The organism is Halomicrococcus pelagicus (genome assembly GCF_050954125.1).
The window spans coordinates 171,895-229,565 of the sequence record NZ_JBPBWC010000007.1 but is presented as its reverse complement, the minus strand read 5'-3'; the positions used below and the strand labels follow the sequence as shown (position 1 = coordinate 229,565).

At 58.3% G+C, this 57,671-nt stretch carries 42 protein-coding genes and 2 pseudogenes (2 of these 44 only partly in view); 16 read left to right on the top strand and 28 right to left on the bottom strand.

Features of this window, described 5'->3' with window-relative positions; translation table 11 throughout:
- Both ACRYA2_RS14975 and ACRYA2_RS14970 read right to left on the bottom strand, forming a co-directional pair.
- Positions 1–74, bottom strand: the beginning of a protein-coding gene (locus tag ACRYA2_RS14975; protein WP_433629664.1) for a type II toxin-antitoxin system VapC family toxin. Its footprint begins 394 nt before the window's first position; 74 of the gene's 468 nt are visible here — the first part of the coding sequence; it begins with the start codon at positions 72–74; its stop codon lies beyond the left edge, outside the window.
- On the bottom strand, positions 67–351 hold the full coding sequence (locus tag ACRYA2_RS14970) for an AbrB/MazE/SpoVT family DNA-binding domain-containing protein (RefSeq protein ID WP_433629661.1): 285 nt from the start codon (positions 349–351) through the stop codon (positions 67–69). Before ACRYA2_RS14970 ends, ACRYA2_RS14975 begins: the two co-directional genes overlap by 8 nt.
- 480 nt (positions 352–831) lie before the next feature.
- Here ACRYA2_RS14970 and ACRYA2_RS14965 point away from each other — a divergent pair, with 480 nt between their 5' ends.
- Positions 832–1,701, top strand: coding sequence for an outer membrane protein assembly factor BamB family protein (locus ACRYA2_RS14965; RefSeq protein WP_433629656.1), 870 nt, complete (start codon positions 832–834; stop codon positions 1,699–1,701).
- A gap of 1,016 nt (positions 1,702–2,717) precedes the next feature.
- Here the strand turns inward: ACRYA2_RS14965 and ACRYA2_RS14960 are convergent.
- From ACRYA2_RS14960 to ACRYA2_RS14935, 6 genes are all read right to left on the bottom strand, one after another.
- Positions 2,718–3,755: a DUF1214 domain-containing protein gene (locus ACRYA2_RS14960; protein WP_433629705.1), complete on the bottom strand. Its 1,038-nt coding sequence runs from the start codon at positions 3,753–3,755 to the stop codon at positions 2,718–2,720.
- Between the two features lie 514 nt (positions 3,756–4,269).
- Entirely contained in the window at positions 4,270–5,412 is a 1,143-nt protein-coding gene (locus ACRYA2_RS14955) for a DUF1214 domain-containing protein (protein WP_433629653.1), read from the bottom strand.
- 432 nt (positions 5,413–5,844) lie between these two features.
- Positions 5,845–7,050, bottom strand: coding sequence for a DUF1214 domain-containing protein (locus tag ACRYA2_RS14950; protein WP_433629650.1), 1,206 nt, complete (start codon positions 7,048–7,050; stop codon positions 5,845–5,847).
- 289 nt (positions 7,051–7,339) lie between these two features.
- Positions 7,340–7,693 (bottom strand): GNAT family N-acetyltransferase, encoded by a 354-nt coding sequence (locus ACRYA2_RS14945; protein ID WP_433629647.1) that lies wholly within the window; start codon positions 7,691–7,693, stop codon positions 7,340–7,342.
- Between the two features lie 408 nt (positions 7,694–8,101).
- Positions 8,102–9,844 carry a DUF1254 domain-containing protein gene (locus ACRYA2_RS14940; protein ID WP_433629644.1) on the bottom strand — a complete coding sequence of 581 codons (1,743 nt, stop codon included), beginning with the start codon at positions 9,842–9,844 and terminating at the stop codon, positions 8,102–8,104.
- A 556-nt stretch (positions 9,845–10,400) separates the two neighbouring features.
- Positions 10,401–10,574: a hypothetical protein gene (locus ACRYA2_RS14935; RefSeq protein WP_433629710.1), complete on the bottom strand. Its 174-nt coding sequence runs from the start codon at positions 10,572–10,574 to the stop codon at positions 10,401–10,403.
- A gap of 947 nt (positions 10,575–11,521) precedes the next feature.
- On the opposite strand from ACRYA2_RS14935, the gene ACRYA2_RS14930 reads away from it, so the two are divergent.
- The 7 genes and pseudogenes from ACRYA2_RS14930 to ACRYA2_RS14900 all read left to right on the top strand — a co-directional run bounded on the left by ACRYA2_RS14930 (position 11,522) and on the right by ACRYA2_RS14900 (position 20,412).
- A complete protein-coding gene (locus ACRYA2_RS14930) occupies positions 11,522–12,400 on the top strand; it encodes a CPBP family intramembrane glutamic endopeptidase (RefSeq protein ID WP_433629642.1) in 879 nt (292 codons plus the stop codon).
- Positions 12,401–12,730: 330 nt separating this feature from the next.
- Positions 12,731–13,303, top strand: a pseudogene (locus ACRYA2_RS14925) (AAA family ATPase); the annotation flags it as partial.
- Positions 13,304–13,725: 422 nt separating this feature from the next.
- Positions 13,726–14,537: pseudogene (locus tag ACRYA2_RS14920) on the top strand (ATP-binding protein); the annotation flags it as partial.
- 2,463 nt (positions 14,538–17,000) lie between these two features.
- Positions 17,001–19,022, top strand: a complete 2,022-nt coding sequence (locus ACRYA2_RS14915) for a hypothetical protein (RefSeq protein ID WP_433629639.1) — start codon at positions 17,001–17,003, stop codon at positions 19,020–19,022.
- Positions 19,023–19,345: 323 nt separating this feature from the next.
- The gene (locus ACRYA2_RS14910; RefSeq protein WP_433629636.1) at positions 19,346–19,531 is read left to right on the top strand and encodes a hypothetical protein; all 186 of its coding nucleotides are present in this window, start codon (positions 19,346–19,348) and stop codon (positions 19,529–19,531) included.
- A 282-nt stretch (positions 19,532–19,813) separates the two neighbouring features.
- A complete protein-coding gene (locus tag ACRYA2_RS14905; RefSeq protein WP_433629634.1) occupies positions 19,814–20,026 on the top strand; it encodes an antitoxin VapB family protein in 213 nt (70 codons plus the stop codon).
- The gene (locus ACRYA2_RS14900) at positions 20,023–20,412 is read left to right on the top strand and encodes a type II toxin-antitoxin system VapC family toxin (protein WP_433629631.1); all 390 of its coding nucleotides are present in this window, start codon (positions 20,023–20,025) and stop codon (positions 20,410–20,412) included. The genes ACRYA2_RS14905 and ACRYA2_RS14900 overlap by 4 nt, the downstream gene beginning before the upstream one ends.
- 447 nt (positions 20,413–20,859) lie before the next feature.
- Here ACRYA2_RS14900 and ACRYA2_RS14895 read toward each other — a convergent pair whose 3' ends face one another.
- On the bottom strand, positions 20,860–22,113 hold the full coding sequence (locus ACRYA2_RS14895) for an RNA-guided endonuclease InsQ/TnpB family protein (protein ID WP_433629628.1): 1,254 nt from the start codon (positions 22,111–22,113) through the stop codon (positions 20,860–20,862).
- 1,084 nt (positions 22,114–23,197) lie between these two features.
- Positions 23,198–24,412, bottom strand: coding sequence for an acyl-CoA dehydrogenase family protein (locus ACRYA2_RS14890; RefSeq protein WP_433629625.1), 1,215 nt, complete (start codon positions 24,410–24,412; stop codon positions 23,198–23,200).
- 101 nt (positions 24,413–24,513) lie between these two features.
- Between ACRYA2_RS14890 and ACRYA2_RS14885 the strand changes: the two genes are divergently transcribed.
- A complete protein-coding gene (locus ACRYA2_RS14885; protein WP_433629622.1) occupies positions 24,514–25,587 on the top strand; it encodes a phosphotransferase family protein in 1,074 nt (357 codons plus the stop codon).
- 227 nt (positions 25,588–25,814) lie between these two features.
- Here ACRYA2_RS14885 and ACRYA2_RS14880 read toward each other — a convergent pair whose 3' ends face one another.
- Positions 25,815–26,348, bottom strand: a complete 534-nt coding sequence (locus tag ACRYA2_RS14880; protein ID WP_433629619.1) for a hypothetical protein — start codon at positions 26,346–26,348, stop codon at positions 25,815–25,817.
- 138 nt (positions 26,349–26,486) lie between these two features.
- Between ACRYA2_RS14880 and ACRYA2_RS14875 the strand changes: the two genes are divergently transcribed.
- Positions 26,487–26,927: a hypothetical protein gene (locus ACRYA2_RS14875; RefSeq protein WP_433629616.1), complete on the top strand. Its 441-nt coding sequence runs from the start codon at positions 26,487–26,489 to the stop codon at positions 26,925–26,927.
- 19 nt (positions 26,928–26,946) lie between these two features.
- Here ACRYA2_RS14875 and ACRYA2_RS14870 read toward each other — a convergent pair whose 3' ends face one another.
- The 4 genes from ACRYA2_RS14870 to ACRYA2_RS14855 are packed head-to-tail and all read right to left on the bottom strand — an operon-like array spanning position 26,947 to position 37,385.
- Positions 26,947–30,588, bottom strand: coding sequence for a DEAD/DEAH box helicase (locus tag ACRYA2_RS14870; RefSeq protein WP_433629614.1), 3,642 nt, complete (start codon positions 30,586–30,588; stop codon positions 26,947–26,949).
- Positions 30,585–33,485, bottom strand: a complete 2,901-nt coding sequence (locus ACRYA2_RS14865) for a DUF1156 domain-containing protein (RefSeq protein ID WP_433629611.1) — start codon at positions 33,483–33,485, stop codon at positions 30,585–30,587. The genes ACRYA2_RS14870 and ACRYA2_RS14865 overlap by 4 nt, the downstream gene beginning before the upstream one ends.
- A 13-nt stretch (positions 33,486–33,498) precedes the next feature.
- A complete protein-coding gene (locus ACRYA2_RS14860; protein ID WP_433629608.1) occupies positions 33,499–34,116 on the bottom strand; it encodes a DUF7680 family protein in 618 nt (205 codons plus the stop codon).
- Entirely contained in the window at positions 34,116–37,385 is a 3,270-nt protein-coding gene (locus ACRYA2_RS14855; protein ID WP_433629606.1) for an ATP-binding protein, read from the bottom strand. Before ACRYA2_RS14855 ends, ACRYA2_RS14860 begins: the two co-directional genes overlap by 1 nt.
- Before the next feature lie 321 nt (positions 37,386–37,706).
- Here ACRYA2_RS14855 and ACRYA2_RS14850 point away from each other — a divergent pair, with 321 nt between their 5' ends.
- Together ACRYA2_RS14850 and ACRYA2_RS14845 are read left to right on the top strand one after the other, a co-directional pair.
- Positions 37,707–38,711: a Cdc6/Cdc18 family protein gene (locus ACRYA2_RS14850; RefSeq protein ID WP_433629603.1), complete on the top strand. Its 1,005-nt coding sequence runs from the start codon at positions 37,707–37,709 to the stop codon at positions 38,709–38,711.
- Between the two features lie 98 nt (positions 38,712–38,809).
- On the top strand, positions 38,810–39,937 hold the full coding sequence (locus ACRYA2_RS14845; protein WP_433629600.1) for a CRISPR-associated protein Cas4: 1,128 nt from the start codon (positions 38,810–38,812) through the stop codon (positions 39,935–39,937).
- Positions 39,938–39,991: 54 nt separating this feature from the next.
- Here the strand turns inward: ACRYA2_RS14845 and ACRYA2_RS14840 are convergent, their stop codons facing one another.
- Positions 39,992–40,603 (bottom strand): hypothetical protein, encoded by a 612-nt coding sequence (locus ACRYA2_RS14840; protein ID WP_433629599.1) that lies wholly within the window; start codon positions 40,601–40,603, stop codon positions 39,992–39,994.
- Between the two features lie 328 nt (positions 40,604–40,931).
- Between ACRYA2_RS14840 and ACRYA2_RS14835 the strand changes: the two genes are divergently transcribed.
- From ACRYA2_RS14835 to ACRYA2_RS14825, 3 genes are all read left to right on the top strand, one after another.
- Positions 40,932–42,740 (top strand): transposase, encoded by a 1,809-nt coding sequence (locus tag ACRYA2_RS14835; RefSeq protein ID WP_433629597.1) that lies wholly within the window; start codon positions 40,932–40,934, stop codon positions 42,738–42,740.
- A gap of 182 nt (positions 42,741–42,922) precedes the next feature.
- A complete protein-coding gene (locus tag ACRYA2_RS14830; RefSeq protein WP_433629594.1) occupies positions 42,923–43,366 on the top strand; it encodes a MaoC family dehydratase in 444 nt (147 codons plus the stop codon).
- Positions 43,367–43,484: 118 nt separating this feature from the next.
- Entirely contained in the window at positions 43,485–45,437 is a 1,953-nt protein-coding gene (locus ACRYA2_RS14825) for a 3-hydroxyacyl-CoA dehydrogenase/enoyl-CoA hydratase family protein (RefSeq protein WP_433629592.1), read from the top strand.
- Here the strand turns inward: ACRYA2_RS14825 and ACRYA2_RS14820 are convergent.
- The 7 genes from ACRYA2_RS14820 to ACRYA2_RS14790 all read right to left on the bottom strand — a co-directional run bounded on the left by ACRYA2_RS14820 (position 45,434) and on the right by ACRYA2_RS14790 (position 52,380).
- Complete coding sequence (locus tag ACRYA2_RS14820; RefSeq protein ID WP_433629589.1) at positions 45,434–45,949, bottom strand: winged helix-turn-helix domain-containing protein; 516 nt, start codon at positions 45,947–45,949, stop codon at positions 45,434–45,436. The two genes, ACRYA2_RS14825 and ACRYA2_RS14820, sit on opposite strands and share 4 nt — an antisense overlap.
- Positions 45,950–45,957: 8 nt before the next feature.
- Positions 45,958–46,803 carry an alpha/beta fold hydrolase gene (locus ACRYA2_RS14815; RefSeq protein ID WP_433629587.1) on the bottom strand — a complete coding sequence of 282 codons (846 nt, stop codon included), beginning with the start codon at positions 46,801–46,803 and terminating at the stop codon, positions 45,958–45,960.
- A gap of 2 nt (positions 46,804–46,805) precedes the next feature.
- Positions 46,806–47,951 carry an acyl-CoA dehydrogenase family protein gene (locus ACRYA2_RS14810; protein WP_433629584.1) on the bottom strand — a complete coding sequence of 382 codons (1,146 nt, stop codon included), beginning with the start codon at positions 47,949–47,951 and terminating at the stop codon, positions 46,806–46,808.
- Between the two features lie 68 nt (positions 47,952–48,019).
- Complete coding sequence (locus ACRYA2_RS14805; RefSeq protein ID WP_433629582.1) at positions 48,020–49,570, bottom strand: long-chain-fatty-acid--CoA ligase; 1,551 nt, start codon at positions 49,568–49,570, stop codon at positions 48,020–48,022.
- 244 nt (positions 49,571–49,814) lie between these two features.
- Positions 49,815–50,993 (bottom strand): thiolase domain-containing protein, encoded by a 1,179-nt coding sequence (locus tag ACRYA2_RS14800; protein ID WP_433629580.1) that lies wholly within the window; start codon positions 50,991–50,993, stop codon positions 49,815–49,817.
- On the bottom strand, positions 50,990–51,403 hold the full coding sequence (locus tag ACRYA2_RS14795) for a Zn-ribbon domain-containing OB-fold protein (RefSeq protein WP_433629577.1): 414 nt from the start codon (positions 51,401–51,403) through the stop codon (positions 50,990–50,992). Before ACRYA2_RS14795 ends, ACRYA2_RS14800 begins: the two co-directional genes overlap by 4 nt.
- On the bottom strand, positions 51,403–52,380 hold the full coding sequence (locus tag ACRYA2_RS14790; RefSeq protein ID WP_433629575.1) for a hypothetical protein: 978 nt from the start codon (positions 52,378–52,380) through the stop codon (positions 51,403–51,405). Before ACRYA2_RS14790 ends, ACRYA2_RS14795 begins: the two co-directional genes overlap by 1 nt.
- A 129-nt stretch (positions 52,381–52,509) precedes the next feature.
- Between ACRYA2_RS14790 and ACRYA2_RS14785 the strand changes: the two genes are divergently transcribed.
- Positions 52,510–53,472, top strand: coding sequence for an FAS1-like dehydratase domain-containing protein (locus ACRYA2_RS14785; protein ID WP_433629572.1), 963 nt, complete (start codon positions 52,510–52,512; stop codon positions 53,470–53,472).
- On the opposite strand, the gene ACRYA2_RS14780 is transcribed toward ACRYA2_RS14785, so the two are convergent.
- The 5 genes in view from ACRYA2_RS14780 to ACRYA2_RS14760 are tightly spaced (at most 9 nt apart) and all read right to left on the bottom strand, a layout consistent with a single transcriptional unit that may run on beyond the window.
- A complete protein-coding gene (locus ACRYA2_RS14780; protein ID WP_433629569.1) occupies positions 53,457–54,161 on the bottom strand; it encodes an ABC transporter ATP-binding protein in 705 nt (234 codons plus the stop codon). The two genes, ACRYA2_RS14785 and ACRYA2_RS14780, sit on opposite strands and share 16 nt — an antisense overlap.
- Complete coding sequence (locus ACRYA2_RS14775; RefSeq protein ID WP_433629566.1) at positions 54,158–54,916, bottom strand: ABC transporter ATP-binding protein; 759 nt, start codon at positions 54,914–54,916, stop codon at positions 54,158–54,160. Before ACRYA2_RS14775 ends, ACRYA2_RS14780 begins: the two co-directional genes overlap by 4 nt.
- A complete protein-coding gene (locus tag ACRYA2_RS14770; protein WP_433629563.1) occupies positions 54,906–56,048 on the bottom strand; it encodes a branched-chain amino acid ABC transporter permease in 1,143 nt (380 codons plus the stop codon). The genes ACRYA2_RS14775 and ACRYA2_RS14770 overlap by 11 nt, the downstream gene beginning before the upstream one ends.
- A 4-nt stretch (positions 56,049–56,052) precedes the next feature.
- Complete coding sequence (locus tag ACRYA2_RS14765; RefSeq protein ID WP_433629560.1) at positions 56,053–56,913, bottom strand: branched-chain amino acid ABC transporter permease; 861 nt, start codon at positions 56,911–56,913, stop codon at positions 56,053–56,055.
- Between the two features lie 9 nt (positions 56,914–56,922).
- A protein-coding gene (locus ACRYA2_RS14760) for an ABC transporter substrate-binding protein (RefSeq protein ID WP_433629557.1) crosses the window boundary here: on the bottom strand, positions 56,923–57,671 show its 3' portion. Its footprint extends 460 nt past the window's final position; the window shows 749 of its 1,209 coding nt (coding positions 461–1,209); its start codon lies beyond the right edge, outside the window; the stop codon is at positions 56,923–56,925.

The following is a 57,671-nucleotide window of genomic DNA, read 5'->3' as shown; positions in this document are numbered from 1 at the left end:
CGAACCGGGGTCTCTGTGTGTGCGAGGGCGATTACGCCGACGTCAAACAAGTATGGGCCGCCCGCATCACTCATTGCTGTCGTTCTCCGCTCCTCGCCGAACAGCGTCTCTGTGTTTCTGGGCGATCGGATCAACGCCTTCGTCAAGCGGAGTCGTCTCCCCACGCTGGGTCGCTGTTTCCGCGACGAGTTGCTCCATACGGTCGATAATCTGTTCCGGGTTATCTTCGGGCTTGACGACCGCCTTCCCGTCTTCCTCGCGGATTTCGACTTCGGTACCGGGAGTAATACCGAGGCGTTCTCGTACCTCCTGTGGAAGAACGATTCGCCCTTTTGAATCCACCTTCGCCATATTCCCACTTTGAGTGGGAACAGATAAAACTGTTTTGACGGAGTCACTGATTTCACCCCCTATTTCCGCGTGACAAGCTATCATCCCAGCAACTATTAGGAGGACCCCAGATGATAACAAGGAATAGCGGAACCGCCCGAGTTTGATCTCCGGGTGGAAGACAAGGGATCGCTGTTCAGTGACAGCCTCGCCCGCCGTAAACGCCGGGGCCTCCAACACAGTTGGGAGACCAGTTAGTCACCACTGGCTGAGGGGTTCAACAATGACGTGTACGACGTTCTCTGCCGCCTGCTGCTCGTGTACGCTGACGCCCACGAAGACACCTCGAGGTCGATGTCAACCCTGAAACCTACCGCTGAGAAGTGACACCTATCCGAGAAGAACCCTTGCTTCCGGTTCGCTCTCAAGCCCTTTGAAGCCATTACCCTATTGAATATCCAAGCTTTTTTACCGGAAAACTTATTCAGACTCTGATACCATATGGGTGGAGAAAACACCACAAATCCGACCCATCATATGAACCGTCGAAACGTGCTCACAGCACTCAGCTCCGCAGCAGTAACCAGCCTTGCTGGCTGCAGTAGCTCAGGCTCCTCGAACTCGGAGCCCGACACGCCCGACGAACCCGGACAGGCTACCAGCAAAAACGGCGATAACCCCGGGACAGAAACCACCACGACGAGCGAACCGCCAGCCTACACCAAAGACACGGGAAGCATCCCGCACTCACTCACCAACGCAGCAAACACCCACTATAACGAAGAGTTCGCCGGCCCCAGCGTCGACGCAACCACAGCGTGGACAGCCGACACAAGCCACGATACCAACGTCGTCGTCAAAAACGGCATCACCTACACCCTCAACCCAGACGTCCGTCTCAAAGCATACACAGCAGACGGGACGAAAAACTGGGAAGCCGAGTTCGACGTCAAATACGGCCCATACGTCTTCGACGATGTTGTCGTCGCCGTAGGCGAACAACAGATCGTCGGTGTCAACGTCGATGACGGCAGTCGTGCGTTCATCAGCACCCCAGAGTTCAACGATGGGAGCGCCGCCCCTCGTCCCGAACCCTTCCACAAAGAGGGGAACAAACTTTTCCTTCTCGCACAGACTTCGCTGTCGGACTCAGCCATCTTCACGTTCGACGTCGAACAACAATCGCTCGTCAACGAGTCCACTAAGTTCACCAAGATCGGACAGCCCACCGTCGGTGGTGGAAAAGCGTTCATCCCAGTCGATCAGGGACTTTCCGCTCTGCTTCGAGCGATCGACCTCGAATCCGGGGAAAAAGCGTGGACGCTCGAGATTCCTGGCGACCTCGCACTCAACGAGTATCGCGACACGTAGCCTGCCGCTATTTCCTGGCTACAACAAAACTGAGTCCAGCAAGTACTATCAGGGCGGGGAGGACGACATATCACACCCCAGTCTGGTCGGTCGTCGTTCCGGTCGTGGTCGTTGTTGTCGAGTCTGCGGCTGTCATTCCCGTTGCGAGTAGGCCCAGCGCGACGAGTCCGACGAGGAGTGTCGTCTTCGAGAACGATATTTTCACGGCTATATATAGTCGCTACAATATAACGGATAAAATAAGTCTGTATCGATATTGCGTTAAGATACGAAGACAGGATGGTGAATTTTTGGTACTCGACTCAGAAACCGACGGTTTTCTAAGTACGCATCCACCAGTAGGCTATTTTATAAATTATGCCCACTGAAGCCACCATGCAATACCTAGTAACATTAAGCCGATACCGAGAGTGGAAGTCGCAGGCTCAGGAATGAGAAAAAGGATAAATCCGAGTCCGATGAGTATCGTCGGTTCCACTTCCTCCATGTGATCCGAAATGGCCATAGTTCCGTTAGTCGGTCTATGAACAAAGAGTTGTTGACCCCCATTTCTCAAACAGCCCTTCAGATGAGACAGAGTGTGTATCTAGCAGGAGCGAATCTCCTACGAACACTGCGAATGAATCGCTATCCGACCACAAGATGGTCGGCCAACTGACCTGCATCGACGATTTGGAAACTGCTCCTGCCGCTGTTCATGAATCGGGTGACTCGCTTACCTACTGGGGTGACAGCGCCAACGACGGGACAACCGTGTACTGCTGATGAAGTCCGACAACGGCGTGTTCGACGCCAACGTTGATGGCTTCCGCCATCTGTTGCTCGTGTACGCTGACGGCCACGTCGACACGAACAATGTCGATGCCAACCTCTGAACTTCATATGAGAAATATAAACGCCACCATCGACGTGTTCCCGTAGGTAGCCCTGTCGATACGAGACGGCAGCCGAGCCGACGGTCGATAGTGCACCGACGCAGTCAGCAGCGGCCAATGCGGCTGCCATCCGCGCTCGCCTTACTCCACCAGCTGAGCTTTGGGGAATTGGTAACTCCCGTTGAGAATCGCCTCGCGCGGATCGTACAGTCGAATCGTGTAGCTCCAGCCCTCTGGCGTGTAGAGAAAGTTCAGTTGGTCGGGGTCGCCGCCGAAGTGAATCGTGACACTGCCGTCATCGGCTCGCTCTGCGGTCACGTTGTTGATCGAGTATGCGTCGTACTTGTTCGCCTCAAGATACCAGTTACGGTTGTAGACGGTGACCGACCAGAACCCGTCGACGGGGACGTCGTCAACGGTGAGTGTATATGGCGTGTCGCCGTCGTTCTGCTTGGGAGTTCGCCACAGGAATAGCGTGTCTGACTCTGGCATTCCGCCCCATGCGATTGCGGTGCCGAGGAGATGCTTGATGGGATTGACCTCGTCGGCTTCGCCGTATGTGTTCCGCGTGTTGTCCATCGTTTCTCCGACTGTGATGAGTGCGTCACGGATTTGTTTGAGTGATTGCTGGTCCCAATCGGGGATCTCGAAGGTCGTGACCGACGCATCCTGATTCGCTGCAATCTCGTCTTGGGCTCGTCGAGCTTCCTGGACATCGTCTGGATCCTCGGGGTCGAGGAAGGTGCGGAATACGACCATACAGTACCGCGTTCCGATTGCATCCTGTGTCAACGTGAACTCGCCGGAGGTGGTGGATGACTCCGTCACGTAGTGATCTTGATTGATGACTATCATCAGCTGGTAGCGGTCACCGGTATCGGGTTTCGTGATGGTGACCGGCTCGGTCAGGTCGAAAACACCAGCCGAGTAGAGCGTGTCGCGATTCATCTGGATGACGTTCTGTTCGTCGATAGGAATGAGATTTCGGTGGTGATAGAATTCTCCGAACCCGCCCAAGTCGACGTAGCTCTGGAAGTACGTGTCAGATTCTGCGCGCGTGTAGTTGTCCCACGTGACTGGGACTGGATCATTATTTTCGTTAGTCTGTTGTCGGGTCTGTTGGGCGTTCAACCCCAAGAAGCCAGAGTCCTGAGAAGCGTTGGTGCTGCCGACGCCCATTCCAAGTAATCCCGCGACACCCACCCCTCGAAGCGCGGACCGACGGGTTGCCCGCATTGATTCGGAATCTAAGTCAGTTGACGTATCGTGTGTCTCGTTACTCATGGTTGGTACCTGTTTTTCTCTGGCGCGGTGTCCAACAGCCCTACCCCCACCCAACTCCCACTCTCGTACGACAATCCCTCATAAATAGATGATGGTAGTAAAATATAATTTTCTTGTATAATAGGGGTGGAAGCTATTGACTGGCCTCTTTAGCCGGAATCCGAAATAGATTCTCTCGGCACTGAGCAACCAAACCTCCCTTCTGTTCAAGACTGCGAGCCTGCTTCACTCGTTCGTCCTATCTTGCAGCGGCTCACCGAGTTGCCGAGCTGCTGTCACAAACATTGTGCTGAATATAGAGGATAAGTTCAGCATATTACCATCGGTAGAAGAGAGCAGACGAGTCAGTATTCGATATCGCGGCGATTCAGTCGCCTGAAGCGTCAAGACCGATATCCGCGCGTTTGCCTCACTCCACCGGCTGGGCTTCGGGGAACTGATAGCTCCCGTTGATGATTGGCTCGCGCGGTTGGTAGAGCCGGACGAGATAGCGCCATCCCTCTGGCGTGTAGAGGAAGTTCGGCTGGTCGGGGTCGCCCCCGAAATGGATCGTGACACTGCCGTCAGCGTTCCGCTCGGCGGTCACGTTGCTCACAGTGTAGGCATCGTATTTGTTCTTTACAAAGGACAGGCGACTGTTGTAGACGCTGATCGACCAGAACCCGTCGACCGGGACGTCCTTGACAGTGAGTGTGTATGGCGTGTCGCCGTCATTCTGGTCGAGAGTCCGTTGGAGAATTACTGCTTCCGACGGTTCCGGGACGCCAGTCCACCCTGACGCACTGGAGATGAAAAATTTCACAGGGTCGACCTGGCCGACGTCACCGAATGCGTCCGACCAGTTGTCTATCGTGTAATAGAGTGTTCTGAGCGCGTCGTCGATCTGTTTGAGTGATTGCTGATCCCAGTTGGGAATCTCGAACGACCCAGCCGATGATTGCACCACGCCGATCTGATCCTGGAGTTGACGGACTTGTTTCACATCGGCCGGGTCGTCAGCGTCGACGAACGTGCGGAATACGATACCAGCATACTGCGTGCCGATCTGGTCCCGCGTCAATGTGTACGTGCCAGGTTCGGTAACGCTCAGCTTCACATATTGATCCTCATTCTGGACATTCATCGACTGATATCGGTCACCGGTCTCTGGTTTCGTGATAGTGACGGGCTCGGTCACATCGAACACCCCGAGTGAGTAGAGTGAGTCACGTTGCTCACCGATGCCCAACTCACTCTTTGCACCGATGGGAGAAAGATTTCGGACATGATAGAACTGTCCAAACCCGCCCTTGCTGACGATTGACTGAAATGAAGCATGACAGTAGGCACGTGGGAAGTTCGCCCATGTCACCGGGACTGCAGTGGTATTGTCCGTCGTCTGTTGCTCGGCTTGGTTGGTCGTCTGTGTCGGTGTGTCTTGGTGAGCGCTGGCACTACCGACGCCCATCGCGAGTAAGCCGGCGAGGCCTGCCCCGTGAAGTGCGGTTCGACGTGTTGCCTGCAGCGGTTCGAATTCCGTTTCAGTCGTTTTGTTGTGTGTGTCTTTGTTCATGGTTCATACCTCGTCCGCTCAAGCGTTTCCCAACAGTACTGCCCACCCGACTCTCACTCTCCTACGACAACGCCAGATAAAGAGATGATGGTAGTATTGCACAAGTTATTAATATAATTATATTGTCGGATGTTGGACGACTAACTTAGCCGGAATCTGAAAGAGATTCTCTTGACACCGATCCATCTCGATATCGTAGGCGTGCTTCATTCGTGCCCTCTATTCAACACGCCCGCAGAAGCCTATCACCGGTTGGCGGTTGCGATAGGGCCGTACAGAAGAGACTCCGCCACACGATCAATCGAAGATTCAGTTAGTCGAGAGAGGGTGTATTTACCACGACCGGTAGTACGTGACAGCAGACGAGTTACTGTTTACCACCGCAGTGACGGAATTGCAAGCGGACAGACGGCTGCTATCCGTCCGCTTCCCTCACTCGACGGGTTCAGCTTCGGGGAACTGATAGTTCCCGTTGATGATTGGCTTGCGCGGTTGATAGAGCCGGACGATATAGTGCCATCCTTCTGGCGTGTAGATGAAGTTCGACTGGTCGGGGTCGCCCCCGAAATGAATCGTGACACTGCCGTCACCGGCTCGCTCTGCGGTTACATTGTTGACCGAATACGCGTCGTACTTGTTCTCCTCGAGGTAGAGGTCGCGGTTGTAGACGGTGACCGACCAGAACGCGTCGACGGGGACGTTCTGGACGGTGAGCTCGTATGGGGTCTGACCGTCGTTCTGGGCGGGAATCCGTTGAAGGAAGAGCGCTTCCGACGGCTGCGGGACTCCGGTCCACCCCGACGGACTGGCGACGAAATATTTCACCGGGTCGACCTGACCGACGTCACCATACGCGCCCGAGAAGTTCTCGAGCGTGATAAAGACGGTCGTGAGCGCGTCGTCGAGTTGTTTGAATGATTGTTGATCCCAGTTGGGAATCTCGAACGAGCCAGCCGATGCTTGTTCGACGCCGATCTCATCTTGGAGTTGCCGGACTTGCTTTACATCGTCCGGGTCGTTGGGGTCGACAAACGTGCGGATCAGGACGCCAGCATATCGAGTCTCTACCAGATCTTGTGTGATCGTGTACGTGCCAGGTTCGGTGACGCTCAGTTTCACATATTGATCCTCGCTCTGGACATTCATTGACATGTATCGGTCACCGCTGTCTGGGAGCGTGATGGTGACTGGCTCGGTCAGATCGAACACCCCGAGTGAGTAGATCGTGTCTTGATTTGCCTCGACGTCCAGCTGTTCCCCGACAGGAGTTATATTTCTGAAATTATAGAGCTGTCCAAACCCGCCCTTGTCGACGGCAGACTGAAACGAATTATGACAGTTGGCGCGTGGGTAGTTCGCCCACGTTACTGGGACCGTATCGTTATCTGTCGACTCTTGTTCTCGGCGCTGTTGATCGGTCGAGATTGAGGAATTCTGGTGGGCGCTGGTACTGCCGACTCCCATCGCAAGTAAGCCGGCGAGCCCTGCTCCTTGAAGCGCACTTCGGCGGGTTGCCCGTAGCGGTTCGGAATCCGATTCTACGTCAGCCGGTGCGTCGTGTGTCTCGTTGGTCATGGTTTCTGGTTTTCTCTCACGTGGTATCCACAGCACTGCCCCATCCGCTCGCGCATTCGGCACATGCCTATAAAGAAATGATGGTGGTAAAACATAAGTTACTTATATAATCGTGGTGAGAACTGTCAGACAACCGATTCAGCCGAAATCCAAAATAGAGTCTCTCGGCACCGAACAAACCAAGCCTCTTCTATTCACGATCGCGGCCGTACTTCATTCACGCCCCGTAATCAGCAGTAACTGACTGTATTACCAGACTGCCGCCAAGAGCGCCGTGCTGAAGACAGCGGATGAATCGGTTAACTAGACTACTGGCAGATACGTGAACAGATGCGGCGATACGAGATAGACGCTAGTTTTCTGGCTGTTGAAATTCTGGCTGATAGGCGACGGTTCCGTCCACGCCATCTAACGCTCCTTCGTGTAACGGTTTGACCATGAACCCTTCGTCGGCACCGTACTCGTTGCCGAGCCCATACTCGCTCGCCTCTTCGAAGCCAAACTGAGAATAGTACGCGCGGTCACCCAACACGACTACCGCGTCGACGCCGGCGTCACGACACTTCGCTAAACCGTGCTGAATCAGCAGTGACCCGACCCCCTCGTTTTGATTCTCCGGTCGGACGCCGACTGGTGCTAATCCAACCAAATCAACGGTTCCGCCATGATCAGCCACAGTCGTTGGAGAAAATAAGATGTGTCCCACAATTCGGTCATCGTCGACCGCTCCAGCGAGACAACGGCCTTGTCAGCGTCATGTAATCGCTGCACAATACGTGCCTCATCGGTTCGCCCGTCGAAGGCACGTCGATGCACCTCGAAGACGGCATCAGCATCACCACCACTAAAAGGTCGTATCTGCATGAGGTGTCCTCTCGTGTTAGACGACGACTCCCGACATCAAGAACGTCTTGAATCCGCTTGGCACTGAGCTTGTCTGGTTCTCACCTCCGGCGACGCCGTCGGTCTCTCCGTTCGGTAGTAGTGGCTGGCGTGCACGTTCTATTCAGCAATCGCTGATCGAACGACCAGCACTCAGCCACGACTGGACTGCCGAAGACAGCGGAGACATGCAGCAGGCCACCTGTCTGGCCGGAGATGAAGTGAGAAGCCGTCACTCCTCGGCAGGGACGACTTGGGGCATGTCATACGAGCCATCGACCAGCGACCAGTGAGGACCATAGAACCGGGCCGCAAAGCGCATGGCTCCATCGGGGGCTGGCAGCCAGTTTTGTGCCTTCTTGGGATCGTCCGGTTTCTCAGACTGGACATAGATGACCAGTTCGTCGTTTTCGGTGTGCAACAGTCCTTCCTCGAGCATGAAGCTGTTAATGCTGTAGCGGTCGAGTTCGTTCTCGACGAAGTAGCCCTGCGCGTCGTAAATCGGAATTGACCAGAATTCGGTGACCGGCGGCAGGTTGTCGAGGTCGAACGTGATGGTGTACCGCGTCGACCCGTCCAATGGGTCGCCGCTCGCGTCAGTGAATCGGAACCCAGCGACGTGTGATTTGGGCGAGTCAGGGCCCGCATAGCCGAAGTCGGCCATGACGGCTCGGGTCAACCAGTCGGTTCTGAAATCCCCCGTCGGCGCAAGGACTTGCCAGCCATTCATGTCGATCAAGCCCTCCTGACCGGTGGTCCTGACGCGCTCGAATCCGTTCTCGAATCCGGTGGTCAGCGCTTCCTGTACGTTGTTGTCGAGGGCGGGCCAGTCAAACTCCTTCCCTGGGCCGATTCCGACCTCTTCTAACTGGTCGAGCATCGCAGCCTCCTTGAGTGAGTCGTCGATGAGCGGCAGGGTCGGGTCGTTGAGGACGAGGTTGAGGAGGGTGAAGAAGTCCTCGGCGGTCTGATTTTCGACCTGTTGGGTCGTGAGGTCCGCCATGCGTGGGACCGTCTCGTAGTTGCCGGGGATGACTGGCTGTTCCGCCCGCGGCACGCCCGCGTGGTCGTTGGCGAGCCATTTGCTGAGCGGGGTGATAGTCGTCTGATCCTGAAGTTCGTTGACATACTCGATTTCAGCTTCGTCCGTGGGGTCACGCAGCGCGTACCGGACTTCGGTGAAGAGACTCTTCGTCCCTGCTTGGACGACGTCGGTCGCGGCGAAGTCGCCCGGGATCTCGCCGTTATAGTCGTCCGGCAGTACCAGATATGACCGGGCGTCGGTACCGTTGAACTGATTCCCGGCGTAGAGGGGATAGATCCCGTACTGATTCATCAACTCCAACGAAAAGTAGCGGTCGGTAACCTCTGGCATCTCGATGACGATGGGTTCGTCCTGTAGATCGAGGACACCCTGCCCGTACAAGGTGGTGGCATTCGGACTGACGACAGCCGTGAAGTCGGCCGTGATCGGTTGGCCTTCATTGGGATAGTACAATCGATTGACGCCCACATAGACGTCGCTATCCTTCTTCTGCGTGTAGTTGAAGCGCGTCACATAGGAAATGACCTGCTGGAGGCCGTAGAGGTAGGCGTCTTCTGCGATCGATGCCACCATGGCATTCATATCGTCATCTGCTGACATTTGGTTCCGGGCTTGGTGGGCGCTGGCGCCGCCACCCATCGCGAAGATGCTGGCAAGGCCAGCCCCGCGAAGTGCAGTGCGGCGGGTTACCCGTAGCGGTTCGGAGTCCGATGCTGTGTCGGCCGGCGTGTCGTGTGTCTCATTACTCATGGTTGGTACCTGTTTTTCTCTGCTCGCCGCAGCAACAGTTCGCTGGGCCGTGGCGCTGTCAACACCCATCGCGAGTAAGCCGGCGAGGCCTACCCCTCGAAGTGCCGTTCGACGTGTTATCTGCAGCTGTTTGGAATCCTGTTCTGCGTCAGCCAGCGTGTCGTGTGGCTCGTTGGTCATGGTTGGCCCTTGGCCTGGTTTTCTCTCACGCGGTGTCGATAGCACTACCCCACCCAACTCCTACCCTCGTACGACAACCCCCTATAAAGAGATGATGGCATCAAAACATAAATTGCTTATATAATAGTGGGGGGGATTGTTGAACAGCCGATTTATTCACAAAACAGCCACACAGAACATGCCATCTAGTACTGTAGAAGAGAAGTCGGATGACAAAACGGTAGCATATTCTGATACTATTGATTGCGCTGGCTCTCACGTCAGCTTCGGTGGGGCCTCTACATTGAAGTCGACGGAATACTCAACGATACCCATCTACCGTGTTCTTAGGCTGGAACTGCTCGCCGTACTGTTGTTCAAGCCACTCCCAGGCGTGCGATCAGCCTTCGATTTGGAGTAGACGGGTCGCTGCGTTCGAGATTTCCGGAACCTGAGCGCCTTAATTCCGTTGTGTTCGGTCTGACATTGAAATTTCGTCGCTTCGGTATCCCCGCCCCTGAAAACCAGCCCTGCCGTGTCCTCGTGCTCCTGATGGCGCCACTTCTCGCGTGCCCCGTCAGCCGTCGCCGTGTGCGGCCTCGAACGCTGCGATGGCCCGCTCGCGGCGCTCGGCGTGGTCGACGATGGGAGCAGGATAGTCGGGCGCGATAGCGGCGCGCTCCTCGTCGACACCAAGCGAGACGAAGTCCTCTACGAAAGCGACGACATCATCGAATATCTCGACACCCACTACTGCTGACCACTGTCTCCACCACGTCGTCTGCTTCTGTCTGGTACGACCAGCCTCGAACATAGAGCCGGACTCCTAACCACCGTCACAACCGCTCAGCCGTCGAACGGCGCTGTTCTGCGTTGCACGACATTCGACCATAGTTCATAATCGGCGTTCACGCCCGGAAGAAGGACTGTAGGGTGTGTTCGAGACCGGAGTATGGTACGAGAGTAGGGGTGTGAGACTGCTGAGTGGGTGGGTGAGGATTTTCTGTAGACGTGAGGGCGACTACGTCTGGTGGTTTTGCTATCAGTGTGTGCACCCAGAAGTACGCGTTTCTATTCCTGTAATCGCCAGACGGGAACCGATTATGAAGATTAAACCCCGGATAATTCGAGTCACTGTGCGTGACGCCAGTCGCCACTAGCATCCGCAGACCGCGTCTCTCCCGCAATACCAGCGGATCCAGCCGATATACCGTCCCGTCGGGGCCGTTTCCTAGTTGCCATTTCACCCTCTCTTCACAGCTAATTAGCGGGCGTTCGGGCCGATTATGAACCTGGTTCGGCGGCGTGACGACGGGGGAGAACTCTCATAATCGGTTCTCGTCCCGCGGTTTTGATTCTGACTGAGCCAGTTGGGTTTGCCTGTTATAGAAATGCGAGGAGAAATTCCCGCCCTTTGGTCGGCGGAGATTGCTTGCAGAAGTAGCCACGTTCGAGCTGAGTATTCTAATACGTGATCCGGGCCGTAATCGATTGACGAATTATTTCAGTATCTATGATGAAGCGACGGCCGGATGAATCCACCCTATCGTTGGTTACCGACCCGAATGATACGACAGTGAAGGATATATTTATGTCGTTGTTTTGTCTATTCAGGTTAACTATGCTGTCCCCCATACTAGGGAACGAGTCTGCGAGAACTCCTCCGCAATTGTCTCCGGAGCCCCGGAGGTGGTGCCGATGAGTCGCGTCGACCGGTCGCGGCTCGGAACGTTCTTCGGCGTCCTCATCGGTCTCGTGGTCCTCTTCGCGGCCGTGTCGACGGTTACAAACATAGGGATGATCCAGCTGGCACCGCTCTACATGTTCACGCCGCTGGTGGCCGCCGCCGTCACCGTGTGGCGGAGCACTGTCTCGTTTTCGGCGATCGGCCTCCGACTCGGCCGCTATCGATGGCTGGCGGTGGCGGCGGTTGCCCCCATCGTGCTTGCATACGTCGTACTTGGACTGGCACTGGCAGTCCCCGGAATCACGTTCGACCCGGGGGCCGACCTCGTGCCAGGGCTCACCCTCCCGTCGGGTGTCCTCGGTACGCTCGCAGCGCTCGGACTGGTGTTGGTTCTCGGCGTGACCGTCAACGCGGTGCTGGCGTTCGGCGAAGAGGCTGGCTGGCGTGGGTATCTCCTCTGGGAGCTCGCGCCACTGAGTTTCTGGCGTGCCTCACTGCTCATTGGGGCAATCTGGGGCCTCTGGCATGCACCGATAATCATCGAGGGCTACAACTACCCGTCCTTCCCCGTGGTCGGCGTCGCCGCGATGACGGCTGCGACTATCACCTTCTCGTTCGTGTACACGTATCTGGTCGTCCGCGCCCGCTCCGTGTTGGCCGCGGTCTTCTTCCACGGCGTATTCAACGCCTCCGGCGGCTTGATCGTCGTCTATACAACTGCCGACACTGCCACCCTCTCGGAACTGATAGCGAGCCCCGTCGGCGTGGCATCGATGGTTGTGTTCCTCGCCGTCGCAGCACTCATCTACTACACTGGCACACCGGATCTCACCCGCTCGGCCGTCGGCGACGAACTACAGGCAGAGCAGGCCGAGTACCTCGGGGCGTGACCCCGAGGCGGTTCACCAGGTTGTCGTCATGGGCGTGTGCGTGGGAGGTGCGAGCAAGGTCAAGTGGTGTGATGAGGGGTGGCATCGGTTGTCTGTAGTATTGTTAGCAAGTCAATCAGTTTCGTGAGGTTAATTATAGATCGCTAACGACTCCTTGCGGGTTCAACCATGGTCAGACGATCTGCCGAGCTATTTCTCTGTCGATTATCGGCTTCTGCCAATCAACTTTGAGAGCTCACCATCGCTCTTTACCGGCGAAGAAATCGCGATTTCTGAAATCGTAGTTTCCAAAATCGGAAGTTCCCATGAGGAAGCGATGCAATTGGCTGTATGGCTCAATTCGTTGATCGAGACGTCGAACTCGATCAGCTCACAGACTGCTACGAGTCCGAGACCGCAGATCTCGTCGTGATTTACGGACGGCGTCGTCTCGGGAAGAGCGAGCTCGTTCGTCAGTCAATCGCTGACCGAGACGACGCAGTCTACTACCAAGCGGTCGAGTCAACGGCGCAGAACCAGCTCGAACAATTCGTCGATACCACCACCGCACGGTTCTCCTCATTGCGGAACATCCGCCGTAATTGGGAGGCTCTCCTCGAAGCACTCGGCGAGCAAGACGCTATCGTCGTCATCGACGAGTTCCCGTTCCTCATCGAGGAGGACGAATCGCTTCCCTCGCGGATTCAACGCGTTTGGGACATGGAACTCCAAGAGACCGAGACGACGCTCGTCCTCGTCGGATCCTCGATCAGCGTCATGGAGGACAAGGTACTCTCCGGAAGCGCACCGCCGTACGGTCGCCGGACGGCGACGATTGACCTCAAGCCCCTCTCCGCAGCTGATGCACGCCAGTTCTTCCCGAAGTACGACCCCGAGACCGCCATCACCGCGTGGTCGATCTACAGGCTGAGTAGGGCGAGTGCCTCGGGGTCGTTCGAGAGAGCTTCGCTCTCTCGTGATGACGAGACGCCGTCGGCGTCTCGAACCACGTGCCCCCGAGGGTGACGCCCGTCAAAAGATTCAACCTACCACGCCTCGTACCGTAGTTCAATGACCGTGACGCGGGTTAACGACCGTACTCCGAAGCGGTCATTCGGAGGTTTGGAAATGCGACATCTCTCAACACCCTGCCACGGCAGGTGAGACGGATGTTGTCGGGTCGTGGTGGAGCGACCGACCCTCACGGACACCAGCGAGGTATTCGGGTGTTACTTCCAACCGACCCGCAAGGGAAGGTCGAGGGGGATTAAATTCGCCTGCATCCGACCGCCCGTTTCTGGGCGCTCGGACAAAACGGTGAAGCCTCGGGGCGTGTCCCCGAGGTACTTCACGGCGGCACACCGTACTACCTCCAAACTATCGATCCGGAGCAGCCGCTGGGGACCAACGTTCAGCAATCGATCCTCTCGGAGCGCGGCCTCTTGTACTCAGAGCCGGAGTTCTTACTCCGGACCGAACTTCGGCAGCCGAACACGTACTTTAGCATTCTCCGCGCGCTCGCTCATGGGCGTCGGACCCCGAACGAGATTGGGGGCATGGCCGGCGTGGAGTCAGGATCGCTCAGCACGCACCTCCAGAAGCTTCGCCGGCTCCGCCTCGTCGAACGTCACATTCCCGTAACGGAATCGCCGACGGCCTCCAAGCGCGGCCGATATCGCATCGCCGCGCCGCTATTCCGGTTCTGGTTCCGGTTCGTATACGGGAATCAAGACCAACTTCGCATGCTCGGCGACGACGCCTACGACGAACTCGTTGCGCCCGAACTCCCGGATTACGTGAGTCCGTTGTTCGAACGCCCCTGCCAGCGATCGCTCCCAAATCTCATCGACCGCCGATTCCGTGACGTCGGGCAATGGTGGTTCAAAGGCACGAACTAGATGCTCTCGGCCTCACCAATGACGGACTCGTCGCGGGCGAGTGTAAGTTCACCTCCCAGCCCGTGAGTGAAGGTATCCTCGCCGATCTCGAACGTACGACGACGGAGGTGCGCTGGTCAGAGGAGCCAGCAGACGGGGAGACGCTATACGCCCTGTTCAGCCGCTCCGGGTACACCGACGACCTCGAACACGTCGCTGACACGCGCGATGACGTCCTCCTCTTTGACCTATCGGACGCCCTCTCATCAGGCATACAATAGCTAATCACTCCTCCGAGCGATGGAGTAGCGCCGATTTTTCGAACGAGACAACTGCAAGCAGGCGATGAGGCTCTGACTACTACGACTGGAATCGGTTGGGCTGGGCGGTACTCGGCGCGTACTGAAGGGTCCTGATAACGAAGGACGGAAGCCAATGTCACTAGCACTTGCGCATTTTGCGGTGGGGGCAACTGGGATGACCATCTTGTTGGCACCGCTCCCTGTTCGGGTGCGATTCAAGCGAACACTCATTCTACTTGGAGGAATATGGGCGTTGATCCCGGATATATACAAACTCGCACCAATCTACGAACTTGCACCGGCCGCTGCCGAACGGATGCACGCAATCCACGGCTCGGCGATCGCGAATCTGTTCTAGTTCCATCGGACACTCGATGTCCATGATCCGACCGACGCATACCTTGTGACCGTGGTAGCAGCTGGGAGCTGGATCGGCGTGACAGCGATAGTGGAGATGACGAGTATCCTGTGGGCGCGACTGCAGCATCGTCGTACCGAACGTCACAAGCAGGTCAGCGACTAGGACGTGGGTAGGGCAGTGAACCACCTTGGGGTCACAGCTCGAGGAACTTGGCTTGCTCTGCCTATAGAAACGGTGAGGTAGTGTTCGTGCGCAAGTCTTCCTGGGAGAGGGATTGGCGTTTCTCCTTCAGTGTCCCGTGACTACTCGACCTGTTCGAGCTTCTTAAAAGACCTCGCGCATTAGCTCTGGAGGCCGTCTTCAACGAGATGGTCGAAACCGAACGTTCAGCTGTCTATCAAATCGTGCAGTGCAGCACGAGAGCGGGTATGCAGACGACAGAAACAGTCTATCGGGGTCAGTCGACTGAATCGGTCGTGCGGTAAGCGGTTAGCCCTTTGATTGGTACGACTGTACCAACTCAACAAGCGCATACATAATAGCGAGAGTCCCAATTAGGAGTCCTATTGTCCCTAGTAATTGGTTTCGTGGGACGACAGTGGTCTGAGAGACCACCAATAGCGCGAGCAATATGACGAGAACAGCGAGGAGTCGATCGGTGCGGTGTGACATACGGAGCCATTTGTCCACGATTATAAATTGTTTGCTACTACCAGCTATAGCATCGAATACTGGATCTAGGATATCGGAACACACCTCTGTTCTACACCCTTCCAGAAACCTACTGAGATGCGTCAAAAGCAGTATGCTGAATAGCACTACTACCGATATCCATCAGCTGTCAGCTATCCAGGGCTTCAACAGGACCAGTAGATTCAATCTTCGTCTCTGTCATGTGGATTGTGGTCAGAAAGTGGTGCTACGATACGGCGGCGTGGCCGGATTGGCTAGGGCAGAGTCGGGCTGGCCGAGTGTACGACCGCCGTTCTCCGAGTTGTCGGCTGTTACGGTGAAATCTCGTAGCGCGCGAAATCAGTCATGTTGCACGCCGGACAGATTGATGTCCCTTGATTGACTGACGTCCCGCAGTGTCGACACTCGATGATTACCTCGACCGGGGAACTCCGTCGTAGCCACCGTAGGGGTGAAATCATGTATGGTCACTCAGGATGGGTAACCTCGCTGCAGTAAGATATCGAGACGAGACGAGGCGGTGGATTTGTCGTTCGACGCGTTGTACTCGGGTATCGGGGTTTCTGACTCTTGGGGGAGTGGTGAGTGAGGGCCGGTCCGTTTGCGACACTGTAGTGGAAGGCGTCTTGTGGAACAGGTGTGCGGGTCTCATATGCATGACTGGGCGGTGTTGCGGAACGCATGGTGCTATGTGGTGCGTCCCGCGTAACTGCCACGCGAGGAGGACAGGGGTCTGACTACGCGCGACCTGGGGGGTCTGGCTCAAACGGCCCCTTCATGATGGGGGCGCGGACGCATAGTGTGCAGCGGTTCCGTATCGAGGCCAATGAACGGGCAACGGATAAAGGCATGTCATACAGTAGCACACATGAAAACAAATACGTACTAATAAATTGACCGCTTACGCTCCCTTCCCCCCAGTTTCACTCACACGTAACCGTCCCCATCGGCATACTCAAACGAGAGGTCACCCCGACATTAGTATAGTATACTAACTCCACCGCCTCTCCCTATCCACAGTGACCAGCACACAACAGGCACTATCGACCGACGATTCGCTGCCGACACCGTCGTGAACCACCTCATCGGACACCAGCACTGTCACTCAGTCACCGAGAGCTCCGAGAAGGCGGAAGCCGGGTCACAGGACGAGGGAGGGCATTCCGATAAAGGAAATCGTGGACCAGGACGGGAGGGACCTGCTCGATCCGAGTGACGGAGGCCACGTCCAGGGTGGGAATTCCACGATTGAATCACTCGATGCTCCGTGTCTGTACTATCGTGGGTGACGCTGGACGACGGCAGGAAAGCCGCTGTTTCCGTCCGAGCCGATAATAAACTGTCAGCGTGATTTATGCTACTGGCTAACAAACCTACCGCAATTCAGCATGCTGAACCGCGTCAGCCGACGGGAGCTGCTCACAGCGACAGCGGGGCTGGCTGGCGTCGGCGGCATCGATGTCACTAGCGCGCAAGCGACGAACCACTTTGTCATCTTCGGCGGCAGTCCCGACACCGTCGTCGACTACGCACTGACGGTGAGCGGTCGCCTGCAAAAGAGCGGACGGAGTGGGGGTGCACCGATCGCCGACCGACACGTCACTCAGGACGGGGAAGACACGATTTCGAGCGACGGCACGCACGCAAGCGGCGCGATTGCTGGTGGCGGCGATGCCTACCAGTTTACAGGTCGCGTCGTCCGCTTTCGCATCTCGCCCGGCAGTCAAGCGAGCACAGTCCGCGTCTACCTCAACGGCCAGCAGGTTCGCCCGGACCAACTCGGCGATAATCCCGCCGCAGACACGCCGATCACGTTTCTCGACTGTGACCGAGCACGGGTAACCGGGTCGTTCCAGAGTGTTCGGATGCATACGAGTTTCTGGGACGACGCAGGTCTCGGAACGAACTTCCTGTTCGACGGGCCGATCAGCGGGACAACCACCATCCATCCGGTCGCAGCGCACGACCCGTATCCCTTCGCCATCGACACGCTAAGCGTCGATACCCGAGAACTACAAACACCGGGCCAGCCCGCGAAATTCACGGCCGACAACCCCTACGCCGGCCCGTGGTGTGCGGAGCAGTTGCCGAATCACATCGTCGTCTTCGGTGGCAGTCCCCAGAACGTCATTCGCTACCAGTTCACCGCGAGTGGCCACGTACGAAAGAGTGGGAGCAGTGGCGGCGCTCCAATCGCCGACCAGCACGTGACCATCGACAACGAAGACAGTATCTCGGGTGGTCGCGTTCGCGGCGCAATCGCCGGGGGCGGCGACGCCTATCAGTTCTCCGGCGAACTGACGCAAATGCAGGTGGATGGTGACGCAACCGTGTATCTCAACGGGCAACAGATTGACCCGACGAGTGCTGGCGGCGAGACCGACGGATCGGGCGACGGTGATGGGTCGGACGACCGTGGCGACGATGATGATGGCGAGACACCGACGACGGGAATCGAGTTCCTCGCCTGTGACCGCGCACGGGTGACTGGCGCGTTCGAGCGAGTCACGATCGACACGACGTGGTACGCCACAGACGGCGTTGCGAGGTCACATAACGAGATCGGGCCAGTGAGTGGCCGGACACGCATCGACGAGTCGAACGTAGGCGACGTGGCCGGTGTCGCCGGGTTCGTGATAACGAACATTGCAGCCTTCGAGCAGGGCGCCGGCGAGCCGACAGTATCGAAGCGGAATCCGAACACGGACCAGTGTCTCGGACAGATTCGGCCAGCGAAAATCTCCGCGTCCGTCGCGGACTGCACCGCGACGAGCGACGGCGTCGTCGTCACGTTTGTCTACGAGAATCCGAACGACGTGGCGCTCCGTGTCCAGAGCGACCTCGTCGGCGCCAGTTCGACCGCGCCGCCCGACTCGTTGAAGCCGGGGCAACACGCCTTCGATGCGAGCTGGGCGCCCGAGAATCCGGACGACCGACTGCGCTGGCGACTCGACCTACGTCCGTTCGGCTATGAGAACCCGGTTACTGCGACCAGTCCGACTGCTGCCGACTGTGGCCTCGCACGAGAGACGACCGACCAGGCGGACGGGGACGGAGAACGAACGGCAGAGGATGGGGCGACGGAGGAACCGCCAGCGGACGATACTGCGGCGCCAGACACAACGTCGGACGACACGCCGACGACGGACGTGACAACCGAGCAGGCGCAACAGTCGGACCCAACAACGGATACACCACCACAAACGACCGAGAAGCCCGACCCAGAGACCGAAGCGCCCGAGCCAGCAACGGACGCACCCCCAGAGACACCGGAATCTACTCCTGACCCAGCGACGGAAGCACCTCCGGAGACGCCCGAACCCACTCCTGAACCGATGACGGAGGCGAGCGATAGCGACGCAAGCGGAACGACGGCCGATAGCGAGTCAGAGCGAGCGAACCACCGCTGAAACGGTAGGATTGTCGGTGGCCGTCGTGGGGGGAAGCCTTTTCCAAACAACAGCCGTCAAATTGCCAGACGTACTACCGCCTTGCGCGGGTAGAGCGAGAGTCCACCGATAAGCCTCGGGGCTCGTCCCCAAGCCAGTTGATATTTCTCTCACGGCCCCCACGACACAGTTCAAACCATCCCACACTCTCTAGACGACCGTTCACACCGTTGCTACGGCAGTAAACGATGCGGGAGACAACAAACTAACTTAGCATACTATACCCACACTGTTCTGGTATTTACTGTAGGATGAACGATGGAGATTCCGTACAGCAATCATCCATGACTGACGACAACGAAGAAATTGTTGCTAGACACTTCATTCGACCACAATCCATAGACGGAACCGTTGTCGATATCGATCTAGGGTACCCCTTATCACTCGTCATGATTATCGAGCAAGACGGAGAAAACTACTATGAAACATACGAGCTTGTTTCGATAGAGAGAAAAGAAGATACTGTGTAGAACTACCCACCCTGCTCCGATTCCGGTACCGTTATCGCTGAGAATTAAATACATCCAGAGACTGACTCTCCTCATCGAAACGCTTCTCCTGCCGAACGAGGGCAGTTTCTACTGATGTAGAGCGAGGAAACCCACAGCTTTCGTTGTGGATGATACTATCTGCTGAATCTCTGCCTCTTGCCGCTCCACGAGCACTGCGACGAGCATCTGTTTGAACGCATCAACTGTGGTCTGGGAGCAGCGAAACACAGAAGTTGCCGGCATGTATACATCCATGTGTAAATGGCCGATAAGACCATCAGAGTCTCTGAGGAGACATGGCGGAAACTCCGCGCCCGCAAGCGTGGCGACGAGAGCTTCGAAGCGGTCATCCAGCGCGAACTCGAGGACGATAATCCGCTTGCAGGATTCGGTGCCTGGAGCGACACCACAATCGACGAGTCGGTCCGCGAAGTCAAAGAGGAGATGGATGAGGATTTCGAAGCAGGGCCATGAAGGTTCTCGACAGTAGCTTCTGCGCTGACTTCCTTCGTGGCCGTGAACCAGCGAAAGAGTACCGGCTCGCCCATCAGGACGAGAGTCTCATCCTTACGTCGGTCGGCTACTACGAGCTGTATCACGGCGCTGTGAAAGAAGGACGTGACCCAGCCCTCGTTGATGACGACCTCCCCTGGGTTGAACACCTGGACTACAACCGATCTCACGCCTTGGAAGGAGCACGTATACGACAAGAACTGGAGAAGAAAGGCCAGCGAATCCAACACCCCGATATGATGCTTGCCGGCGTCGCGCGGTCACTCGGTGTCCCCGTTGTTACATCAGACGGCGGGTTCAAGCAGATTGACGGACTTGAAGTCGAGAACCATCGAAAGATGTCGTGAATTCAACTATCCAGCGCGAGTCTACGAAGGGTATGCTGAGAAGGATTATGTCCCCACGGTCCTACTCGTCGGCGTCGCAGTCTACGCCGGCTACTCACGGGTGTATGAGGATCTTGGCGAACGAGAACAACGATGGGCTGAGGCGACGATATCGATTACGTTGTCGATAGCATATGTTACACTACCGTAGGTATTGAGTCGCCCGTCTCTCCTCCCCCACCCGTTAGTTTACTGTGCAGGTTGTGTACGTATCGTCTTAGCCAATCCAGTTGGGCATCTCGTCATCCCAGACTAATCGGAAGACCGAGTAGGCCAACCCGATACCGACCAGTATAGCGATAACTGAGAATACGGTTTCCATAGTGATAGGTTGGAGTTTGACATTAAGTACTATTCGGTCAATACGCATGTGTAGTGAGCAGTGGTCCACGAGAGTAAGTATTTGAGCTACCCACCGCTAAAGCGGTGGGATTCAGCGTGGACTCCCGTTCTGACCTCGGATGAGGCAGGAGAATAGCCTCCGTTCACGGTCATCATCCCGCTGTTCAAGCGCACGCCCAAGAGTGCGCCTCCGTAACCCCCAGTCTGGTTGCGACGGAGATACCGCAAACCAATGTTCTTCGCGGCGTTGAAGTCTGCGTGGTTCTCATACCCGCACTTCAAGCACTCGAACACCTCGTCCTCGCGGTTGTCAGGATGGGTAAATCCACAGTGTGAGCAACGCCGACTCGTGTTTTCAGGGGCAACCTGCTCCACGTTGATACCGTATTCTTCGGCCTTGTACTCGACGTAGTCGTACAGGCGGTCGAACGCCCACTTGTGCCCCCACGACGCACCAGTCCGCTTACGGATGTCAGTCAAATCCTCAAACGCGATGACCGAACACCCGTTCTCACGAGCCTTCGCGACGAGTTCATTGCTGATGCGATGCAACATCAGCTTGAACCGCCCGTCCTCTTTCCGTCCAACGGACTGGATGTTCTGGTGTGCCCACCGCGTGCCGCACTGTTGGAGCGAGCCACGTCGTTTCTCGTATTCTCTACGCCAGTGGTCGAACTCGTCGCCCGTCCAGAACGTGCCCGTCGAGGTGACGGCGAGGGTGTTCACGCCGAGGTCAACTCCGAGAACCGTTCCGTTCTCGGTGGTCGCCTGTTCCGACGTGTCGGATTCCACGTCCGTCTTGCAGTGGATGTGAAGCACCCAGTCGCCGTCTCGATAGTGTAGTTCCGCACCCGTTATCTCGTACTCATCGGAGAATAGGTACTCCGAGTGCGGTGTGTTGCTGTCCTCGTCGGGTAGCACGTAGTCGGCTTCGATGCGACCATCAGTGGTGGCGAGGCTCACGGAGTCGTCGTGGAACGTCGCGGTACGCTTGTCGTAGACGACGTGCGGGCTGGTGAAAGTGGGTTTCGACGCTTTCTTCCCGTTCTTCCATCGGGCGACGGCGCTCTTGCAGGCTTCAGCGGCCTTATTCCGAGCGGCTTGCACGAGGCCACCGTTGAAGCCGTCCGTGGCTTCTCGCACATCGTCGTAGGTTTCGTCATCCAGCGTCGTCTTGCTGGTGGTGACGTACTCGCCTTGGAAGGCGTGGTCGACGACGTATTGCGCTGACCAGAGGAAGGTGTCGACGGTGTCTGTGAGGAGTGCGGCGTCGGCACTGTCCACGTCGAGCGCAACGGGGACAGTACGCCGCACGTCCATTTCTTATATGTAGGCGTATAGGTACTTAATGGTTAGGAGTCGGCTTGCCATCGTCGGTGGATTGTGGCACGGAGCGTACGGATTCATCCCACGGCTAAAGCCGTGGGTTTTCTCCTGTATCTCGTATAATAAGACGCCGCCACAGCAGTTCCGTCTTGATACGTCCGGAATGACTGCGATGTATCTGGCCGAGTAGCTACCCAACCGTCTCGAGACGGAGCCCGACTCCTAATCGCCGTCACGGCCGCTCGGTCGTCGTACGACCCTGTTCTGCGATACGTGAAGTTCGACTGTGACATCCTCCCCGCCGTGAATGGCGGGATTCTCTCCTCGAAGAAAGATAGGGGTGATTAAATTCGGGGGTGAACCTCGCGATTGCGGGACGTCCGACTCCCATAGAATTCTTGTCTCAATCTCTATTTCGTATTGTTTTTCCATATCCAGAAGAAAGTATGGTTGTGTGGTAGCAGGCCCCAACCATTATCATTCGTCGGAATTTAAGTCGAGGTGGACTGGTACAAGCAAGATAGTGAGTTACCCTTTGGACTCTCGCCCCAGTGTTGTAATGTCGCAGTACTCTCCCTTGCGGTGGAGGTCTCTTCGCCGATCTGGGTTCTCTCACAGTCATCGTGAACTACGTCCACTAAACTCCGGAACAAAAGTATGCTACTCACTACGGTTACAGCGTCACGACTGCTGACGAGGGCGCGTCGAGCTCCTCGAATCAGCACACGATTTGGACGACGAGTATGAACCCCTGTGTCACTGACCGCTTCGATTCGACCGACAAAACATATCGGAGCACGACTCAGGGCGAGCGAATAGGAGAGCAACGATGAAATGTGGTCGATGTGATAGAGAAGCGCCCGTTACACCACACGCCATCGATGGCTACACTGGGTACCTCTGCTCTCAGTGTACGGAGGTATGGACCCGGCTTCAATCCTCTTGACACAGCCGTCCCGTAGACGCGACAGTCGTCTTCGACTGCTCGTATCCGCTTCTTTTCACCACCGACAAATCACGACAGATATCTGTATTCTCGAGGGAGAACACTCCGAAACCCCTTGTTCTGTCACGTCCATCACCGCTCATAGTTCGGAAGGGTATCAATCTCACTCGAATCGATATCGTCGAAGGCATCGCGGGCGATAGTTCGCTTGTGGACCTCGTCGGCACCGTCGACGATGCGGAACTGGCGGACGTTCTCGTAGAAATCGGCGATGGGGAGGTCTTTGCTGATACCACTTCCACCACAGAGCTGGAGACAGTCGTCAATGATCTCCTGGACGACGTTCGCAGTGAACACCTTCGCCATGGAAACGGGGATGCGAGCCTCACCACCGGTCTCTATCTCGTGTGCGGCGTGGCGTACCATCGTCCGGGCTGCGTGGAGTCGCGTCTCGGCTTCGGCGACCGTGAAGCGGAGCGACTGCTTCTCGGCAAGTGGCGTTCCGAACGCCTCGCGTTCGCTCACGTAGGCCTTGGCGATATCGAGGGCACGCTCGGCCATCCCGGAGTATCGCATGCAGTGGGTGAGACGGGCCGGCCCGAGTCGTTGTTGTGCGTGCGTGAAGCCTTCGTTGAGCTGTCCGAGAAGTGCGTCTTCGGGAACGCGGACGTTCTTGTATTTGATTTCGGCGTGCCCGATACCGGTCAGGGCCCCGCCGACGTGGGGGACGTCTCGGACGACTTCGACGCCCGAGGCGTCTGCGGGGACGAGGAAGAGTGAACAGCCCTCGTAGGGATGTGCGTCGGGGTCCGTTCGCGCCATCACGATGAGTACGTCCGCTTCGCTCCCCTGCGTCGTCCACCACTTGTGACCATCGATGACCCATTCGTCGCCATCGCGTTCGGCCGTCGTCCGAATCATCTTGGGATCTGACCCCGCTCCCGGGGCCGGCTCCGTCATCGAGAACGCAGACCGCGCCTCGCCGGCGACGAGTGGGCGGAGCCACGTTTCCTGCTGCTCGTCGGTCCCGAAGAGTTCGAGCGTATGCATGTTGCCCTCGTCGGGCGCGTCGACGCGAACTGCCGGTGGACCGAGGAGGCTCCGTCCGGCCGCTTCGAACACCGGAAGCATGTCTCGGTAACTGAGCCCCTGGCCGCCGTACTCCTCCGGGAGATGCGGAGCGTAGACGCCGGCCTCGCGTGCAGCGTCTCGCAACTCCCGAATCGTGTCGTCGTCGACCGGTCCATCGCCGAGCATTTCACGTTCGACGGGAATCACGACGTCGTCGATGAACTCGCGCGTCCGTGCGGCGAACGTTTGCGCCCGGTCGGAGTCGTCATACTCCATACCACACATCGATCCTACATTGTAAAAAGACTAGCGTAGGCTCGACACTATCGTTAAACACAATCCATACATATTCGTACAATGAACTCGAAGGGGAGAGTATGCCGGAGACAGGTCGAGACGAGTACTTCCGTCGACTCGTCGACATGGATGCTCTCGAAGCGTTTCTCACGGACGAACTCGGACCAGCAAACACGTACGACGTCGAACGTCACACTGCCGGCCACTCCAACGAGACGTTGTTCGTCGAGTGGGGAGACCGAACAGTGGTCGTTCGCCGACCACCACCCGGCGAGACGGCCGACACCGCCCACGATGTCCTCCGGGAGTTCCGCGTGATGGACGCTCTCCAGCGGACCGACGTACCGGTCCCCGAGACGGTCGTCGCCTGCGACGACGAGGCCATCATCGGCAGCGACTTCTACGTGATGGAATTGGTCGACGGCGACGTCCTCCGCGAGGCGGAACGCGAACGGTTTGCGTCGCAGGAGCATCGTCAGCGAATCGGCGAGGAACTCGTCGATACGCTCGCACGCATCCATGAAGTCGACTACGAGACAGTCGGCCTCGACGACTTCGGTCGCCCGGACGGATACACGGAGCGTCAGGTGGACCGATGGCGACAGCAACTCGAATGGGCGTTCGAGCGAACTGAGGACGACCGCGCAGTACCGGAGCTCCATCGAGTCAGCGAGTGGCTCCAAGAGTCGGTCCCCTCGTCGCATCCGCAGACGCTCGTCCACGGTGACTACAAGCTCGATAACGTGATGTTCGCGCCCGGGGCGCCACCGGAACTAGTCGGCGTCTTCGACTGGGAGATGGCGACGCTCGGCGACCCCCGGGCCGACCTTGGATGGCTGCTCTCCTACTGGCGGGACGCGAAGGACCCCGAGCCGTCCGTTCCGGAACTCGAGGCGACGTTCATGCAGCGCGAGGGGTATCCAACTCGGCGGGAACTCGTCGAGCGCTACGAGGAACGGACGGATACCGAATTCGAACACGAGCGGTTCTACCGCACGCTCGCAGTGTACAAGCTCGCGGCGCTCGGCGAGATGTTTTATCGTCGCTACCTGGAGGGGAACAGCGACGACCCCATGTACCCACTCATGGCAGAGCGCGTGCCGGCGCTCGCGGACCGCGCGATTCGAATCATCGACGGCGAGGAGCCGCTATGAGCCAGTACGCTGATTTCACGGTCGGTGCCGTCAACAGAGGTTGGCTGTTTGTCCCTGGTCAAACCAACAGTTTGCTTATGTGTCTGGTGAGGGGGAGAGGATAGCCAAATCTGCAATCTCTGCAGAGAACAACGATCTGGGGGCGGCTGGGGTTGATCGCGGTTTGGAAAGACGATCTGAGCTGAAGCTGATTACACGTACTTTATGGATAGCTGCGGAAGAACCTGTTAGCGGTACTCCGCCACGTCTTCCCACGTTAGATTATCGGACCATGTGACTTCTTCTTCAGCCTCTGTCACTTCACTAACCGAGATTCCATATACCTCTTCAAGAATTCGCTTTGTTATTCGGACTGCCCACACCGGGTCACAGTCCACATTCCGTGTGACAATATGGTTTGAATCGATGTGCTCAACTTCGATTCCCTCTTCTCGTGTGATTCTCTTCATCGTCTCCATTTGGTCTTCACCGTCAGGTAAGTGGAGCTCGAACATCCCAAATGAGAACGTGAGTTGCTGTACTTCATCTTCCGATGAGAAGTTGACCTTCACCCAGGTCGCCGGCGGGTTGTCATCAGTGTCAGTCCAACGGTTGAGATGGAGTTCATAGAGGACCTTCAATCTCACTTCCGTCTTCATCTCATCCATCGACTCTGGTTCCAACAGGAGCTTCTCAGCGATGTTCCAGATGGTTTCCTCATCCACACTGGTTTCGTCTGCTACTTCGGAAACCCATTCAAACATCGTGTCGTGCTTGCTCACATCTAAATTACTGCTAAGCGTCATGTGGTGGTAGATTAGAACCGCCGAATCGGTAAATAACTCTGTAATCTGTTCCTTGGATCTCCGTCGTTGTGAGGGTTTATCGGAAGCTGGTGAATAATCCCCAGTAGAGCCAGTATGCCACCCATCTACTACGAGAGAAGCGAAGGTGAAGTCTACCAGATCGATGAGCTCTCGCAACGTCTCCTCGTGTACGTGTACCTGCACGGGAAAGCGGAACCGGAAGACGTTGTTGAGCCAGTCGGAGCTACGAACGAACACGCAGTCCATTCCCGGATTAAAAGTCAGCTTGGAGGGAATGCTGCTCGACTGATCGACACAGAAAGAACCACCCAGCAGACGTTGGGAGACAGGTCTGACAACGTTATTCTTTCATTCGTGCTAACAGAGAGTGGGGAGGACTTCGTGGAGAAGCATCGAGCGGACCTATCGATGCCAGTGGAGATCGCTGAGTTGGCGAAACGCGTTGCCGCACTCCAGATTGAAGATCACCTAGTAGATGACCTCATTCATAGAGTGGATGCACTTGAAGATCGTGTTGAAGAACTTCAAGAGTGACCCAATCTACAGGACTACGTCACTTTGTGGTACTTGGGAAATGAGACAGCCACTCCAAGACTGTCTGCTCAGCGTCCTCTGACTGAGGAAGTGAATCACCGCCACCCAGCAACTTCCGCTCCTCGTCATTTTCCACAGCAGGTTGGACAACACCTGCCTGCATAGCATCCTCAATACGCCGCTCCTGCGTTACTGCCGAACCACTACTCCCGACATTCCCACAAATAAGCTCCAGACTCTCTACCTCATCAGGAGTCGCCTCGCCAATCAGCACGTCAAACAACGGATCCCCAGGAAGCAAAAGCCTGATCGAGGGATATGACTCTGCAACCTCCGGTGAGAAGGTCACCACTACACCTGCTCCACCACCGAGCTCTCCTTGGGCAGTTTCACCAAGTGAACCAGGGACTGCTACCCCACTCTCCTCCGGCACTTCAACTACATAGGCATCATCCACGACGTCGTCGAAATCGTCAGCACGGTCGTGATTCCGGAGCGAGGTGAACGACCATCCAGACTCTTCGATACGTTCACTCTGGGTTAACAACGTCTCAATCGTCTCTAGACTCACCAACGGGTCGTACTCACGGTCGCCCGTCCCAATATCTTCGAACGCTGGGAAACAATACGGCTCCCACCCATCAAGTCCGGAACTTTCGATGATTTCCTCACGGGTTGCCGCCTGCCCGGACTCACTTTTGAGTCCAGTTTCCTCGGCCTTCTCTTGCGCCTGTTTTGCCCGCTCATCCGCCTCCTCAATCACCTGTTGGGTAGCTACTTCCGTATCTTGTTCGTCGGAACTACCCATAACAGCATCTTTGATGTCCTTCTCGATGCTGTTCAGCACTGGACGCATTGGCCCGACCACGTTCTCGAACAGTTGGAGACGCCCTTCAAGTTCTTCGTAGATGTCGCCGTCGATACTGTCCTTGTAGGCGTAGTTGATGATCTTCACAACCTCGTTTTTCTGCCCAATCCGGTCGATCCGTCCGATACGCTGTTCGACGCGCATTGGGTTCCAAGGCAGATCGAAGTTAATCAGAGCGTCTGCTGTCTGGAGGTTCAGACCCTCACTCGCACTGTCCGTGCAGATGAGGATATTCGTTTCTCCGTCGGTGAAATCCCGCTTAATCGCTTCTTTTCCAACATCCACCCAGTCTCCAGTGGTTTCGTCGTATTGCTTCCCGCCCCCACCGCTGTAAGTGCCGACGTTTGGATGAGTGTCGGTGAGGGTTTCTCGGATGTGTTCGAGTGTATCGTGGTACTGGGTGAAGATGATGATGTTGTCGCGCGCGTTCTGCCGTAGTGAGCGAATGTCTCGACGGAGCTGGGCAACTTTCGGGTCGGTGTGCGCCTGTTTGAGATCGTCTACAAACTCTTGTAGGGCTGCACGCTCGGCCTGAATCACGTCTGCCGCACCACGGCTAGTTGGCTGGTACGCATCCAGAGACGCTTGTCCAACGGCTTCGTCAATAGTGGCTTCAGTGACCCCCGTGTCTTCACTGAGTTCGGAGACCTCTTCGGTTATGTCCTCGACTTTCTCATCAAGTTTCTCCATACGGCGCTCCAGACTCTGTCTGATTGCGTGAAGGCTGCTTGTGAGGCGCTGCCGGTAGGTTGTCATCACGAACCCTAACGCGAGCTTTTCCTTCCCGGTCAGGACCTTCTGTGACTGCTTGTACGTCTGGTCGATGTACTGCTCAACCTGGTCGTAGAGTGGTTCCGCCTCACCGAGATTGATACGCTTGGTTTCGACGTCGCGTGTCGGAACCGTATCCGTGAGCAATCCAAGTTCTTGGCACTTCTTCAGAACTGCGCGTGTATTCCGGAAGATTCGTGACTGGACTGGCGTGGCCCACTGTGAGGCATCCACGAGTGCTTGCCACTCCGTAGGGCCGCAGTCGAACATCAGGGAACGAGGATCGTCGAACCGCGACGATGTTTCTCGGACCCCAACGAGTTTCTCCAGTGCTTTGCGCTGCTGAATCGACTCTGTGTCCGTCTCCTCAACGAGTCTGGATGCTTTGTCGTCGTAACCAGGGTTCGACGTGAGGTGTTCATGGATGAGTTGACCGAATCGCTTGATTCGCGGGCGGCCCTCATCTTCCTCAAGATCGAGTTCTTTCTGGAACTGCTGAAGGACTTGCTGTTGACCGTCGGAAACGGTTTGATAGTTCGTGCTGACCGTAGTAAGGGCGCTGTCGAGAGCACGGCGGGTTTCAAAGAATTCAACGAATCGGTCTTTGTCATTCCAGCCCGTGGGGAGATCGCAGAGACGGAGTAGGTCATAGAGCTCACCAATATTGAGCTGCATTGGTGTCGCAGTCAGGGCGTACAGACACTGCGAGACGTCCTCAACTTGCCCGAGAAGGTCGTAGAGTTTCGTGGTCTCTCGTGCGCTGTGAGCTTCGTCCACGACGGTGAGATCCCACACGTCTTCGTTGACAACCGGGGCGACGTGAGTTTGGTTGTTCTCCCGGCGTGCAGTATGCCATGACTCAATTACAACCGTCGGTTCGTCCCGACTCGTCACGAACGATCCAATCGGTGTTCCCTCCCATGAGTCGGCATCGATGCTTCCTGAAGTTGGAATACGGTCATCCTGCGAATCGCCGAGGGGACCGACCATGTAGTCGCCGTTGTAGGAGCGCTCGTGGTAGTACGCGTGGATATTAAACCGGTCAAGGAGCTCGTTCTGCCACTGTTGAACGAGCCCAGCAGGAACTAAAAACAGCGCATTCTCGACAGCACCGGTTTGTACAAGTCGAGAGAGGGTAAGGCCAGCTTCGATGGTTTTGCCGAGTCCAACCTCATCACAGAACAGCAGATTGTTCGGGTAGATGCTGACCGCGGTATCTGAGATAGTGCGTTGGTGTGGCCAAGGAGTGACGGTGCTGATTTCCTCGGCAAGATGTATTCCACCAGGAGTACGCCCAGCTAGTGAAACGGCAGCAGCCGTGTCGTCCTCCGGGATGATCGTGTGTGGCTCGTGGTTTCGGACGCGTTCGACGTGTTTGTCGAGGGATTCGTCGGTGTCTTTCCATTCGATGAGGTTCTGTCGCGCGGCTTCGTCGAGTTCATAGACCTCAACAGACGGGTGGAAGCCATTCCAGAGAGCATTGAACGTTGAGACGTCCTCTTCAACGTATTTTGCTTCACCGCGATTCCAGGAACGATGGACTTTGAAACGCTCGTAGTTGTACTGCCACGCGCTGAGCGTCTCATTGACACTCCCCTCGAAGCTGAGTTTGTTGCCGTCTTGGTCTACGCCGATACCGAGTTTTGGGTGGAAGAGACCGTCACCGCCTTTCGGATCACCGACCTTGATTTTGAGATCGCCGCGGTCGAGGAGCGTAGCGATAATGGTGAGTTGGGACTCGACCCACGGTTCCAGAGGTTCGTCAGCATCGGGGAACATCGCTCCTTTCTCCCGTTTTTGCAGGTCAGCCCCAGCGATTACACGGACTGTCCCACTAGTCTCAAGGAGAGAGTCAACGCCTTCAAGCGCGTGTGCGAGACTCCGTAGACTGAGGTATCCAGCGAGTCTGTCGTATCGGATGACTTCTTCCAGGAATGGGCGGTAGAACGTCCTCATGAGAGTCCGGTTGCTCTGGAACTCGCTCTCGTACACCGGCTCCCACGAGACGTCCTTTAGTGTCATGTCCACTCAGAGGCATCCGACTGATACCGCCCGTCCTCGGATTCACCGGAAGTATCCACGTTGAAGTTGATGCTACTGGTGTCGATATCGAGGTACTCGCCGGTTCGGCCGGAGAGCATGTCACGGAGCGTTTGTGCAGTTTCGTGTTCTGGTGGGAGGACCTCCAGAAGTGCTGTGACCGTGGTTCGGAACCGTTCGTCGTTTGTCATTCCACGGTCAGACAGCCAGTCCCAGGCGGATTCCGGGCCCTTGGTCTCGTAGACATGGATTGCGGAGTGGATAGCATCGATACCGTGACTGAAGCGCTCGTTGGTAGGATTTACCGGGTATTTGCGGCTAGAGACATCCTCTCCGTTTTCGAGGCGAACGACGTCCTGAACGCGACTATCGTGCGTCTTAAGTTGAACATCACCACTACTTTTGCCCCAGATCTTAGTGTCGCGTTTTACATCGTCAATATCGACACCGACACCGATTCCAAGTTGTCGGGCCTCATCGTACGGCATGGTGTCGGAATCGTAGATGAGCCACGAGAGAACGTACCAGCGCGTGAGGCCGTCAAGGTCGTCGAAGCCTTTGGTCTCCAAGTAACGTTCGGAGAGAACTTCGGCGACGGCATCTCGGGCAGCGGTGAGGGCATCTCGTGGTGGGACCTCATTACCCTTCTTGTCTACGACGGGGTAATTGTCAGCGAACACGCGTAGGGTTGGACCGAATGCTGCGATGATGGTGTCCGTCTTAGTGAGACTCAAACCAGAGTCAAGAAGTTCACGTGCGGCCTCTTTGGCGGCATCACGTGTCTCCTCCTTCACGTCTTCCCACAATGTCGCACCACCTGTTCGTTCCCGCTCATTTTCGGGTTTTCGCCCAGTGAGAAGGATTGTACTGTCTGCACTCTGAGTTTCTCGCTTCCCTGCTCTCGACGGCATTTCACTGGTGATCGGGTGAGTCGCAGTGATGGTGAAGCCCGATTCAATTAGAGATGTCGAGAGCGTGTCCCATGCGTCTGTCTCCTTGTGGGTGAACATAATCGTCAAGACCCCGCCCGGCTCAATCGTTTCATACAATTCCGAGAAGATGGATGACATCTTCTCCTCGTAGTCTTGCTTGGCGAGTTCTTTCTTCGACTTCTCTCCTTCTAACCCCTCGAACCGGGAGACGTTCGCTACGGCTTCGTCAGATTTGTTCGTAAGCTCAGACGCGAATAGGTCTGGGTGGATGTCCTCCAAATAGGATTTTTGAACGGTGTAGAAGATGTCTGACAACTGCGCATACATGATACTATCATAGTATGGCGGATCAACGACAGCAGCTTGGACTTCGTTGGTCCCAATTGTAGTAGAAAGGTCTGCAGCGTCTCCACAATGAACATCTGCAGCATCTCGTCCAGTAGTCATCTCCGCCAGTTTCTCATAGGAATCAATAACCTTTCGAGACAGATCTTTGTACCCCATCGTATCTGCAGCAAGGTTGTTGTCGCAGAAGATGCGGCAGAATGAGAAGTTACTTCCCACAAATATCGGATTCGGATACCCCTTTCCGGTATCCCAAGATGACAGCCGGGAATTCCGATCAACCATTTTGCTCGCAGCGATGGTGAGGATGGTCAGGACTGCCTCAGATGTTTGATCATCGTGTTCCTTGCGGATTTCGTCAGCAATCTCATGGAACGCTTGGCAGTACTCGTAGTGCGAAACAAGCTGACGGGGGCTGAAGACATCTCGCCATTCTTCCATCCCATAGGTTGCTGGGTCGGTGATCCGGCTACTAACTTCGACTTTCTCAGGGAGGAACGTTAGCAGATCGAAGTCGGATTCAATTAGTTCTTCAGCGCGCTTGAGAGCTTGTTGGTCAATCTCATCCCCGGCACGGTAGCCTGAACCACCGCGTGGATCATCGTACTTGACACCATAAATCTGGTACTCGAACTCGCCATTCTTCAAAAGCTCCCGAGTCTCCTCGTACTCAGTAATTACACCGCAATGCGGACACTCAACGTCTGAGCGCGACACTGGCCCATCCGAGGGGTCGAAGTCTGAATTGGATTCCTTTGTAATTTCAACACACTCATAGGAGACCTCACCGTCCTCGTAGTGCGGTTTGACTGCTGTACCTTCACCCGCACCACGCTTGTGTAACCACCACTTCGGGACTAACGGAACTGTCCCGGCGCAAGACTCACACTGAATGTGGTACGTACATGCCGACGCCAATATCTCACGCCCGTCGCGCTTCGTTGGGTACAGGTCGTCAAGTTCCTTACTTGCTTTCTCCTGGATGCGGTCACGCCACTTGTACAGGTCCTCTTCGAGCGACCCGACCTCCGGTGCATACTCCAACATCACCTTCAGAATCACCGAAGGGACCGGGTTCAGTTCGTTTGCGATAGTTGGCAGACCGTATCGAATCGACTCAAACGGAATTACGCCACCGCCAGCGGTCGCGTCAAGAACCTTAGGGAGTTCTCCATCCCAAGTATCACGAAGTGAGTCGTGTAACTGTTGCAGTTCTTCATCGTTCGGAGACTGCGTGAAGGGGCGTGGGTAGCCGTACCAATCACCTAATGTTCCGTCGCGCTCGCCTTCAGTAGTCTTGCGCTCTTGGACGTACTCACTGATGTTTTCCTTGAGATCTTCCGGCCCAATCTGCATTAGCGACAGCAATTCATCAGCACTTGTCCCTTCCTCCATGATGGAGCCAAGGACAGCGAGGCGAGCAGCTGGAGTGGGACGGCGGGCGAACCACGGGTGAATATACCGGTGGGGCGGCATGTGTTTCGGGTTCGCTTCCTTCAGGTTCTCAATCCCGACCGCTTTCAGCGGGAGTTCCCCTTCAATTGCGAGCGGAGTGTACGGTTCGTCTGAATCGTCCTCGGATGTGGTCTGAGAGTCGCTCATGGTTGTGATGTGGTTAGACGTGATCTGCGAGCAGTACGCGGAGAGCCTTGGTGCCACTCGGTGAAGTCGGTGAACGGGCTTTTGCGTGCCAATAGTAGCATTCACCAAGGCTCATCTGGTCAATGCCTTTCGCAACCTCTCGGAGTCGGTCCCGTCGGCGCATCGGCTTCATTGCGCGGAATGCAATCGAAAGTCGAACACCAGCAGCCTCGGGTAGACTGACGCTCGCTGGGCTGCCGGTACAGACGATTTCGGGGTCAAGACTGATTTCTCGGAGGGTGGATTCGATGAGGTAACATGCCTCGTTAAATGCGTCACCCTGAAGAGTAGCAATACGAATCGCACACCAGTCCTCCCAATCGTATGGTGTGTCGTCTGTTCCGGGTAGTTCAGATGGAGACTGTTCTCCGACAACTGCTTCCTCGATTTCGCATACCGAGACGTTCACCGACTTGTGTGCCCGATCAAACCGCTCCTGTCGTGCGGTAGCTATCTCTTGCTGAACGAGCTCGTACAGCGTGATTTCGTGTTGGTCACCAACCCGTTCGCGGGTGAGCACAAACGTAGGGCGATTTCCATGAGCGCCAGTGGTGAAGGCGAACGAGTTACCCTCAGCCAATCCGTGACTCATTACTGCGTCACCTCGCTGGACTCGACCACTCGAATCTGGGTGTGCATCGTGACAGTGAACGCGTTGTCTACTGCGAGGAGTTCGTCAAGGGAGTCGAATGTGTCTCCGTAGAGCCTGTCAGCTCCTTCGGCAAATTCGATAGCGAACTCAGCTTCAGCAGTCCGCCCCCCATCTGGGTTCGAGAGGTCCTCTGGCTCCATATTGAACCGGAGATGGTTAGCGAAAACACTGGGACTTCCTTCGAAGTCAACTTCGAACTCGGATTTCGAGTTAGCACCGTCGTTGGCCTCGTAATCGAAGTCCATCGTGGTGGCATCCGCGAAGGTCTCGGAGTTACTGAGTTTATTCGCGGTGAACCACGCTCCCTTCCACGCGTCAGCACCATCGAGATGAATCCACACGCCCTCAACTATCGGCGTTAGCTCGTCTGGGTGGCCGTTGTATTCCTCACGGGCGTTGGTGAGTTGATCGGCGATGTCAGCGCGCATCTCCTGAAGCGCACGCGAGACGTGCGCGGGTTCAGAAGTACGGACTTCGATGAGCTTGCTGAACAGTTCAGGCTCATCATCGTCGTCGCTCGAACCACTTCCGTCGCCGCCGCTTGTACCCTCATCGTCGCCCGTGGTTCCATCGTCTGTCCCTTCGTCATCTTCTGGTTCTTCCCACTCGATTTCACTGCCGACATCTGCAACCAGATCGTCAATCGACTTGTAGAGCGTGTGCGACTGTGAGAGTTTCAGGTCTTGGTAGCTCACCCTCGTATGGAGATTCTGCGCATCACTGAGATCGTGTTCATCCGACGTGATCGATGCCCCGTCGGTGTAGTATCCGGTGTTCTGTTCATCATCCCAGTACGCGTAACTCTCCTCGTTAACGAGGCGAGCAATCGTCTTCCGGAGGGGGATAGGCGACAAGAGGATCTCAGCGTCTTGGCGCTTCCCGAACTGCTCTTCGACGGCCCGCGTGGTCATCGACGTCGCACCGACGTTCCAGATCGTCGCTTCGAACCAATCGACACCGTACGCGCCCTCTCCCTCGGGGATGATCGCACCGGCTTCGTCGAGCTTTTCGATAACACTCTGGTGGATGGTGCTATCGGTCGTGACGTTCCGGTGAGCAAGCCCATCATTGGTGGGGAAGTACAGGTGTGTGTACGCCTTCTTGATGTCCTGATCAAGCGTGCCTTTCGCGCTATCGAGACGTTCACCGAGCTTATCTTGTTGCTCCGTGTTGAGCTCGTACTGATCGCCGAGGTTGGTCTGGATGTGTTTGATGGCGGCGACGCGTTCAGCCGTCCGTTTTGCGTCGGTGACGTCGTTCGCGCTTGCCGCAAGGAAGACAACGTTGTTCTTGTACACTCGCGGTGTCTTCTGTCCACCACTCGACGATGCCGTGTTCTTGAACAGCGATTGGATGGTGTCCGGGACGGTCTCGTAATCGGTGATGGTGACTGTATCGAAGTCCATCACGCACAGATGTGCTTCGTCAGCCTTGTCCGGGATTTCGTGGGGCTCTTCTGGGCCGACGATTACGTTGAGGCTGCCCTGGCCGAGTGCTTCGTCTAGGGCTTCTTCGAGGTGTCGCCGGGCGAGGCCGTCTTGGAGCTGTTCGACAACGGAGTCAATGAGCTTCGTCAGATTCGGCTCCGACTTGAACTGGATTTTCTCCCCATTATCTCCGTGAAGGAAGAAACACGCAGACCGTCGTCCCTCACCGAGAAGGTTGTTAAGCGCGTCATCGTAGTGCGCCAGTTCAACCTCGGGGTTTGCGACAGCATATCGTAACGGGCGGCGCGTGGTTCCGCGTCCGTCTGCACCTTTGACGATGCTTTTCCAGAGGATTGTCGTCGTGAGGTGCGTACCGAGCGGCGGATGGTTGTTCTTGACCCAGTTTCGATCCTCCTCTTCTGCGTTCGCAGTCCCGTCTTCGGAGTAGATGTCGGCTTTGATGGCGGCCTCGAAGTCCATATCCACCGATGAGAATAGTCGGAGGAGCGTTGAACGGACGTCCCCATCAGAGGGGTGCAGGTCGAACAGCCGAACGAAGTGGCGGTCCTGATTGTCGCTCTGGTGCTGCCAGAGCCGGTACACTGCACGGGAGAGGAGCTTGAGCGCCCCCCGAGTGCGCTGGAAGGATGGCAGTGAGTCGAGTTCCTCGGTAAGCGTATCGATGACCGTGGGGTGAATCGGGTAACTGTCTTCGAGTCGGTCTCGGTGCTCTGGGTTTGACGCGTGATCGGGGAAGGAGTCTCGGTCGCCTGTGTAGAACGAGGCGTAGGAGTCCACAGTGGCGTCGCGCCCATCTGCGGATACACTCTCGAACAGACGGTGTCGAAGAACAGCAGCAATCTCGTTGTCTTCAGTCGGCGTGATGGAGCCTTCGACGCGGTCGCTGATACTGTTGAATTCTGAGATGGTCTCAGAGACTAGACCGCGGACGTCTTCGGCTTGGTCAGCGAAGGCAGTATCCGCGATGCTGAGGACAACGGTGACTTTGTCGTTGTTCTGTGTCGCGGATAGCAGCGACATCAGGAAGGTATTTGTCTGTTTTGCGAGCGTTGAATCGCCGATTTCGACAGCAGCGGCCTGTTCGAGGTAGGCGGCGATCTCGTCGATGAGGATGAGCGAGGGGTTGTCGTTCCGCTCAAAGAGTCGTTCGAGTTTGGTGGTTCCTGGTGGCGTGCGGTTTTCGTCGTTTTCGCGGAGGAACTCGTAGCCTTCCCGCCCGAAGAGTTGGTAGGCCATTTCTCCCCACATCGTCTTCGTCGCGGGCGCGTCAGGATCGTCGTAGTTTGAACGGGCGTCTTCAGCATCGACGTGAGTTCCGACGAAGACGGCGGTATTGACGTCAAGTCCGAGAGCTGCAGCGTCGGTGTACTCATCTGCCACTTCCTGATCTTCGATAAATTCAGAAAGGTCAGGGACAGCGCTCGGAGACTCAGCTAGGTGGAAGGCAGCGATTTGGTTGTGAGTTTTACCGCCCCCGAAGCTGGTGTCGAGGCGAAGGATGCCGTTCGTACCTGTGTACTCATTATTGTGTGCGCCGACGAAGCGAGTAGAGAGTCGGGTGAGGAGTTCTTGGAGACCACTGGTTGGGTAGGTCTTCTCGAAGAAGAGATGTGGGTCAGCGTAGACCTCAGGTGCGTCGCTACTGTGAGCGACATCTGCGAGGCTTGCTGCGAATTGGTCTTCGGCGAGTTCTCCGGTGAGAACGTCCTGTCGGGGCGTGCAGGACTCGAAGATTGCTGGGAGGGTTTGCTTCTGGCTCATTTGCTATTCACGCTCTTTGAGGAGGGATTTGATGACTGAATCATAGGAGGAGTGCTCTTCTTCCTCCTTGATTTCGTCAAGTTGGTCTTTCGTCCAATCATGGATCTTGATACTCGGCATAGCTCACCATTTGAGCGAGGTGGTAAATCATTTACCACTGAGTGTCCCATTGGTTAACTCGTAGTATTCAACTATGGCACTTAAACGTTAGCAGAATCAACAGTCGGTTTCCTCGTCACTCAGTGTGACCCAACGTTCCGGAAATTCGGAAATCACACGCTTCCATTTATTTCCCTTGACTCCGGTGTCGACAGCCGAACTATGATCACGGATGCACGGGTCCTCCAACCGGAGTTCATCCCACGTGAGGTGCAGCACCGAGATGCAGAAGTGAACTACCTGTCCAGCGTCCTCGACCCAATCACGGACGGAAACAGAGCAGATCCCGCTCTGTTACATGGGCCGTCCGGTGTTGGGAAGACCTGTATCGCCAAGTTCCTCGTCGAACAACTCCGCGAAGCGGTCGTTTCCCTGAATTACCAGTATGTGAACTGCTGGGAAGACCATAGTCGCTTCAAAGCGCTCTACCGACTGCTCGACGGTGTCAGCCAAACTGTGGACATTCACCGCCAATCAACACCGAAGGATGTCCTGCTCGAACGACTCCGCGACGCCGGCGATACGCCGTATGTCGTGATTCTGGATGAGGTAGACCAACTGGAAGACAAGTCGCTCCTGTACGATCTCTACCGAATTCCGCATCTTACGATGATTCTCATCGCTAACAACGAAGAAGGCCTGTTCACCTCGATGGATGAGCGGTTGAACAGCCGCCTCACCGACTGTGAACGGATTCACTTTGGGTCTTACCACGAGGAGGAGCTTATCGCTATCCTCCGCGACCGCGTCCGATGGGGTCTCACAGATGACGTCATCGATACAGCTGGGTTAGAATTGATTGCTGCGAATGCGGGTGGAGACGCCCGAGTCGCTATCGGGATTCTGCGCCGAGCAGCACGGAAAGCGAGAGGAGCTCCTGTAGACGGTATTACGCCCGAGATTATTCGGAAGGTGACTCCGGAAGCGAAATCAGAAATCAAACAGAAGACCGTTGACCGCCTCACTGCTCACCAGAAGACTTTGTATGATATCATCACGGAACACCGTGAAATCGAGCCGCAGAAACTCTACTCCCTGTATTGCGAGAAGGCTGATGACCCGAAAACCAAGCGTATGGTTCGGAACTACCTTTCCAAATTAGAGCACTACAACCTGATCGTCGCAGAAGGCCACACAAAGGCCCGAATTTACCGGCTACAGGGATGAATCGGCGGGCGCAGATGCAGTCCCGATCCCGGTGCAATGAATGATTCGGAAATCACACGCGGCTCCCTATTGTCCCCCACGGCGTCCCAGCCAGTGTGATGAGCGACCCACCTACAGAAACTCCTGTCGAGGACACTCTCGTCTCGGGAGAGACGGACTTCGATGTCCCACAGGCGGTCTTGGACCGGATTTCGAATCGGGAGTTCACCGAGTGGTACAGTGAACAGCAATTCCAGACCAACATCTTGGAGGGACAGGCGTATTTCAACGGCCCCTCACCGCCGAAAGACCCGGACCGGCATTCGCCGAGTAAACTCCTTCAGTGCCACCGGAAGGCCAGCTACGCGCGACAGAACGCACCCCGAGAAGGCACGCCGCCTGAAGGCTTGTTCTGGATCGGAACAGAATTCGAGGAACAGGTCATCGTCCCATTCCTCCAGGACATCACTACACAGAACACGTACGTGACAAATTCACTGTGGATCGACGCCGAGATCGTTGTGGATGGAACAGAACTGCGTGTGCGCGGGTCAACCGATCCAGCAATCGTGACTCCCGATGCAGAGCCGTTGCTCGTAACGGAAATCAAGACCACGACTTCTCTTGATCATCTATCGAAACCGAAGCCACATCACCGTGCACAGTTGCACGCTTACCTATTTGCCCTCGACAGAGAGTATGACCACTCAGTCACTGACGGGATGATCGTGTACGGGAGCCGGAAGACGCTGAACATCGAAGCCTTTCACATAGAGTTCGACGCAGGATTCTGGGAACGCGTTGTTGACTGGATGCGAGAACAGACGGTGTTTGAACGGAGCGGTGAACTCCCTCCAGCCACTCCGGAGCGTGACTGGGAGTGTAACTACTGTTCGTTCAAGCACCGTTGTGGGCAGGGCGACTCCCCATACGCTGACATCGGCTATGATGGCCTACTTCCAGCCTTCACTGGATACGACCGGCAGAACTTGGTGGACTACTTAGAGGCACACGACGGGCGTGACGCGCGTCTCACACCCGCACTGGCACATCAGTACCCCGAACTTGTAGACGAGTACGGAGCCTATGATTGGAGCTGTTCGCGGTGTAGCGAGTCATACGCCTGGGATACGGTTGAATGGGATGGCAACACGGATGATCTCCCTTTCTGCCCAACTTGCGCTGAATCAGGTGTTCTCGTGACGGTCAGTGGCCCGGAACCCCATGAGCAATTGGACGTAAAGTGAGTTGGTAACCTTGAGTGTGAATTAGGTGGGGACGTTGTGCCGGGGTACCGAGTACTATTCCTCTCGGTCTCCCTTCTCGTCCGAAGGGTCACCCCACGTCTCCTGAGGTTCGAGCGCATCATCCTCGTCATCGATTACCTCTACGTCTGAATCGCCTCTCGTGCCCGGGATCCTTGTCTCAAACAGATCCTCGTTCTCTTGCTTCGCCTCTTCACGTAGTTGTTCAATGTCGATCTCGGGTGGCTCTGACCCAGTCTGCACCCAATAATCTCGCTGAGGATACTTCTTGTGCAGATTCTCCGCCTCGATGAGTCCTCGGATGTCTGACCTTGCGGATTGTAACTCGCTTTTCGCGTCGAGGTACGCACGTTGCAAATCGTCTAACCCTGCACCCCGCAACAGGGATTGGATGGCTTCCCCTCGCTCCGTCAATCGATACCTATCGGAACGAGGGTGGTCTCCGGCCTGTATCGTGGTTTCCTCAATCAAATCGGCTTCAATGGCTTTGTCGAGTAATTTCTTTAGAGGTTTACCGGTGAGGTCCACAATCTCAAAGAGTTCATTTTTGATGTTCCCATTTTCTCTATCGATGAGTGCGATGAGACCGATTGCCTGAGGCTCCTCAAAGAATTCGGCTACTGGCAGTTCTTCGTTATGCTCGGTCATGGTGGGTCGTTTCGGCAGCTCCCAAAGCGCAGTCTACGCTTTGAGGAATCTCTTGTATCCGGAGTTTCCTCAATGAGGTATCTCCGTCTTCTATTGAGAGGTTCAGAAGGCCGATTTATAAGCGGTTTCCCAATCTTTCCGTAAAACGGAGGTTCCGCTTTACGGAGTCTCCGTCTTGGATGCACTCCGCTGTCCTGCGACTACGCAAAGGGCGGAATCGGGCTACTTACCCCGTATATCGCCCCTCACCCGCATTTCGGAAATAACACGCGCGAGAATATCCCGACTCGGAGCCAGTTCTCGCGTATCAGAAATCGGCTGATCATCCGTGTCGTCACCACCCTCAACCCCTCCGACGCAGGACATCCTCGACTCTATCCAGGAGCAGGTTGAGGACCTTTGCCATATCCACGACCACATCACCCGAATCATAGCGAACCTCGATATCGAAGACGACTGGTTCACCGGATACAATCATCCCAAGAAATCAGACTATGACCTGAACGGGATGGTCCAAACCTTTCTCTACATGCACGCCCGCGGATTCGACGAAGCAGAGACCGCTCGCCGTCTAAAAGGTGCAGCCTACATCTACATTCAATTCGGGTTACCTCGCCCACCCACGAAGCAGCTCATCAACTACACGAAAAAGAAGCGGTTCTCGCTACAGGAACGAAAGACCCTGAAAACGGCTGGAAAGCGTATTCGTAACATCTGTGCTGACCACGATCTCGTACGCACGGACACAACGACTGAGCCTGCGCTTGATCCTGACGACATTCGAGGAACCGACATCGAGGAAGAACAGATCATGGACGCCGTGGAACGCGCCTCTGACCTCGGATTCTCCGGCTTCACCGCTAACCGTGCCAGTAACACCAAGTACGCATTAGAGGCCTACCTCGAACGCCAAGCGTACCTGAACATGACAAACGCCGCTGCAACCACGCCCCGACGCCGGTTCGCACGGCTCAGCGACCGTGACGAGGTCCCGCACGGGTCGTCGCACAATCGCACGATGAAGAAGATCGCGGACCCAGACTCTCAACTCACGTTCGACGAATTCGTAGAAGTTGGCCGTATCCCCGACTGGCAACGCATTCGTGACGAGACTCTGCAGGCTTTCCACACTGGGGTGGAACGGATTCTGGATGAGATTACAGACGATGACCGCGGACAAGTCGGGATTCGAGAGCCGGTCAACGCTGCAATTGACATCGTGACGTGGAACTTCTGGCCGTCACCCTTCCAAAAGCAGGAAGAGACTGAACCAGGCGAGCAGCCAGTCACATTCAAAACCAGCTCTGGGAAGACCCGAACGGAGTACCTCAAAGAGGAGTATCCAGTGATGGCGTCGGGATTCAAGGAGAGCCATGAACGAGGGTACAAGTTCGCCACGCTCACCATCGTTGCCGAGAACACGCCGATTGTTCTGGCGATTGAACCCGTGCGTGACGTGCGTGCGTGGGAGGACGAGACTGAGGTTCATCGGACGTCGCGTGCGGACATCGTGGATCGACTGTTAGAACAGGCACAGCGGCACGTAGACATCAACAAGGTGTTCGCTGACCGGGAATTCGATGCGCACGAGGTCCGGCACCTGATCAACAAACACGACCTGTTCTACGTCATCGGGAAGCGCAAGCAAGCTACTGCAGACAAGGAGAACATCGAAGAGGTCGAGAAGCACCCTGTGATCGATGCGCGGGTGGAGTATGCGTCACTCACTGTTGACGGGGAAACGCATGACTTGAGCATCATGTATGTCCCGAAGAACGCGGCGATTGAGAACGAAGAACGGGACGAGGATGGGTGGGACGAATATGCGATCTTCACGACTAACTACAAGGTGGAGCCTGAGCGAGCTATTGGACTCACGGCCCAGTACCGTGATCGCTGGGAAATAGAGAACCAGTATAAGAGTATCCAGAAACACTTCCTACCGACCTCTGCGTCAAAGGATTACCGCGTCCGGTTCCTGTACTTCACCATCGGAGTGCTAATGTACAATGTCTGGCGGTTGACTAACTTCGTCCTCCGTGACGAGATTGATGTGGACCTGGGCGAGAAACCGCCACTGCGAGCTGGGGAGATTGTAGAGTTGGTCGCCTTCTGCCTGTTCGACCCTGGAGACTAGACCTGAACTCAGTTTACGTGTTCAGCTTGGCTGGTGAGCGACTGCGTTCTCATTTTCACCGTGTTTTCCGCTTTGGAAACTGTGTAATTCCGAATTAGAGAAGCACGATCCCCACTCGTATCCCGGATCGGATAGAGTCTGTTCTCTCAGCTTCAGTAGAGGTCTCCATCAGTGGGTTTCGCTTGTCAAACGGTCCAAACAGTCAACCTCTGGTCAAGGAGTTCGGCCGGTACGAAGTCACGAAGGAGGAGATAATCGAGTTCGCGCGCCAGTACGACCCGCAACCGTTCCACGTGGACGAGGCGGCCGCTGCGGACTCGATGTACGACGGACTCATCGCGAGCGGGTGGCACACCTGCGCGATGACGATGCGTATGCTCGTGGACAATGTGATCGGGGAGACTGGGAGTCTGGGCTCGCCGGGCGTAGACGAGATACAGTTTCGCCGACCGGTTCGGCCCGGGGACGTCCTCTCAGTCCGAAGCGAAGTGACTGGGAAACGTCCGCTGGAGGACGACCGAACCCGTGGGCTCGTCCAGTCGCACGTCGAGACCCTGAACGACGACGATACGGTCGTGCTCTCGATGGACACTGCGATGTTCGTACGGCGCCACCCCGATGCCTGATGACCATTGGTTCAGAAACTCAGCAGATTGTTTTTCACTGCTATCCGCTCTTGGCTATTTCCTAACAGCGTAATGTAAAAAGTGGGGATTAATGATGGGAGAGCCGAAGGGATAGTATATGGACGTAAACGACATCGAGAACGTCGCCGTGCTCGGCGCGGGAAACATGGGTCACGGTATCACCGAAGTCGTCGCCATGGCCGGTTACTCGGTCACGATGCGCGACGTCGAAAAGGAGTTCATCGAAGACGGATACGAAAGCATCGAGTGGAGCCTCCAGAAACTCGCGGAGAAGGACCGACTCGGTGAGTCGCCCGAGACGGTTCTCGACCGAATCGAGACGACGGTCGACCTCGCGGACGCAGTGTCCGACGCGGACCTCGTCATCGAAGCTGCACCCGAACAACTCGACCTGAAGCGAGACATCTTCGGCGACCTTGACGAACTCACACCGGAGGACGCGGTGCTCGCGTCGAACACGTCGTCGCTCTCCATCACGCGAATCGCCGAGGCGACCGAACGCCCCGATCAAGTCGTCGGGATGCACTTCTTCAACCCGCCTGTAAAGATGGACCTCGTCGAGGTCATCTACGGGGAAGAGACGACCGACGCGACCGCCGAGACCGCCTACGAGTTCGTCGAGGCGATCGACAAGACGCCGATCTACGTCCGGAAGGACGTGAACGGATTCGTCGTGAACTCCGTTCTCGGCCCGTTCATGGACGAACCCGCCTGGATGGTCTCGAACGGCAATGCTACAATCCAGCAGGCGGACGCCGCGATGGTCCACCGACGCGGCTATCCGATGGGTCCGTTCGAACTCGCCGACCTGACCGGTCTCGACGTCGGCTATCACGTCCGGAACGAGGCTGGACGGCCCATTCCGCCGATTCTCCAGGAGAAAGTCGACGCCGAGGACCTCGGTCGGAAGACCGGACGCGGCTACTACGACTACGAGGAGGGCGACGGCCCGGACTACGACCCCGAGGACGGCGAGGACTTCGACACGCTCCAGGTGGAGGCGCGGATGGCGAACGAGGCGGCGAAGCTCATCGGCGACGACGTCGCCACCGCCGACGCGGTGGACACCGGAATGCGTCTCGGTGCCGGATTCCCCGAAGGACCGTGTCGCCGCGCAGACAAAATCGGGCTCGACGCGGTGTTGGAAAAACTCGAATCGCTGCACGAGGAGACAGGTGCCGACCGGTTTGATCCCGCCGACTACCTCGTTACGCTCGTCGAATCGGGGGCGACCGGACGCGACGCCGGTGAGGGGTTCTACGAGTACGATACAGGCGGTACTCGTGACTACCAGTTCCTCAACCACGACCTCGACGACGGCGTTCTCACCGTCGAACTCGACCGTCCCGAACAACTGAACGCGCTCTCAGAGGACCTCCTCGGCGAGATCGACCATCTGCTCTCGAACGTGGACGTCGACGACGTCCGCTGCGTGGTCTTCGAGGGCGCGGGCGACCGGGCGTTCAGTGCTGGTGCCGACATCGGCGGCTTCGCCGACGCCACGCCGACCGACTTCATGGACGTGACGCCCGCGTTCGAGACGGTGCACGAGTTCGACCGCCCGACGCTCGCGAAGGTGGACGGCTTCTGTCTGGGGGCGGGACTCGAACTTGCGCTCGCCTGCGACCTCCGCCTCGCTACCGAAGGCTCCGAGTTCGGGTCGCCCGAAATTGGACTGGGGCTCATCCCCGGCGGCGGGGGAACGCAGCGCCTCCTCAGGATGCTCGGCGAGACGCGGGCGAAAGAGCTCGTCTTCCGCGGTAACCGTATCGACGCCGAGCGCGCCGAAGAGTGGGGGCTCATCAACCGCTGTGTCCCCGAAGACGAGTTCGATGACGTCGTCGCAGAGTTCGTCGACGACCTCGTGTCCGGGCCGCCCATCGCGCTGAAGGTCGCGAAGACGGTCATGAACGAGGGTGGCGAGGTGGGGCTCGACGCCGGACTGGCGATGGAGAGCCAGGGCTTCGGATTGCTCATGGGGACCGAAGACGTTCGCGAAGGGACGGCCGCGTTCCGTGAGGACCGCGACCCCGAGTTCGAAGGTAACTAGTCCGATTGGGGGAGGTTGTCGAACAGTTCGGGGTTCGTGCCGAACTTCAGCACGTTGGTCACCACGGAGTTCCGGAGGTTGTCGATGACGGCCCCGTGCTCCTTGTAGAACTCGTGAATCCACTGTGACTCGGCGTCTCTGCTCGGGAACATCATCACCGACTTCCACTGGTATTCGCCGTCCGAGAGGAAGTACAGGAGCGTGTTCTCGTCGTTCCGAATGTACTCCATCGCGTCCCGCCACTCGTCCGCGAAATGTTCCGGATTGAACTTGAACTCGAACAGCGCGAAGATGAAGTACGCCTCGTTCGGGATGATGGCCTCCCGAAAGACGCCCGCGTCGCGCATCTCCCGAATGGATTCGCTGACGGTCACGTGCGACACGTCGATGTCGTACTTCTCTGCGAGAACTTGCGTCAGGTTGCGGGAAGAGATCTGCGGGTCGCGCGCCAGTTCCTGCAGAATGAGGATGTCTCGCTCCTTGAACTCCCAGTCGGGTTCCTCTGCGGTCATGGCGCACTCTACGAAAGACACTGTTTTAATTCTGTATAGTATCGGTCTGTCCGATCCTCGACGACCCAGTGGTAGGCGTCGTCGAGTTCGACGATCTCGCCGTCGCCGGCTACGTCCTCGACGAGGCGCTCGGCGTACGAGAGCGGTTGGAGGACGTCGTCGGTGCCCCAGAGGCAGGTAACGTCCGCGGTGATGGCGCCGTACTCCAGTTCCGTGGTGTGGTTCGTGTTCGTCGCGACGGCACACCGCGCGAGCGACACCTGCCCGTCCTCGCTCAGCCAGGGGGCCTTCATACCGTCGACGAACTCGCGGTGGTCGTCCGCGTCACCGTGCAGGCCCTCTCCGAAGGCGAAATCGAGCTTCGACTCGATCTCTGCCCGATCCGCCTCGGCAGTCGACGGAAGACCAAGGTTCGAGATGAACTCGACCGGCCACGAGTCGTAGCAGACGACGTTCGAGAGGACGAGTCGGTCGACGGCGTCCGGTTCGTGGCTGGCGTACCGAAGCGCGACGCCGCCGCCGATGTCGTGGGCGACGATGGTGAGTGGATGCTGGAGGTCGAGGGCGTCCGCCAGTTCGCGCAGCATCTCCTCCTGGGCTCGGATGGAGCGGTCGAAGCCGTCGCGTTTCGACGAATTCCCGTACCCAAGGAGATCGGGGACGACGACGCGGTGGTCCTCGGCGACGGCGTCAGCGACGTCCCGCCAGAGATACGACCACGTCGGGATGCCGTGGAGGAAGACGACCGGCGGGTCGCTCGGGTCACCTAGCTCCCGGTAGGCGACTTCGAGGTCGTGACCGTCCACCGTGACGCCGACTCGCTCTTGGGCGTCCGTCCATTCTTCGTGATTCATGGTTAGAACAGGCGGTCGGCGATGATGTTCTTCTGGATTTCGCTCGTTCCCTCGTAGATCTTCGTGATGCGGGCGTCGCGGTAGTACCGCTCGACGGGATGGTCGGTGACGAATCCAGCGCCGCCGTGCACCTGGATGGCTTCGTCCGCGACGTCGACGGCGTGTTCGGACGCGAAGAGTTTCGCCATGCTCGCGTACCGGGTGGCCATCTCGTCGTTCCCCGACTCGACCTGAGACGCCGCGCGATAGGTGAGCGACCGGGCGGCCTCGACGTTCGTCGCCATCTCGGCGACTTTGTGGCTGATGGCCTGATAGTCCTTGATGAGCCGACCGCCCTGCTCGCGTTCGTTGGCGTACTCGACCGACTCGTCGACCGCCGCCTGTGCGGTCCCGACCGCCTGGGCGGCGACGCTCACGCGGCCGGACGCGAAGAAATCCATCAGCTGATAGAAACCCTCGTTCTCCTCGCCGATGATGTTCTCCGTGGGAACGCGGACGTCGTCGATGACGATCTCGGCGAGGTCGGAGGCGTGGATGCCGAGCTTGTTGTCTATCTTCGTGGACTCGAACCCGTCCGCCTCGGTGGGGACGAGGATGGCGCTGATACCACGGTGTGGCGGTTCGGCGTCGGGGTCGGTCTTCGCCATGACGACAGCGACGTCCGCGACGGTGCCGTTCGTGATCCACATCTTGTTGCCGTTGAGCACGTACTCGTCGCCGTCGGTCTCCGCAACCGTCTCGATGCCGGCGACATTCGAGCCGTGAGCCGGCTCCGAGATGCAGCTACAGCACGCGGACTCGCCGTTCGCGATTCGTGGGAGCCACTCCTCTTTCATCCACTCGTCGCCGAACTTCTGGATCATGTTCGATCCGAATCCGCGGCTGCCGATGGCGCTCCCGATACCGGGGTCGGCCCGCCAGAGCTCTTCGGTGACGAGCGTCGACGAGAGCGTTTCCATCCCCGCGCCGCCGTACTCGACGGGGATGTTCGGAGCGACGAAGTCGTACTCGGCGGCCTTCTCGACGAGGTCGTGCGGGTACTTGTGCTCCTCGTCGTATTCGCGCGCGACGGGTTCTATCTCGTTCTCGCCGAACTCGCGAACCGCCTGCCGGATGGCCCGGTGTTCATCTGAGAGTTGGAAACTCATAATGGCCACTTAGGGTTCCAATGTTTAGTATCTTCGCTAAAACCTCACCGTAGTTAAGGATAGCTGCGTCAGTCTCTATCTTCGAGCCGGAACTTCTGGACCTTACCCGTCGTCGTTCTCGGCAACTCGTCGACGAATCGAACTTCACGGGGATGCTTGTATGCTGCGAGGTTGTCGAGACAGAACTCCCGGATCTCCTCCGCTGTTACGTCCGCGTCCGGCGCGGGAACGACGAACGCCATCACGGTCTCGTTCCGGCGCTCGTCCGAGACACCGGCGACGGCAGCGTCGTCCACCCCGTCGTGTTCGAAGAGAAGCTCCTCGACCTCGCGCGGGTAGACGTTGTAGCCGGCGGTGTTGATCATGTGCTTCTTGCGGTCGACGATGTAGAAGAAGCCGTCCTCGTCGTAGTACCCGATGTCGCCGGTGTGGAACCAGCGCTTGCCGTCCGCCTCGGTGAACGCGTCCGCGTTCGCCTCCGGCCGCTCGTAGTAGCCTTGCATCACGTTCGGCCCCCCGATGACCAGTTCACCCGTTATCTCGTCGAGGTTCGTCTCTTTCTCGTCGACCGGTCCCTCCTCCACCGGCGGTCGCTCAACGAACTCGTCGTCGACGATGCGTGCCGCTACGCCATCGAGCGGTTTTCCGATGCTGCCGGGTCGTCGGTCACCGACGTGGTTCGCGTGTGTGACCGGACTCGTTTCGGTGAGTCCGTACCCTTCGAACAGTTCGACGTCGAATCGTTCTTCGAACGCCCGAAGGACCTCGCGGGGAAGCGAACTGCCGCCGGAGTTTGCGAACCGCAGCGACGAGAGATCGAACTCGTCGGCGTTCGGCTGGTTCACGAGGTCGTTGTACATCGCGGGAACGCCGTGCATGAGCGTCAGTTCCTCGTTCTGGATGAGCGAAGCGGCCTCCTGGGCGTCCCACTCGGGCATCGGATAGTAACTTGCGCCGTCGAACAGCGTGGCGTTCATCGTCACCGTCATACCATAGATATGGAACAGCGGCAGGACGCCGAGGTGGCGGTCGTCTGGTCGGATGCCGTCAGGGATGGGGTCCGTGGCCGCCCTCGCGTTCCACGCGAGGTTGTGGTGAGTGAGACGGACGCCTTTCGGCGTCCCCGTTGTTCCCGACGTGTAGGGTTGGACGGCGACGTCGTCGTCCGCACGTTCGACGACGGGCGCCGTCTCGTCGGCCAGGAAGTCCTCGAAGGTGGCGTCGCCGGTTTCGCCGCCCACGGTGATCACGACGTCGACGTCGGTCTCCTCGCGAACGTCGTCGACGTGCTGGACGAGGTCGGGGAGCGTGACGACCGCCCTCGCGCCGCTGTCTCCGAGGAGGTGGCGGAGTTCGCGGCGCTTGTACTGGGGGTTCATCGGAACGACGACGCCGCCGGCGCGGAGCGTCCCGTGGAACGCGGTGACGAACTGCGGGAGGTTCGGTAGGTAGACGGCGATCCGGTCGTCGACGCCGATTCCGCGCTCGTTCAGCCCTGCGGCGAACCGACCCGTTCGGTCCCAGAACGTCTCGTACGACGTCTCTCGACCCTCGTAGACGATCGCCGGTGCGTCACCGCGTTCGTCGTCGGTCTCCGCGACGGATTGCACGAGATTCATGTACCGTCTGTGGCAAACGTCGACACCCTCAAAAGGTTTATGAATGGTTGGTATATAACCGAACTCCTTACCTACGTTATAGGTTTCGGGTGATTCGATTAGTACTGTCAACCAACCTTCGGCCGGTCTCGGTCGGCGCTCGGCGACGACCGGCGCGGCCGCGCTCGGTCGGGGTCGACGACCCGTCGCGTCGGAGCGTTCGGCTTGCGACGCTCGAACACGTCCGCAGCAGGTAGTTCCGTCACTATCGAGTCGCCGAGGGCCGGTCCCGACTGAGGATGTTCACGCAGGAGACGCTCCCGGTGGCGTTCCGGCCGATGCCAATGTTGTGCTGGAGACCGTACTCCGGGTCGTTCTCGACCTGGACGGCGCCGGCCTCGCCGCGGAGCTGTTCGTATATCTCGTTCACCTGCGCGACCCCGGTCGCCCCGATGGGGTGACCCTTCGCGAGCAGGCCGCCGGACGGGTTGACCGGCTTCTCGCCGTCGAGCGCCGTCGCGCCCTCCTCCGCGAACTGACCGCCGTCCCCCTTCTCGCAGAAGCCGAGATCCTCGTACGTGACCAGCTCGGTGATGGTGAAACAGTCGTGGACCTCCGCGACGTCGATGTCGTCGGCGGTGATGCCAGCCTGTTCGTAGGCCCGTTCTGCGGCCATCGTCGTCGCCGGGAACCCGACGAGCGATTCGTCGTTCGCCCGGAGGAAGCTGTCGGTCGCGAGCCCGCTCCCGGCGGCCCATACCGGGTCGTCCGTGTACTCGTCGACGACGTTCTCGTCGACCACGATGGTCGCCGCAGCGCCGTCGGTCACCGGACAGCAGTCGTACAGGTTCAACGGATACGTCACCTGCGGACTCTCGACGACGTCCTCGACGTCGCACGTGAACCGATAGTGGGCGTGGGGGTACTTCGACCCGTTCTCGTGGTTCTTGACGCTGACTTCGGCGATCTGTTCGCGAGTCGTCCCGAACTCGTGCATGTGCCGGGTCGCGCGGAGGCCGAAGAACGCCGGCATCGTGACACCGCGGCCGCGCCACACCTGTTCGAGCGACGCGCCCTCGATGAGACCGCCGGCGGAGTCGCGCATCTTCTCGACGCCGAGCACGAGCGCCACGTCGGTCTCGCCCGCCCGGACCGCCTGGACGGCGCCCCTGAACGCCGTGCTGCCGGTCGCACACGCGTTCTCGACCCGCGTCGCCGGCATGTCGAACAGGCCGGTAGCGTGCGCGAGGCCGAGTCCGCTCGACGCGTTCTCGGCGATGTCGAGCGTTCCGAACCAGGCGGCGTCGATATCCTCCGGACTGATACCGCGGTCGACGTCTTCGAGCGCGTTCAGGTACGCGCGCTCGGCCATCTCGTCCACGGACTGCTCGAACAGCTCTCCGAAGTCGATCATCCCGGCGCCGACGACGGCGACGTCCCTCATAGCCGGTCACCTCGCGAGCGCTTGAACTTGAACGAGTGGACGGGCAGCCCGGAGAGCTCGAAGACGGTCCTGAAGTCCGCGACGACCTCCATGCCGACGTCCATCTCGTCCGGGGTCGTCTCCGTGAACAGCCCGTACACGCGCGCCGGTTCCCCCTCCCCTTCCTGCGGGACGTCCACGATTCCGAGCGGGAGCGGCGTCTCGAACTCGTCGGGGAGCCGCTGCTGGACGACGTACGACTGGACGACTCCGCGCTCCTGGAGGCGGACGTCGTCCCATTGGTCGCGCTCGCCGCAGCGTTTGCAGACCGCGCGGAACTCCGGAAAGGCGACGAAGCCACACGACTGGCACTCCCGGGCCAGCAGTCGTTCATTGGCCTCGCGGTCACGGACGAACGGCGGTTCGTGCATTAGCCCTCACCCCCGGCCTGCTCGCAGTAGGCACGGTACTTGCCGTACGGTACGTATTCCTTGCTGTCGATGTAGTCATTCACCGTCATCTCCGGTCGCCTCGCTTCGGTCACGTCGAACAGAACTGCGTCACTCCCACCCGGTCCGTACGAGACGACGAGAGCGGTCTCGCCGTCGCGTGCGGCGTCGAGCGTCGCCGCCGTATCGAGGAGGACGCCGCCCGCTCCCGCGTATCCGACCTCGTCGAACGTCCCGTGTCGCGTAACGTCGACCTCGAGCATGCGAGCGGCTCGCCCGCCCCACCCGCCGTCGGGTGCCGGGAAGGCGGCGTGGTCCGGAGCGATATCGCCGAGCGCTTCGACCGCACCGGCCACGGCGTCGAGGTAGTTCGTCCGATTGAACCGGGCGTCGCCGGTGACGGGCGACTCGCCGGCGCGCCTGAACCGCCCGACGAACCCGGTCGTGTTGCTCCCGGTGGCCACGAGGTCGGCGATGCCGTCGCCTGAACCGAGGACAACTGCACCGGCGCCCGCGCCCGCGGTCCGTTCGGCGTCCGTGCCCGGATCGGCTGAGAGACCGTCTGCCGCGACGACGAGAACCGTGTCCACGCGACCGGTCTCGACCGCGTCTCTTCCGGCCAGGAGTGCGTCTGTTGCGGCCCGCGCGGACCCTTGGAAGTCCCCGGTTCGGACGCGACCGGTCGCACCGACCGCGTGTCCGATGTGGGCGGCGACGCCGCGTTCGTCGAACCGGTCCGACGTCGTCGCCGCGTACACGATGTCCAGGTCAGACCCGTCCACGTCGGCGTGCGAGAGAGCGTTCTTCGCGGCGTTCGTCCCGAGCGTGACGACGTTCTCGTCGTGTGCCGGGACGGCAGTCTCACCGCCGCTGGCATGGTCGCCATGCTGTTCGGCGATGCTGGCCCGCTCGATGCGGTAAAGGGGGACGTATGAACCGTATCCCCGTATCGAGGCCATGATTACCAATCACTGGTATTCGCAGCACAATAAATTCCAGTGGTAAACTCACCTCTGTTCAGGTTAGCATAAATAGTGAATGGTCGGTTTTGGAAATACGTTTTTATCGCTTGGAGTGGAAGAGCGAGTATGCCGAGTCGGCCACTCAGGGACATCGAAGCGCAGGTCGGGGAGACCAACCGCACGGTCGAGGGATTCCGCGTCGAACCCGGAAAGGTCGCCGAGTTCGCACGAGCGATTCACGATCCAAGTCCGCTGTACCTCGACGACCAAGCGGCGCGTGACGCCGGCTTCGAGCGAGTCCCCGCACCGCCGACGTTCACCCGAACCTCCTTCTTCCCGCACCATCGACCCCCGGACATCGACTCGGAGTTCGGGTTCGACCTCGGCTTCCGTCGCGAGTTCGTCCTCCACGGCGAACAGCACTTCCGGTACGAGCGTCCGTTGTTCGTCGGCGACGAACTCGTCGGCGACACGACGCTCGAAGACGTCTACCAACGGGAGGGACGCGACGGCGGAACGATGACGTTCGCCGTCTTCCGAACCGACTTCTACGAGGCAGACGGCGGCGATCTCGTTCAGTCGGTCTGGAACACCCGCATCGAGACCGACGGCGCACCCGCGGACGACGGCGGGACGCCTCGCGGCGAAATCTCGCCAACCGAAACCGAATCGGAGCCCCCCTTCGAGGTCGACGCGACCGGTCCCACCGTCGAGATACCAGCGTTGGAGCGCCGTGACTTCGTCCAGTACGCCGGCGCGAGCGGCGACTTCAACCCGATACATTACGACGAACCGTTCGCGACCGACGTCGGCCACCCAAGCGTGTTCGCACAGGGGATGTTCAGTGCGGGCGTCGCCACCCGGCTGCTTCGGGAGTGGTTCGGACTCGCCCGGCTCGAAGCCTATCGAACCCGGTTTACGGCCCGCGCGTTCCCCGGCGACGTCCTCTCGGTGCGCGGCCGCGTCGAGGATGCGGCCGCGGCCGACGAGGGTCGTCGCGTCACGGCGTCGCTGGAAGTGGTCGCGGACGACAGCCGGAAGGTCGTCGACGGCGACGCAACCGCCGTCGTCGCTCACCCACCGAGGTAGGCCGTTCGGATATACTCGTCCCCGCGGAGCGTCTCGGGGTCGCCTTCACGCTCGATCGTACCGTTCTCGAGGAGATAGACGCGGTCAGCGTGGTTCATCGTGAACGTCACGTTCTGTTCGGCGAGGAGCACGGTCACGCCGGAATCTCGAATCGTGTCGAGTCCGTCGCTGATGTCCTGTAGTATGACCGGTGCGAGTCCGAGCGTCGGCTCGTCGAGGATGAGCACGTCCGGGTCGCCCATGAGCGCGCGTCCGATGGCGAGCATCTGCTGTTCGCCGCCGCTCATCGTCCGGGCGTTCTGGTCGGCGCGCTCCGCGAGCGTGGGGAAGAGGTCGTAGACGAAGTCGAGGCGGTCGTCGACGCCGTCCTGCTGTCGATACGCGCCGAGTTCGAGGTTGTCCTCGACCGAGAGGTGACCGAAGAGGTCGCGGCTCTCGGTGCAATGGACGAGTCCGGCTTCGACGAGGTCGGACGGACTCGCGTCGCCGACCTCCTCGCCCCGGTACTCGACGTGCCCGGCGTAGTCGTGGAACCCGGAGATGGTCTCGACGAGCGTGGTCTTGCCCGCGCCGTTCGGCCCGATGACGCCGACGATTTCGCCGTCCTGCACGTTCGCGGTGATGCCGCGAAGCGCGGCGACTTCGCCGTATGAGACGCTGACGTCGTCGACGGAGACGACTGCGCTCACAGGTCACCACTCCCGAGATACGCTTCCTGGACGGTCTCGTCGTCTCGAATCTCCTCCGGGGCCCCTTCGGCGATCTTCGCGCCGAACTGGATGACGACCGCGCGGTCGATGAGCGAGAGGAGCCCGCGCATGTTGTGGTCGACGACCACGAGCGTCACGCCGTCGTCCCGTAGCGAACGGAGGAGGTCGGAGAGGTCGACGACCTCCTGACTGGACAGGCCGGCGAACGGCTCGTCGACGAGTAGCAGGTCGGGGTCGGTCGCGAGCGCACGGGCGAGTTCGAGACGGAGAAGGCCCGCGTGCGGGAGCTCGTCCGGGAACTGGTCGACGCTGTCGCCGAGTCCCACGCGCTCGCAGATGTCGGTCGCACGGGTGAGCGTCTCGCCACGCAGGCCCGAGAGCGAGAAGATTCGGTCCGGGGCCAATGCGATAGCGACGTTCTGTCGCACCGACCGGTCGTCGAGTGGGCGGAACGATTGGAACGTCCGTGCCATGCCTCGCTGGACCATCTCGTGCGGTGACTCGCCGGTGACGTCCTCGCCGTCGTACCACACCGTGCCGGCGGTCGGCGGGTACTTTCCCGTGACGCAGTTGAACGTCGTCGACTTGCCCGCGCCGTTCGGGCCGATGAATCCGAGTATTTCGCCCTCCTCCACGGTGATGCTGAGATTGTCGACGGCGGTGAGACCGCCGAACTCCTTCCGGAGGTCGTCGAGGACGAGAATGCCGTCCGACGGCTCCGACTCAGCGCTCACTGTCCTCACCTCCGAACGCCTCCATCGCGTCGCGATAAGCGTCGAGCGTCCGTTCGAGCGGCGTCTGCCCTCCGTCTGCGACCGGTTTCGGCTCGCCGCTCACGATGCCGCGTCCGCGTGCGATTCCCCAGCGGAGGAGGCCGCCGGGAAGGAAGAACAGCAGCGCGAGGGTGACGAGCGAGAACAGCAGGAGGTCCAGCGACGCGACCTGGACGTTCACGACGGGAACGGTCGTCGTCACCGTTGAGAGCCATTCGCGGAAGAGGCTGAAGAACAGCCCGCCGAAGGCCGCGCCCGTGATGGTTCCCATCCCGCCGACGATGCTCGCGATGATGACTTCGACGCTGACGCTCATCACGAGCAACTGGCTCGGCTGGGGTTTTCCGACCGTGTAAACGAAGACCGCGCCCGCGAGGCCGCCGATCGCCGCGGACAGCACGAACGCGAAGATCTTGAACTTCGCCGGATTGATGCCGGCGGCCGCGACGGCCGCTTCGTCCTCCCGGATCGCCGTGAAGATGGACCCGGCATCCGAGCGCGTCACCGCGAGTAAGATGCCGAGGATGAGAACGAACAGCCCAAACGCGACGTAGTAGTCCACGATGGCCTGGCCGGTGAACCCGGACACCGGTAGCACGGGGTCCGGACTCGGGAGTCCCAGCTCACCCCCGAACGTGTCGCTGAACACGATGAACAGTTGCAAGAGGATGAGCGGGGCGACGAGCGTGATGAGCGAGAGGTATGGCCCCTCGAGGCGGAGCGCCGGGACGCCGATGAGAACGCCCGCGAGCGCCGCGAAGGCCGTCCCCAGGAGAATCGCCACGACCGGCGTCACGCCGAATTCGAGGTTCAACAGGGCGGAGCCGTAGCCGCCGACCCCGAAGAACAGGGCGTGACCGAAGCTGATCTGGCCCGTGTAACCGGACACGACGTCCCAGCTCATCGCGAACATCGCGAAGAAGAGCGCGGTCGTGAGCGTGACGACTGCCAGGATACCCTGTCCTTCCCCGAGGAGCATCCGGAGCCAGAACGGCGCGAGCGCGAGCAGGACGAGCGCCAGAAACCCGATCTGGTACCGGGGCGCGAACGAGACGAACTCGAACCGGCGAGAGCGTTCGACGTCTTCGCTCATGGAATCACTCCGCTAGCTCCCGGCCGAACAGGCCCTCTGGTTTCACGAGCAGGATGACGACGAGGACGACCAGCGACGCCAGCCCGCTGAGGCTCGAATCCACGTAGGAGACGGTGAACACCTCGAGGAAGCCGATGATGTACGCGCCGATGAGGCTTCCGCGGATGGAGCCGATACCGCCGAGGACGACGATGGAGAACGAGAGCACGAGCGGGCTCCGGCCCATCGCCCAGCCGGCGGTCTGGATGGAGCCGAGGAAGACGCCGGCGAGGCCGGCGAGCGCCCCGGCGATTACCCACGTGTAGAGGTACATCCGATCGGTCTCGATGCCGACGATCGACGCGCCGCGGTTCGACATGCTCGTCGCGAGTATCGCTTTGCCCGTCTGGGAGTAGTTCACTAGCGCGAAGAGGACGCCGATGACGATCCAGGAGAGCGCGAACGCCAGCACTCGGTTGCGTTGGATACCGCCGAGGAGGGCGAGTTGGCCGCCGAGGAGCGACGGGATGGCTCGCGACTGCGTGCCGACGAGTATCTTGACGACCTCCTCGACGACGATGGCGGTCACGAGGGTCAGAATCATCACCGTGATGGGGTCGTCCTGAACGCGGCGTATCAACCCAAGGTACAGCACGGCTGCGAAGGCGGCTGGCACGACGAGCGCCGCGAGTGTGGCCACCCAGATGCTGGCTCCGAGGACGCTGGTGACGAAGTAAGCCGTGAACGCGCCGACGGTGATGGTGGCGCCGTGACTGAGGTTGAGCACGCCGCCGACGCCAAAGATGAGCGTGAACCCGATGGCGACGAGCGCGTAAAGCGCGCTGATGAGACTGGCGTTGACGACGGTGTTGAGGATGCCCGTCATTGGTACTGTTCAGATCCATGGCGGTTTCTTGTACGACCCCGTGGCGACGTCTGACGGCCAGACGGCCTGCTGGACGCCGCTTCCGCTGTTCTCCTGCCACTGTAGCCAGATTGGCCAGACGGCGTCCTTTCCGTACACCACGTCGTGCGGGTATTTCTCGTTCTTCCCGTAGTACTTCAGAATCCCCGTCGTCCCCGTGTACGTGGACGATTCGAGTTTCGGAATCACCTTCTTGGCCTTCCGAGAATCGGCGGATTTGGCAGCGGCCGCGTACTGCTTGACCGCGTCGAACGTGATGTAGCCCGTGTACACCGGGTACTTGCCGTACTCCTTCTCGTAGCTGTTCGTGAACGGAACCGTCTTCTTCGTGACCTTCGCGTTCGGAGTCGCGGAGTTCTGGGTGAGCGCGTAGCGGCAGGCGCCGTCGGTCGACCCGTAGTAGGACGGGAACTGCATCGGGACGTGGATGCCGCCGAACTCGAACTGGCGCTGTTGCTTCTTCCACTGGACGACCGCGGCCGTCCCGGTGTGGGCCATGACGACGTACGCAGCGTCCACGCCGGCGCTCTCGATGTCGTCGTAGATGGACGAGAAGTTCTTCGTTCCGCTTGCGTACCGCTTGGTGATGGGAACGTCGACGCCTGTGTCGCTGAGCTTGTTCTTGAGAACGCTCGTGACCGGCTTCGTCCACGTGTAGTCCTCGGCGAGGACGGCAACGGAGCTCCAGCCCATCGAATCGAACTGGGATTTCGCGAAGT

What these genes read in the sequence shown, in the direction of transcription:
- ACRYA2_RS14970 (WP_433629661.1), bottom strand. Translation starts at nt 351, where the DNA reads ATGGCGAAGGTGGATTCAAAAGGGCGAATCGTTCTTCCACAGGAGGTA.
- ACRYA2_RS14965 (WP_433629656.1), top strand. Translation starts at nt 832, where the DNA reads ATGGGTGGAGAAAACACCACAAATCCGACCCATCATATGAACCGTCGA.
- ACRYA2_RS14960 (WP_433629705.1), bottom strand. Translation starts at nt 3,755, where the DNA reads ATGGGCGTCGGCAGCACCAACGCTTCTCAGGACTCTGGCTTCTTGGGG.
- ACRYA2_RS14955 (WP_433629653.1), bottom strand. Translation starts at nt 5,412, where the DNA reads ATGAACAAAGACACACACAACAAAACGACTGAAACGGAATTCGAACCG.
- ACRYA2_RS14940 (WP_433629644.1), bottom strand. Translation starts at nt 9,844, where the DNA reads ATGACCAACGAGCCACACGACACGCTGGCTGACGCAGAACAGGATTCC.
- ACRYA2_RS14930 (WP_433629642.1), top strand. Translation starts at nt 11,522, where the DNA reads ATGAGTCGCGTCGACCGGTCGCGGCTCGGAACGTTCTTCGGCGTCCTC.
- ACRYA2_RS14915 (WP_433629639.1), top strand. Translation starts at nt 17,001, where the DNA reads ATGCTGAACCGCGTCAGCCGACGGGAGCTGCTCACAGCGACAGCGGGG.
- ACRYA2_RS14910 (WP_433629636.1), top strand. Translation starts at nt 19,346, where the DNA reads ATGACTGACGACAACGAAGAAATTGTTGCTAGACACTTCATTCGACCA.
- ACRYA2_RS14905 (WP_433629634.1), top strand. Translation starts at nt 19,814, where the DNA reads ATGGCCGATAAGACCATCAGAGTCTCTGAGGAGACATGGCGGAAACTC.
- ACRYA2_RS14900 (WP_433629631.1), top strand. Translation starts at nt 20,023, where the DNA reads ATGAAGGTTCTCGACAGTAGCTTCTGCGCTGACTTCCTTCGTGGCCGT.
- ACRYA2_RS14895 (WP_433629628.1), bottom strand. Translation starts at nt 22,113, where the DNA reads ATGGACGTGCGGCGTACTGTCCCCGTTGCGCTCGACGTGGACAGTGCC.
- ACRYA2_RS14890 (WP_433629625.1), bottom strand. Translation starts at nt 24,412, where the DNA reads ATGGAGTATGACGACTCCGACCGGGCGCAAACGTTCGCCGCACGGACG.
- ACRYA2_RS14885 (WP_433629622.1), top strand. Translation starts at nt 24,514, where the DNA reads ATGCCGGAGACAGGTCGAGACGAGTACTTCCGTCGACTCGTCGACATG.
- ACRYA2_RS14875 (WP_433629616.1), top strand. Translation starts at nt 26,487, where the DNA reads ATGCCACCCATCTACTACGAGAGAAGCGAAGGTGAAGTCTACCAGATC.
- ACRYA2_RS14870 (WP_433629614.1), bottom strand. Translation starts at nt 30,588, where the DNA reads ATGACACTAAAGGACGTCTCGTGGGAGCCGGTGTACGAGAGCGAGTTC.
- ACRYA2_RS14865 (WP_433629611.1), bottom strand. Translation starts at nt 33,485, where the DNA reads ATGAGCGACTCTCAGACCACATCCGAGGACGATTCAGACGAACCGTAC.
- ACRYA2_RS14860 (WP_433629608.1), bottom strand. Translation starts at nt 34,116, where the DNA reads ATGAGTCACGGATTGGCTGAGGGTAACTCGTTCGCCTTCACCACTGGC.
- ACRYA2_RS14855 (WP_433629606.1), bottom strand. Translation starts at nt 37,385, where the DNA reads ATGAGCCAGAAGCAAACCCTCCCAGCAATCTTCGAGTCCTGCACGCCC.
- ACRYA2_RS14850 (WP_433629603.1), top strand. Translation starts at nt 37,707, where the DNA reads ATGATCACGGATGCACGGGTCCTCCAACCGGAGTTCATCCCACGTGAG.
- ACRYA2_RS14845 (WP_433629600.1), top strand. Translation starts at nt 38,810, where the DNA reads ATGAGCGACCCACCTACAGAAACTCCTGTCGAGGACACTCTCGTCTCG.
- ACRYA2_RS14840 (WP_433629599.1), bottom strand. Translation starts at nt 40,603, where the DNA reads ATGACCGAGCATAACGAAGAACTGCCAGTAGCCGAATTCTTTGAGGAG.
- ACRYA2_RS14825 (WP_433629592.1), top strand. Translation starts at nt 43,485, where the DNA reads ATGGACGTAAACGACATCGAGAACGTCGCCGTGCTCGGCGCGGGAAAC.
- ACRYA2_RS14820 (WP_433629589.1), bottom strand. Translation starts at nt 45,949, where the DNA reads ATGACCGCAGAGGAACCCGACTGGGAGTTCAAGGAGCGAGACATCCTC.
- ACRYA2_RS14815 (WP_433629587.1), bottom strand. Translation starts at nt 46,803, where the DNA reads ATGAATCACGAAGAATGGACGGACGCCCAAGAGCGAGTCGGCGTCACG.
- ACRYA2_RS14810 (WP_433629584.1), bottom strand. Translation starts at nt 47,951, where the DNA reads ATGAGTTTCCAACTCTCAGATGAACACCGGGCCATCCGGCAGGCGGTT.
- ACRYA2_RS14805 (WP_433629582.1), bottom strand. Translation starts at nt 49,570, where the DNA reads ATGAATCTCGTGCAATCCGTCGCGGAGACCGACGACGAACGCGGTGAC.
- ACRYA2_RS14800 (WP_433629580.1), bottom strand. Translation starts at nt 50,993, where the DNA reads ATGAGGGACGTCGCCGTCGTCGGCGCCGGGATGATCGACTTCGGAGAG.
- ACRYA2_RS14795 (WP_433629577.1), bottom strand. Translation starts at nt 51,403, where the DNA reads ATGCACGAACCGCCGTTCGTCCGTGACCGCGAGGCCAATGAACGACTG.
- ACRYA2_RS14790 (WP_433629575.1), bottom strand. Translation starts at nt 52,380, where the DNA reads ATGGCCTCGATACGGGGATACGGTTCATACGTCCCCCTTTACCGCATC.
- ACRYA2_RS14785 (WP_433629572.1), top strand. Translation starts at nt 52,510, where the DNA reads ATGCCGAGTCGGCCACTCAGGGACATCGAAGCGCAGGTCGGGGAGACC.
- ACRYA2_RS14770 (WP_433629563.1), bottom strand. Translation starts at nt 56,048, where the DNA reads ATGAGCGAAGACGTCGAACGCTCTCGCCGGTTCGAGTTCGTCTCGTTC.
- ACRYA2_RS14765 (WP_433629560.1), bottom strand. Translation starts at nt 56,913, where the DNA reads ATGACGGGCATCCTCAACACCGTCGTCAACGCCAGTCTCATCAGCGCG.